This is a genomic window from Sphingomonas sp. Leaf30 (genome assembly GCF_001422525.1).
Classification (GTDB): domain Bacteria; phylum Pseudomonadota; class Alphaproteobacteria; order Sphingomonadales; family Sphingomonadaceae; genus Sphingomonas; species Sphingomonas aerolata.
In genome coordinates this window covers 66,209-123,879 of sequence record NZ_LMKZ01000002.1, presented here as the reverse complement: position 1 = coordinate 123,879, position 57,671 = coordinate 66,209, and the positions used below count along the sequence as shown (strand labels likewise).

At 63.3% G+C, this 57,671-nt stretch carries 47 protein-coding genes, 1 tRNA gene and 1 pseudogene (1 of these 49 cut by a window edge); 35 read left to right on the top strand and 14 right to left on the bottom strand.

Annotated elements, in window-relative coordinates; translation table 11 throughout:
• Positions 1-1,684 carry the 5' portion of a TonB-dependent receptor plug domain-containing protein gene (locus ASE89_RS07385; protein WP_056675644.1) on the bottom strand. The gene continues 1,346 nt to the left of window position 1, outside the view, so the window shows 1,684 of its 3,030 coding nt (coding positions 1-1,684); it begins with the start codon at positions 1,682-1,684; its stop codon lies beyond the left edge, outside the window.
• A 337-nt stretch (positions 1,685-2,021) separates the two neighbouring features.
• Between ASE89_RS07385 and ASE89_RS07380 the strand changes: the two genes are divergently transcribed.
• From ASE89_RS07380 to trxA, 7 genes are all read left to right on the top strand, one after another.
• Positions 2,022-4,382, top strand: coding sequence for a PAS domain-containing sensor histidine kinase (locus ASE89_RS07380; RefSeq protein WP_056675642.1), 2,361 nt, complete (start codon positions 2,022-2,024; stop codon positions 4,380-4,382).
• 43 nt (positions 4,383-4,425) lie between these two features.
• Positions 4,426-4,875 carry a tRNA (adenosine(37)-N6)-threonylcarbamoyltransferase complex ATPase subunit type 1 TsaE gene (tsaE, locus tag ASE89_RS07375; RefSeq protein WP_056675641.1) on the top strand — a complete coding sequence of 150 codons (450 nt, stop codon included), beginning with the start codon at positions 4,426-4,428 and terminating at the stop codon, positions 4,873-4,875.
• A complete protein-coding gene (locus ASE89_RS07370; protein ID WP_168427607.1) occupies positions 4,872-5,840 on the top strand; it encodes an aminoglycoside phosphotransferase family protein in 969 nt (322 codons plus the stop codon). The genes tsaE and ASE89_RS07370 overlap by 4 nt, the downstream gene beginning before the upstream one ends.
• Positions 5,837-6,592, top strand: a complete 756-nt coding sequence (locus ASE89_RS07365) for a nucleotidyltransferase family protein (protein WP_056675639.1) — start codon at positions 5,837-5,839, stop codon at positions 6,590-6,592. Before ASE89_RS07370 ends, ASE89_RS07365 begins: the two co-directional genes overlap by 4 nt.
• Positions 6,585-9,527 (top strand): double-strand break repair protein AddB, encoded by a 2,943-nt coding sequence (gene addB / locus ASE89_RS07360; RefSeq protein ID WP_056675636.1) that lies wholly within the window; start codon positions 6,585-6,587, stop codon positions 9,525-9,527. Before ASE89_RS07365 ends, addB begins: the two co-directional genes overlap by 8 nt.
• A complete protein-coding gene (addA, locus tag ASE89_RS07355; RefSeq protein WP_056675635.1) occupies positions 9,514-12,942 on the top strand; it encodes a double-strand break repair helicase AddA in 3,429 nt (1,142 codons plus the stop codon). Before addB ends, addA begins: the two co-directional genes overlap by 14 nt.
• Positions 12,943-13,007: 65 nt before the next feature.
• Positions 13,008-13,331 (top strand): thioredoxin TrxA, encoded by a 324-nt coding sequence (trxA, locus tag ASE89_RS07350; protein ID WP_031393340.1) that lies wholly within the window; start codon positions 13,008-13,010, stop codon positions 13,329-13,331.
• Between the two features lie 60 nt (positions 13,332-13,391).
• On the opposite strand, the gene argJ is transcribed toward trxA, so the two are convergent.
• Positions 13,392-14,612, bottom strand: a complete 1,221-nt coding sequence (gene argJ / locus ASE89_RS07345) for a bifunctional glutamate N-acetyltransferase/amino-acid acetyltransferase ArgJ (RefSeq protein ID WP_056675634.1) — start codon at positions 14,610-14,612, stop codon at positions 13,392-13,394.
• A gap of 257 nt (positions 14,613-14,869) precedes the next feature.
• On the opposite strand from argJ, the gene ASE89_RS07340 reads away from it, so the two are divergent.
• Together ASE89_RS07340 and secA are read left to right on the top strand one after the other, a co-directional pair.
• A complete protein-coding gene (locus tag ASE89_RS07340; protein ID WP_152555339.1) occupies positions 14,870-15,121 on the top strand; it encodes a hypothetical protein in 252 nt (83 codons plus the stop codon).
• Positions 15,122-15,216: 95 nt separating this feature from the next.
• Positions 15,217-17,955: a preprotein translocase subunit SecA gene (gene secA, locus ASE89_RS07335; protein WP_056675633.1), complete on the top strand. Its 2,739-nt coding sequence runs from the start codon at positions 15,217-15,219 to the stop codon at positions 17,953-17,955.
• 139 nt (positions 17,956-18,094) lie between these two features.
• Here secA and ASE89_RS07330 read toward each other — a convergent pair whose 3' ends face one another.
• From ASE89_RS07330 to ASE89_RS07320, 3 genes are all read right to left on the bottom strand, one after another.
• Positions 18,095-18,715, bottom strand: a complete 621-nt coding sequence (locus ASE89_RS07330) for a CC0125/CC1285 family lipoprotein (RefSeq protein ID WP_192003145.1) — start codon at positions 18,713-18,715, stop codon at positions 18,095-18,097.
• 154 nt (positions 18,716-18,869) lie between these two features.
• Positions 18,870-19,286 (bottom strand): secondary thiamine-phosphate synthase enzyme YjbQ, encoded by a 417-nt coding sequence (locus tag ASE89_RS07325; protein WP_031439041.1) that lies wholly within the window; start codon positions 19,284-19,286, stop codon positions 18,870-18,872.
• Between the two features lie 48 nt (positions 19,287-19,334).
• Entirely contained in the window at positions 19,335-19,628 is a 294-nt protein-coding gene (locus ASE89_RS07320; protein WP_056675632.1) for a hypothetical protein, read from the bottom strand.
• Between the two features lie 244 nt (positions 19,629-19,872).
• Between ASE89_RS07320 and ASE89_RS07315 the strand changes: the two genes are divergently transcribed.
• A complete protein-coding gene (locus ASE89_RS07315; RefSeq protein WP_031439040.1) occupies positions 19,873-20,076 on the top strand; it encodes a hypothetical protein in 204 nt (67 codons plus the stop codon).
• Between the two features lie 17 nt (positions 20,077-20,093).
• Here ASE89_RS07315 and ASE89_RS07310 read toward each other — a convergent pair whose 3' ends face one another.
• Complete coding sequence (locus ASE89_RS07310) at positions 20,094-20,420, bottom strand: hypothetical protein (RefSeq protein ID WP_056675631.1); 327 nt, start codon at positions 20,418-20,420, stop codon at positions 20,094-20,096.
• Positions 20,421-20,787: 367 nt separating this feature from the next.
• On the bottom strand, positions 20,788-21,603 hold the full coding sequence (locus ASE89_RS20255; RefSeq protein WP_156363348.1) for a hypothetical protein: 816 nt from the start codon (positions 21,601-21,603) through the stop codon (positions 20,788-20,790).
• 343 nt (positions 21,604-21,946) lie between these two features.
• Here ASE89_RS20255 and ASE89_RS07305 point away from each other — a divergent pair, with 343 nt between their 5' ends.
• The 4 genes from ASE89_RS07305 to ASE89_RS07290 all read left to right on the top strand — a co-directional run bounded on the left by ASE89_RS07305 (position 21,947) and on the right by ASE89_RS07290 (position 25,777).
• On the top strand, positions 21,947-22,522 hold the full coding sequence (locus tag ASE89_RS07305; RefSeq protein ID WP_056675630.1) for a recombinase family protein: 576 nt from the start codon (positions 21,947-21,949) through the stop codon (positions 22,520-22,522).
• A gap of 1,055 nt (positions 22,523-23,577) precedes the next feature.
• Positions 23,578-23,841 (top strand): hypothetical protein, encoded by a 264-nt coding sequence (locus ASE89_RS07300; protein WP_056675627.1) that lies wholly within the window; start codon positions 23,578-23,580, stop codon positions 23,839-23,841.
• 27 nt (positions 23,842-23,868) lie between these two features.
• The gene (locus ASE89_RS07295) at positions 23,869-24,381 is read left to right on the top strand and encodes a hypothetical protein (protein WP_056675626.1); all 513 of its coding nucleotides are present in this window, start codon (positions 23,869-23,871) and stop codon (positions 24,379-24,381) included.
• A gap of 559 nt (positions 24,382-24,940) precedes the next feature.
• Positions 24,941-25,777 (top strand): hypothetical protein, encoded by an 837-nt coding sequence (locus ASE89_RS07290; RefSeq protein WP_156363347.1) that lies wholly within the window; start codon positions 24,941-24,943, stop codon positions 25,775-25,777.
• 427 nt (positions 25,778-26,204) lie between these two features.
• On the opposite strand, the gene ASE89_RS07285 is transcribed toward ASE89_RS07290, so the two are convergent.
• The 3 genes and pseudogenes from ASE89_RS07285 to ASE89_RS07280 form a co-directional block, all read right to left on the bottom strand.
• The gene (locus ASE89_RS07285) at positions 26,205-27,389 is read right to left on the bottom strand and encodes a site-specific integrase (RefSeq protein ID WP_168427591.1); all 1,185 of its coding nucleotides are present in this window, start codon (positions 27,387-27,389) and stop codon (positions 26,205-26,207) included.
• A 180-nt stretch (positions 27,390-27,569) separates the two neighbouring features.
• A pseudogene (locus ASE89_RS21555) lies at positions 27,570-27,749 on the bottom strand (DUF6538 domain-containing protein); the annotation flags it as partial.
• Between the two features lie 90 nt (positions 27,750-27,839).
• Positions 27,840-27,915, bottom strand: a tRNA-Ala gene (locus tag ASE89_RS07280).
• A 282-nt stretch (positions 27,916-28,197) separates the two neighbouring features.
• Between ASE89_RS07280 and ASE89_RS07275 the strand changes: the two genes are divergently transcribed.
• A complete protein-coding gene (locus tag ASE89_RS07275; RefSeq protein WP_082451320.1) occupies positions 28,198-29,199 on the top strand; it encodes an NADP-dependent oxidoreductase in 1,002 nt (333 codons plus the stop codon).
• 41 nt (positions 29,200-29,240) lie between these two features.
• Here ASE89_RS07275 and ypfJ read toward each other — a convergent pair whose 3' ends face one another.
• The gene (gene ypfJ / locus ASE89_RS07270; protein ID WP_056675621.1) at positions 29,241-30,173 is read right to left on the bottom strand and encodes a KPN_02809 family neutral zinc metallopeptidase; all 933 of its coding nucleotides are present in this window, start codon (positions 30,171-30,173) and stop codon (positions 29,241-29,243) included.
• Between the two features lie 169 nt (positions 30,174-30,342).
• Here ypfJ and ASE89_RS07265 point away from each other — a divergent pair, with 169 nt between their 5' ends.
• The 8 genes from ASE89_RS07265 (at position 30,343) to ASE89_RS07235 (ending at position 36,221) form a co-directional block, all read left to right on the top strand.
• On the top strand, positions 30,343-31,128 hold the full coding sequence (locus ASE89_RS07265) for a 3-hydroxybutyrate dehydrogenase (RefSeq protein WP_056675619.1): 786 nt from the start codon (positions 30,343-30,345) through the stop codon (positions 31,126-31,128).
• A complete protein-coding gene (locus ASE89_RS07260; RefSeq protein WP_082451358.1) occupies positions 31,125-31,829 on the top strand; it encodes a DUF4893 domain-containing protein in 705 nt (234 codons plus the stop codon). The genes ASE89_RS07265 and ASE89_RS07260 overlap by 4 nt, the downstream gene beginning before the upstream one ends.
• 304 nt (positions 31,830-32,133) lie before the next feature.
• A complete protein-coding gene (locus ASE89_RS21135) occupies positions 32,134-32,508 on the top strand; it encodes an ATP-binding cassette domain-containing protein (protein WP_056675617.1) in 375 nt (124 codons plus the stop codon).
• A gap of 18 nt (positions 32,509-32,526) precedes the next feature.
• On the top strand, positions 32,527-32,778 hold the full coding sequence (locus ASE89_RS21130; protein ID WP_056675615.1) for a hypothetical protein: 252 nt from the start codon (positions 32,527-32,529) through the stop codon (positions 32,776-32,778).
• Between the two features lie 109 nt (positions 32,779-32,887).
• Positions 32,888-33,265, top strand: coding sequence for a hypothetical protein (locus ASE89_RS07245; protein ID WP_056675614.1), 378 nt, complete (start codon positions 32,888-32,890; stop codon positions 33,263-33,265).
• Positions 33,262-33,387 carry a hypothetical protein gene (locus tag ASE89_RS21445; protein ID WP_269082955.1) on the top strand — a complete coding sequence of 42 codons (126 nt, stop codon included), beginning with the start codon at positions 33,262-33,264 and terminating at the stop codon, positions 33,385-33,387. The genes ASE89_RS07245 and ASE89_RS21445 overlap by 4 nt, the downstream gene beginning before the upstream one ends.
• A gap of 12 nt (positions 33,388-33,399) precedes the next feature.
• A complete protein-coding gene (locus ASE89_RS07240; protein ID WP_056675613.1) occupies positions 33,400-35,481 on the top strand; it encodes a relaxase/mobilization nuclease domain-containing protein in 2,082 nt (693 codons plus the stop codon).
• Positions 35,482-35,516: 35 nt separating this feature from the next.
• The gene (locus ASE89_RS07235; RefSeq protein WP_056675612.1) at positions 35,517-36,221 is read left to right on the top strand and encodes a hypothetical protein; all 705 of its coding nucleotides are present in this window, start codon (positions 35,517-35,519) and stop codon (positions 36,219-36,221) included.
• A gap of 62 nt (positions 36,222-36,283) precedes the next feature.
• Here the strand turns inward: ASE89_RS07235 and ASE89_RS20250 are convergent, their stop codons facing one another.
• The gene (locus ASE89_RS20250) at positions 36,284-36,451 is read right to left on the bottom strand and encodes a hypothetical protein (protein ID WP_156363345.1); all 168 of its coding nucleotides are present in this window, start codon (positions 36,449-36,451) and stop codon (positions 36,284-36,286) included.
• Between the two features lie 405 nt (positions 36,452-36,856).
• Here ASE89_RS20250 and ASE89_RS07230 point away from each other — a divergent pair, with 405 nt between their 5' ends.
• The 3 genes from ASE89_RS07230 to ASE89_RS07220 all read left to right on the top strand — a co-directional run bounded on the left by ASE89_RS07230 (position 36,857) and on the right by ASE89_RS07220 (position 38,317).
• Positions 36,857-37,129 carry a hypothetical protein gene (locus tag ASE89_RS07230; RefSeq protein ID WP_056675611.1) on the top strand — a complete coding sequence of 91 codons (273 nt, stop codon included), beginning with the start codon at positions 36,857-36,859 and terminating at the stop codon, positions 37,127-37,129.
• Positions 37,130-37,239: 110 nt separating this feature from the next.
• Positions 37,240-37,761, top strand: coding sequence for a hypothetical protein (locus ASE89_RS07225; protein WP_056675604.1), 522 nt, complete (start codon positions 37,240-37,242; stop codon positions 37,759-37,761).
• Between the two features lie 52 nt (positions 37,762-37,813).
• On the top strand, positions 37,814-38,317 hold the full coding sequence (locus ASE89_RS07220) for a hypothetical protein (RefSeq protein ID WP_156363344.1): 504 nt from the start codon (positions 37,814-37,816) through the stop codon (positions 38,315-38,317).
• Positions 38,318-38,658: 341 nt separating this feature from the next.
• Here ASE89_RS07220 and ASE89_RS07210 read toward each other — a convergent pair whose 3' ends face one another.
• Positions 38,659-39,360, bottom strand: coding sequence for a DNA N-6-adenine-methyltransferase (locus ASE89_RS07210; protein ID WP_082451319.1), 702 nt, complete (start codon positions 39,358-39,360; stop codon positions 38,659-38,661).
• A 398-nt stretch (positions 39,361-39,758) separates the two neighbouring features.
• Positions 39,759-40,661, bottom strand: coding sequence for a LysR family transcriptional regulator (locus ASE89_RS07205; protein ID WP_082451318.1), 903 nt, complete (start codon positions 40,659-40,661; stop codon positions 39,759-39,761).
• A gap of 170 nt (positions 40,662-40,831) precedes the next feature.
• On the opposite strand from ASE89_RS07205, the gene ASE89_RS07200 reads away from it, so the two are divergent.
• The 9 genes from ASE89_RS07200 to bglX all read left to right on the top strand — a co-directional run bounded on the left by ASE89_RS07200 (position 40,832) and on the right by bglX (position 56,648).
• Positions 40,832-43,864: a TonB-dependent receptor plug domain-containing protein gene (locus ASE89_RS07200; protein ID WP_056675597.1), complete on the top strand. Its 3,033-nt coding sequence runs from the start codon at positions 40,832-40,834 to the stop codon at positions 43,862-43,864.
• Between the two features lie 73 nt (positions 43,865-43,937).
• Positions 43,938-45,227, top strand: a complete 1,290-nt coding sequence (locus ASE89_RS07195; protein ID WP_056676358.1) for a CitMHS family transporter — start codon at positions 43,938-43,940, stop codon at positions 45,225-45,227.
• Positions 45,224-46,597 (top strand): acyclic terpene utilization AtuA family protein, encoded by a 1,374-nt coding sequence (locus ASE89_RS07190; RefSeq protein ID WP_056675594.1) that lies wholly within the window; start codon positions 45,224-45,226, stop codon positions 46,595-46,597. The genes ASE89_RS07195 and ASE89_RS07190 overlap by 4 nt, the downstream gene beginning before the upstream one ends.
• Positions 46,584-46,892 (top strand): AtuA-related protein, encoded by a 309-nt coding sequence (locus ASE89_RS07185; RefSeq protein WP_056675591.1) that lies wholly within the window; start codon positions 46,584-46,586, stop codon positions 46,890-46,892. Before ASE89_RS07190 ends, ASE89_RS07185 begins: the two co-directional genes overlap by 14 nt.
• Positions 46,889-48,856 carry an alpha/beta hydrolase domain-containing protein gene (locus ASE89_RS07180; RefSeq protein WP_156363343.1) on the top strand — a complete coding sequence of 656 codons (1,968 nt, stop codon included), beginning with the start codon at positions 46,889-46,891 and terminating at the stop codon, positions 48,854-48,856. Before ASE89_RS07185 ends, ASE89_RS07180 begins: the two co-directional genes overlap by 4 nt.
• A complete protein-coding gene (locus ASE89_RS19675) occupies positions 48,807-50,342 on the top strand; it encodes a tannase/feruloyl esterase family alpha/beta hydrolase (RefSeq protein ID WP_082451317.1) in 1,536 nt (511 codons plus the stop codon). Before ASE89_RS07180 ends, ASE89_RS19675 begins: the two co-directional genes overlap by 50 nt.
• Positions 50,339-52,546, top strand: a complete 2,208-nt coding sequence (locus tag ASE89_RS07170) for a beta-glucosidase (RefSeq protein WP_056675583.1) — start codon at positions 50,339-50,341, stop codon at positions 52,544-52,546. Before ASE89_RS19675 ends, ASE89_RS07170 begins: the two co-directional genes overlap by 4 nt.
• Before the next feature lie 53 nt (positions 52,547-52,599).
• Complete coding sequence (locus ASE89_RS07165) at positions 52,600-54,264, top strand: carboxylesterase/lipase family protein (RefSeq protein WP_056675582.1); 1,665 nt, start codon at positions 52,600-52,602, stop codon at positions 54,262-54,264.
• 44 nt (positions 54,265-54,308) lie between these two features.
• Positions 54,309-56,648 carry a beta-glucosidase BglX gene (bglX, locus tag ASE89_RS07160; protein WP_236701659.1) on the top strand — a complete coding sequence of 780 codons (2,340 nt, stop codon included), beginning with the start codon at positions 54,309-54,311 and terminating at the stop codon, positions 56,646-56,648.
• Positions 56,649-57,671 lie beyond the last annotated feature (1,023 nt).

Genomic DNA, 57,671 nt, shown 5'->3' with positions numbered 1-57,671 from the left:
GCTTGCCCGAGACGTTCGCGCCGCCAACCGTCTGCGTGACCTTCGTCGACAACGTCGTCGGCACCGCGAGGTACGAGGCGGCTGGTGTGAGTGCGCCCGCACCGTAGATGTTCGCAGGAATGCAGCCGGCTGCGCGTGCGGCGGGATCGGCGCAGACGATCTGGCCACTCGTCGGATCGCGATACGCATTGAGCGCCTGGGTGAAGTTCAGGCTGTTATACTGGCCGTTGCCGGTCTGGTTCTCGACCGTCTGGCCGTAGATGCCATAAACCTCGTAGTTGAAGCGGTCCTCGAGGAACTTGCCGTTGGCGCCGCCCGCAAACCGGAACAGCTCTCGGCTCGACGAGCTCGTGCGCGGACCGAAGTCGTTGAGGCGACGATCGAAGCTGATGTCGCGAAGACCATCGCCATTCGTGTCGGTGGCAGCGTTGAAGATCGCATCCGGCACGAACGGATTGCGGTACTGAACACCACCAACGATGCTCTCGATCGCGATCTGGCCGTCATTGGGAATATCGACGAGGTCGGAGCTCAGCGGGAATGCCTCGATGACCGTCTTGACCTTCGTCTTGGCGTAGTTGCCCTCGACGAACAGGTTGAGCGCGGGCGAAACCTCGAAGTTCGCACGACCCGCAGCGGTGTAACGCTCAACCGGCACCGCAAGATAGCGGAAGTCCGAGCGATTAAACCCAGGCGCGTCGGGGCACGCGGCGCTTGAACATTCGAAGAGTGAACCATCGGGGTTGTAGCTGAAGCCGCGACGGTTGTCGCCGGTACCCGTGACATAGCGTCCCTGTGGCGCAAAGCCCGACAGCAGCGTGCTACGCGTAAACAGGTCGGCATCGTTGCCGGTGGTCAAGCCGAGGCTGCTCGAGTCCACCGCGCTCGAACCGGCCTCGGTCGAACGATCCTTCTTCAGGACGGTGCCCTGCTTAGAATAGCCGCCGAACAGCATAATGTTGCCGCGGCCGTCGGCAAAGTTTTTACCGACCAGCGCGTTGACCTGGCGATCGGCGCCATCGCCATATTGCGAAATGCCCATCTGGCCGTCGAGCTGGATGCCCTCGAACTTCGTCTTGTAGATCATGTTGACGACGCCCGCGACGGCGTCCGAGCCATAGACCGCGGACGCGCCGCCGGTCAGGACGTCGACGCGCTCGAGGAACTGCGTCGGAATCACGTTGAGATCGACCGCGCTGCTGCCCGGAAGGCCCGCGACGAAGCGGCGGCCGTTGACGAGGACCAGCGTGCGGTCGTCGCCGAGGTTGCGCAGATTGACCGTCGCTACGCCCGCGCCCTGCGTCGCGAAGCTCGAGTTGGTGCGGCTGACGCCCGGCGTGCCGAAGGCCGGATTCTGGAGCAGGACGTCCTGCACGTTGATCGCACCGGCCTGCTGGATCTGTTCGATGCCGACGCTCTGGAGCGGCGAGGCGGCGGTGGCCGACGGCGATGCGATGCGCGAGCCGGTCACGACGATCTCGCCTGCCGGCGCTTCTGCAGCACCCTGCGGGTTCTGGTCCGTCGCGGTCTGGGTCGGGGTTGCCGGCTCCAAAGCCTCTGCTTGAGCGGCTGCCTCGGGCGTGGCCGCAGGCGTCGCGGGCGCGGTTTGTGCGGCAGCGGGGAGCGTGGAAACCGCAACGAGGAGGCTCGTGGCGAGCAGGCTGCGACGATAGGCTGGGGTCATTTAATACTCTCGACTGAAACATTCCGACGAAGGGGCAAAGCCGCTGACCTTCGTCGATGCGCCGCCGTTAGGCCGCGCGGCGCGGCCCGATCCACCCGATTGAGACGAATCGGATCGTTTTTTTACAATGTGTTTCATCCTTGCAACAGTCTGGAGGGATTGGGTTTCCAGCGCCTCGGGCTGACGCGCCGGAGCCGCCAAGCGTGCAGGTGAGGCACCCGATCAGCCGCATGCGATTTCCCGATCGCCGTCTTCCCCCGAGGGGCGCTGTTGGCGTAGACGGAGCCATGGCGGTTACCGTGTTTCCCGATCCCGTTGCGAAGAGTGTCTCCGGGACATGACGGTCCCCGGAACATGGGCGACCGTTCTGGCCGGCGTTGCGACGCTGCTGCTGCTCGGGCTCGGCGGGCTGCTGCTGTTCCTGGGATTGCGCGCGCGCGCCGGTGTCGCGACGACCCTCGCCGAGAATGCGACGATGCGCGCGTTGCTCGATGGGTCGCCGGCCGTCGCGACGGTCGTCCGCTCGGATGGACGAGTGGAGATGCCGCAGCGCATGGCGGACTGGCTGGGTATTCCGGCGCCACGCTATCTGATGGATCTGGCGGGTGAAGAATCCGGGCTCTCACCCGAGGATGCTGCCGCGCTGACTGCCGATGTGACCGCTGCACAGCGTTCGGGCCGGCCCTTCGTCCGTGCCGTCCGCCCCGTCGGTTCGACGCGGGCCATCACGTTACGCGGCGCGCGCGCGCCCGGTGCGATGGGGGCAACTGGCAGCATCCTGATCTGGGCGTTCGATGCAACGGACAGCGAATCCGAGATCAAGCGCCTCGGCACCGAGACGGCGCGGCTTGGTGCCGCCTATGACGCGCTGACCGGGCTGATCGAAGCCGCGCCGCTGCCGATGTGGTACCGGGCGCGCGATCTCAGGCTGTCGATGGTCAATTCCGCCTATGTCGCGGCGGTCGAGGGCCAGGATGCGCAGGACGTGGTCGCGCGCGGCCTCGAACTCGTCGAGGGATCGGGGCGCGGCGGGCCGCTGGCGGGTGCCGCCGCTGCGCGCGAGCAGGGGCGGCCGCACCAGCAGGTCCTGCCCGCGACGATCGATGGTGCCCGCCGTTCGCTTCAGATCTACGACGTGCCGCTCCCGACCGGCGGGGTGGCGGGCTTTGCAATCGACATCGAGGATCTCGAGCAGGCGCGCTCGGGCGCCAAGCGTTTCGCCGAGGCGCAGCGGGCGATGCTCGACCGACTGTCGGCGGGGGTCGCGCAGTTCGGTGGCGACCGCGGCCTGGTCTTCTGCAACCAGCCGTTCCGGCGGATGTTCGCGATGCGGGCGGAGTGGCTCGCCGACCGTCCCGAATTCGACCGCGTGCTCGAACGGATGCGCGAAGCGGATCGGCTCCCCGAGGTCCGCGACTTTCCGGCATGGAAGGCCGAACGTCGCGCATGGTTCATGCAGACCGGGACCATGCCGAACGGCGGCGCGAGCGAGGAGATCTGGCACCTGCGCGGCGGTACGCATTTGCGCGTCGTCGCCCAGCCCTTACCCGATGGCGGGCTGTTACTGATCTTCGAGGATCGCACCGAGCATGTTCAGCTCGCCAGCGCGCGCGACACGCTGCTCCGCGTCCGTACCGCCACCTTCGACAATCTGTTCGAAGCGCTCGGCGTGTTCGCCGCCGACGGCCGGCTGCAATTGTGGAACAACCGGTTCAGGGTGCTGTGGGGCCTCGAGGAGGAATTCCTTGCCGGCCATCCGCGTGTCGACGTCTTTGCGGATGCGGCCGCGGGCAAGTTGATGACGCCCAACCGGTCGGCGCTGATCCCCGATCTGGTGCGATCGGCGACCGCCGGACGGCAGCAGCGCGGGGGCCGCGTCGCCTTTGCCGACGGCCGGCATTTTGAGTTTGCAGGTGTCCCGCTGCCCGACGGCAACGCGCTGTTCACGATGCTCGACATCACCGACAGCCGGCGTGCGGAGCAGGCCTTGCGCGAACGCGCGAACGCGCTCGAGGCGGCGGACAAGGTGAAGACGGCGTTCGTCGCGAACATGAGCTATGAGCTCAAGACGCCGCTGACGTCGATCAGTGGTTTCGCCGAGATGCTGCACGGTGGCTATGCCGGGCCGATGAGCGAACAGGCCGGGGGGTATCTCGAGGCCATTCTCGAATCGGTCGAGCGGCTCGGGCTGCTGGTCGACGACGTGCTCGACCTGACCCGGACCGAGAGCGAGAGCACCGAGATGGTACGCACCGATGTCGAGCTGGCGGTGGTCGCCCGAGCTGCGGCAGGCTCGATCCAGGCTACCGCGCGGCGCCGCAAGCTCGACTTCGCGATCGAGATCGGGCGCTCGACCGGGCGCATCTGCGGCGATCCCAAGCGACTGCGTGAGATCGTCGAGCATCTGCTGCGTCACGCGGTGGCCGGTACGCCCGAGGGGGGAAGGATCCTCCTGCACGCCGACGGCAACGCGACGCATGCGCGGATCGTCGTGTCGGATGACGGCGCGGGGATGAGCGCGGAAGGTGTCGCGCATGCGTTTGACCGGTTCGCCGAATCCAAGACGATCGGCGATCGTGCGCTCGGGCTCGGCCTGCCGCTCGCGAAGCAGTTCGTCGAGGCGCATAATGGCACGATCGATCTCGTATCCGAACCTGGAAACGGTACGCTGATCACGGTCGAACTGCCGCGGAGATGATCATCACCTTGAAGAGACACGCACGCTGCCCGGGTTCGGTCGCATGACCGTGCTGCGGTTAGAGGATCCCGCCGCGACCGAGGCGTTCGGCGCGAAACTGGCAGCGCACGTCAAGGCGGGTGACGTGATTGCGCTGACGGGGACGCTCGGCGCGGGGAAGACGAGCCTGGCGCGCGGGCTGCTGGCGGCGCTCGGTCTGGTCGGCGAAGCGCCATCGCCGAGTTTCGCGATCGTCCAGCCCTATACACCCCCCGAGGTGCGTCTGCCCGTGCTCCACATCGACCTGTACCGGATCGACGATCCGGACGAGATCGTCGAGCTTGCGCTTGACGACGCTCGCTATGATTCCGTTCTGATCGTCGAATGGCCAGAGCGTGCGGGGCCAGACTATTGGCCGGACGCGCTTCGGCTCGACCTCACGATCGAACCGGACGGCACGCGCGGCTTGACAGCCGGAGTGCCGGAGGGTTGGACGCGGCGATGGCCGATATGACACCGCCGGCGGGCGCCGCCGCATTTCTCGACGCGCAGGGCTGGGCGGGGGCGACGCTCCTGCCTGTAGCGGGCGACGCGTCGTTCCGTCGCTATTTCCGCGTCGTCGCCGGGACACGCCACGCGATCCTGATGGACGCGCCGCCGCCGCATGAAGACCCGCGCCCGTTCATCGCGGTCGCGCAGTGGCTGGTCGAACGGACGTTCCGCGCACCCGCGATCCTCGCGAGCGACCTGACGCAGGGGCTCGTGCTGATCGAGGATTTTGGCGATGATCGGTTGCGCGAGGCGATCGACGCATCGTCCGACGAGGGCATGGCGCTCTATGCGCCCGCGATCGACCTGCTCGGGCGTCTTCACGCGCACCCGGCCGGACCATTCGCAGCCTACGACCGTGCCGTGCTCGCGCGCGAGGCCGCGCTCTTCGTCGACTGGTATTGCCCGGCCATCGGGATCGTCCCGGACCGGGCGGGCTGGGATGCGGCATGGGACGCCGTGTTCGATCACGGGATCGCGACCGACCCCGTCACCGTCCTGCGCGATTATCATGCGGAGAACCTGATGCTGCTCGCGCCGGACGGAGCGCTCGGCCTGCTCGATTTCCAGGACGCGCTCGCCGGGCACCCGGCCTATGACCTCGTGTCGCTGTTGCAGGACGCCCGCCGCGACGTCGATCCTGTGGTCGAGGCAGCGATGCTCGCGCGCTACCGTAAAGCGACGGGCGTCGGTGACGATTTCCTCGACGCCTATCACGTGCTTGGCGCGCAGCGGAACGCCAAGATCCTCGGCATTTTCACGCGGCTGTGGAAGCGCGACGGCAAGCCGCGGTACCCGACCTTGTGTCCCCGGGTCTGGACGTATCTCGAGCGTGACCTGGCCCAGCCAGTGATGGCGCCGGTCGCGGCCTGGTTCGATGCCAATGTGCCGGCCGCTCGGCGCGGCGACCCGCTGGCGTTGGCGGCATGAGCGGCCAGCGCATGATCCGTCCGATCCCGCGCGGGACGGTGCCCGAGACGGCGATGGTGATGGCGGCCGGGCTCGGCAAGCGGATGCGCCCGTTGACCGCGACGCGCCCCAAGCCGCTGGTCGAAGTGGCCGGCAAGGCGCTGATCGACCATGTCTTCGATCGGCTGCAGCGTGCCGGGATCGCGCGCGCGGTGGTCAATGTTCACTATCTTGCCGATACGTTGCAGGCGCATGTCACCGATCGTTACCCCGATATCGAGGTCGTGATTTCGGACGAGCGTCGCCGGTTGATGGAGACGGGCGGCGGGCTGGTTCAGGCACGTACCCTGCTCGGCGATGCACCGGTTCTGGTGGTCAACAGCGACAATCTCTGGATCGACGGACCGGTCGACGCGATCCGGCTGCTCGCGTCGCGCTGGGACGATGCGACGATGGATGCGCTGCTGCTGATGGTGCCGCTCGCCCGCGCGCACAATCATGGCGGTCCGGGCGACTTCCATCTCGCAGCGGACGGGCGGATCACCGGACGACGCAAGCCGGGGCGGGTCGCACCCTTCGCCTTCACGGGCATTCAGATCCTCCACCCGCGCGTCATCGCGGATTGGCCCGAGGGACCGTTTTCGACGAACCTGTTCTGGGACCGTGCGATCGGTGCGGGCCGGGCATTTGGCCAGGTCCACCAGGGCCTGTGGTTCGACGTTGGCACGCCCGGCGCAATTCCGAAGACCGAGGCGATCCTGGCCGGTGGCTGAACGGACGGGGCCGACCCTCTACACCATCCCCGCCCATCGCGCCTTTGCCGATGCGCTGGTCGCGGGGTTGCTCCGGCGGGCAGGGCAGGATCCGCTGGCGCTCGCCCGCGCGCTGATCCTGTTGCCCAACAACCGCGCGATCCGGGCCGTGACCGATGCGTTCGTGCGGGCGAGCGGCGGGGGGCTGGTTCTGCCGCGGATGATCGCGCTGGGCGACACGGGGCTGGGCGAAGCGGTCGGCGCCGCGCTCGATCCGGCGGACGATGCCGATCCGCCGCTGCCAGCAGTGCCGCCCTATCAGCGGCGGATGATTCTTGCGCGGCTGGTGTCGGAAGAACGCCGGCGTGGGGGGCATCCAATCGATGCCGCCGAGGCGGTCCGACTTGCCGGCGAACTCGCCAAGACGCTCGACCAGCTGCTCGTCGAGGAGGTTGCGCCGACGCTCCTGCACGAGATCGAACTGAGTCCCGAACTGACAGAACACTGGCAGCGCGCATTGTCGACGTTCGACGTCGTGTTGCAGCGATGGCCGGGCGAACTGGCCCGCCTGGGGCGGATCGACGCGGCGACGCGGCGCGCCGCGCTGCTCGACAGATTGGTCACGCGATGGCGTGCGACGCCGCCGGCCGGGCTGGTCTGCGCCGCGGGCGTCACCGACTCCGCGCCGTCGGTCGCGCGCGCGCTGCGCTGCGTCGCGGACCTGCCCGGCGGAATGGTGGTATTCGCGGATCTCGATCTGCACCTGCCCGACGAGGAGTGGGATGCGCTGGGCCCCCACCCGCGAAACCCGGATACCGGGCTGACGCGGCGGTCGATCGAAACGCATCCGCAATTCCATCTGAAGCTCCTGCTCGAGCGCATGGGCGTCGGGCGCGCCGAGGTCGCGACCTGGCGCGAGGGCGGTGGCCATGACGCCGACACGACGCGAAGCCGCGCGATCGCCAATGCACTGGCCCCCGCCGACTTCACCGGAAAGTGGACTCGGCTGGGCGCGGAGGATCGCCGCCTGAAGGGGGTGACGGTCGCCGAACTGGCAACCCCCGCCGAGGAGGCGCAGGCGATCGCACTGGCCCTGCGCGGCGTATTGGAGGAGCCGGGACGGACAGCGGCGCTCGTCACGCCCGATCGCGCACTGGCGCGGCGTGTCGCGGCGCATCTCGGGCGCTGGCAGATCCTGATCGACGACAGCGCGGGCCGGCCCTTGTCGATCCTCCCGCCCGGGACCCTCATCCTCGCGCTGGTCGAGGCTGCGGCACAGCGTTTCGCACCGCTCGCCTTGCTGGCGTTGCTGAAGCATCCGCTGGTCCGCAGTGGCGATACCCGGCTGTCGTGGCTCGACGGCGTTCGCGCGCTCGATCGCGCGTTGCGTGGACCGCGGCCCGCCGCGGGGCTCGATGCTGTCGATGCGCATCTGCGCGCCGGAACGGCGAAGCGCTGGTGGCCGGAGGCGCAAGCGCTGCTCACGCCGATCGCCACGGTTTTCGAACGCGGCGCCCAGCCGCTCGGCCCGTTGCTGGCAATCGTTCGCGAGACGGCCGCGGCGCTGTGCGGCGATGAACTCTGGGCCGGCCCCGCCGGGCGTGCCGCGGCGCAATGCCTTGCCGATCTCGAAATCGAAGCCGATGCCGGCCCACCGCTTGTCGATCCGGGCGAACTTGCGCAGCTCTTGCGGACCTTGCTCGACGAGGTTGCGGTGCGGCCATTGCAGGGCGCGCATCCGCGTCTGGCGATCTACGGACTGCTCGAGGCGCGATTGCAGACCGCCGACCTGATGGTCCTGGGCGGACTGAACGAGGGGATGTGGCCGGGTCGTCCCGCGCCAGATCCGTGGCTCGCGCCGCGGATACGCGCCGAGCTAGGGCTGCCGGGCCTCGAGCGGCAGGTAGGGACGTCGGCGCATGATTTCGCTCAGGCGCTCGGCGCGCCGCGGGCGATCGTCACACGTGCGCGCCGCGACGCTAAGTCGCCGGCGTTGGCGTCGCGACTTTGGCTGCGGTTGCAGGCACTTGCGGGGGACAGGTTCGAGCGCGCCGAGGCGCTCGAGGCGTGGACACGCGATCTCGACGATCCGCGGGCGCACCGGCCCTCCGACCGTCCGGCACCGTCACCGATCGCCGCGCTGCGGCCAAGGCTGATTTCGGTGACCGAGGTCGACCGGTTGAAGGCCGACCCCTATGCCTTCTACGCGCGCAGGGTGCTCGGTCTGATGCCGCTCGACCCGGTCGATGCGGATCCCAGCGCGGCGTGGCGTGGCACCGCGGTCCACGACATTCTCGAGCATTGGTGGAAGCACGACGCCTGCGCGATCGATGCATTGCGGCCGCGGGCCGAGGCGATGCTGCGCGACGAGCGGACGCACCCGATGATGCGTGCGCTCTGGCAGCCGCGGCTGCTCGAGGCGATCGACTGGATCGCGGGCACGATCGCGGCGCAGGCCGTCGATGGCCGGGTCGTCGCCAGCGCTGAAGGCAAGGGCGAAATCGCGATTGCGGGGGTAACGCTGCGGGGACGGTACGACCGTGTCGACCGGCTGCCGGGCGGGGAACTGGCGATCATCGACTACAAGACCGGCAAGCCACCCTCGGCGACCGCGGTGCGCGCCGGCTATAGTCTTCAGCTGGGTCTGCTGGGCCTGATCGCGGAGCGCGGCGGCTTTGCCGATGTCGCGGGCAAGGCGGGTGCGTTCGAATATTGGTCGCTTGGCAAGAAGCGCGATGCGTTTGGCTATGTCGAGAGTCCGGTCGACCCCGAAGGCAAACGCGATAAGATCCCGACCGCGGATTTCACCGCGACGGCGGCACACAACTTCACCGAGGTCGCGGGCAACTGGCTCACCGGCAGCGCCGCCTTCACAGCCAAGCTCGTGCCGGAATACGCCCCCTATGCCGAGTATGACCAGCTGATGCGCCGCGACGAATGGTATGGCCGTGAATAGCGGCGAGCTCCGCACATTGCCCCGTCTCAAGGGCGCGCAGGCGGCGGCGAGTGACCCCCGCGCTCATGTCTGGCTGTCAGCATCGGCGGGAACCGGCAAGACCCAGGTTCTGGCGGCGCGCGTCTTCAGGCTGTTGCTCCGCGGTGTCGATCCGGGCGCGATCCTGTGCCTGACCTTCACCAAGGCGGGTGCCGCCGAAATGGCGCAGCGGATCAACGGGCGTCTTGCCGCATGGGTGCGGATGCCCGGTCCCGCGCTGGGTGCCGATCTGATCGCCCTGGGGGAGGTCCCGGACCAGGCGTTGCAGGATCGTGCGCGGACGCTGTTCGCCAAGGTGCTCGACGCCCCGGGGGGCGGGTTGCGGATCCAGACGATCCACGGCTTCTGCCAGGGCCTCCTGGCGGCGTTTCCGGTCGAAGCCGGGCTGACCCCGGGTTTTCGCCCTCTGGAGGCACGCGAGGAAGCCGGGCTTGCGCGCGAGGCGCTGGCGGGGATGCTTGCGGACGCCGAGCGTGAGGGGCGGGAGCGTCCCGTCGAGATCGTCGGCCGCTTGTCGCTGCGGATGGGGGAGGGCGGTGCGGAGGGGTTCCTCATGGCCTGCGCCCGCGCGCTGCCCGCGCTCGAGGCGTTGCCGTCGGGTATCCGGCCCTGGTTGCGCCGGACGCTCGAGCTGCCCGCCGGCGATATCGACGAGGCGGTCGCGGACTGGTGCGAAGCGCTGGATATCGATGCCATCACGCGGATCGGCGCGGCCAACCGGGCGTGGGGAACCGCGACCGGCCTGAAGCAGGCGGCCACGGTTGAGGCGTGGCTCGCGTCGCCGGACCGTGCGGCTATGCTTCCCGACCTCGCAGGCGTCGTGCTGACGGCCAAGGGGGAGCCGCGCAAGGCGCAGAAGAAGCTGATCGATCTCGAACCTGACTATGAGATCCTGGCACAGGATGTCGGCGCGGCCTGTGCGGATATCGCGTCGATGATCCAGCGCGTGGCCTATGCCGATCTTCTCGCCGATGGGCTGGAGGTCGGGCGCGACTATGCGCGTGCTTATGCACTCGCGAAACGGCGCGTCGGCGGGGTCGATTTCGACGATCTGATCGCGACCACCGTTGCCTTGCTCGACCAGCCCGGCATTGGCGAATGGGTCCGATACAAGCTCGATCAGGCGACCGAGCATGTCCTGATCGACGAGGCGCAGGACACCAATGCCGACCAGTGGCGGATCGTCCGCGCGCTCGCCGACGAATTCTTCGTCGGGCGCGGCATCTATGCGCCGTCGACGCGCACGCTGTTCACGGTCGGCGACTGGAAGCAGGCGATCTTCGGCTTCCAAGGAACCGACCCGTTCAACTTCGCCGCCGCAGAGCTGCATTTCGGGCGGCGTGCGCGCGAGGTTGCGGGCGACGACGAATGGCCGGAGGCGGAGCGGGGCCTGCCGCTTGAGCGGCTGTCGCTGACCCACTCCTTCCGATCGACCCGGCCGATCCTCACGTTCGTCGACGCCGCGGTAGCCGCGGCGGGCGAGCCCGGCCTTGGCGCGATCGGCGAGCTCGAGGTCCATGCGAGCGAGGTCAAGGGCCCGGGCAGCGTGACGCTATGGTCACCGGTCATCGCAGGGGGAAGCGAGGACGACGAGGAGGGCTGGGTCGACGATGCGGTCCGCAAGCTCGCGGGTGATATCGCCAAGGCGGTCCGGCGCTGGCTCGCCCCCGATGGGATGATGCTCGAGAGCAAGGGGCGACGGCTCCGCCCTGAGGATGTGATGATCCTCGTGAAGCGGCGCGGCGATCTCGCGTCGCTGATCGTCGCGCGGCTCTATGCCGAGGGCGTGCCCGTCGCGGGCGTCGATCGGCTGCGTCTGAACGCGCCGCTCGCCGTGCAGGACCTGCTCGCGACGATCCGCTTCGTGTTGCAGCCGGAAGACGATCTGAGCCTGGCATCGCTGCTCGTCTCGCCGCTGATCGGCTGGACGCAGGACGAACTGATGGCGGCGGCGCCGCGCGAGGCCGGGCCGTTGTGGCGGCATCTTCAGCGGACGCAGTCCGCCGAGCGCCTCGCGCCGCTGCTCGCGATGCTCGCACGTGCGGACATCGCAACGCCATATCAGTTTCTGGAGGAGCTCCTGTCCGGGCCACTCGACGGACGGCGCAAGCTGATCCTGCGGCTGGGGACCGAAGCGCGCGATCCGATCGAGGAACTGCTCAACGCAGCACTGACGTTCGAGAGCAATACGACACCGTCGCTGCAGCGCTTTCTCGACTGGTTCGATCGCGGCGATGTCGACATCGTCCGTGATCCGTCGGCGCCGCTTGATGCGGTGCGCGTGATGACCGCACACGGCGCCAAGGGCCTGCAGGCACCGCTGGTGATCCTTGCCGATGCGACCGCCGACCCCGCCGCCGCACCGCGATCGATCCTGAAATGGACTCCCGAGGATATGGTCGCCCCGTTGCCGGTGTTCCGCCCGCGCAGCAGCGAGCGGGGTGGCCCCCTTGATGCCGTGGTGACGGCAGCCGAGCGGCGCGAACTGGAGGAGCATTGGCGGCTCTTCTATGTCGCGGCGACCCGCGCCGAGGAACGTCTGGTCATCGCGGGTGCGCTCGGTACGCGGGCGCAGGGCGTTGCGCCGGTGACGAGCTGGTATGGCACCGCGGATCGTGCACTGACGGCGTTGGGCGTGGCGGATGCCGAGGGCGAGCGGGTCTTCGTCGGCGACGGGACGGAGCTTCCGGTACCGGTCAAGCCCGCGGCGAACGACGTTGTCGTGCCTTCCCGGACGCTACCCGACTGGGCCCGGCACGCGGCACCGAAGGAGTCACGACCGTCGCGCCCGCTGTCGCCGTCTGCGCTCGGCGAAGATGCGGTGTCCGACCCGCCGCCGACCCCGGAGATGCGGCTTGCGGCCGAACGCGGCGCGTTGATCCACAAGCTGCTCGAGCGCCTTCCCGCTGTCGACGGCGGTTCGCGGGCGGCGGCGGCGGATCGCTGGCTCGGCCAGGCCGGCGGTGTCCTCGATCCCGCCGCGCGTGCGGAAATCGCAGCGAGCGCGATCGGCGTGATCGAGGATCCGCGCTTCGCTGACCTGTTCGGTATCGACTCGCTTGCCGAAGCGCCGATCGCGGCGACGTTGGCGGACGGCATCGTGGTATCGGGAACGGTCGACCGGCTGCTGATCGGCGCGGAGACCATCCGGGTGATCGATTTCAAGACCGGGCGGCGTGCGCCGTGCGGACTCGACGAGGTGCCGGACTATCATCTCAAACAGATGGCGGCCTATGCGGCGGCGTTGCGGGTGATCTTTCCGGGGCGGACGATCGATGCGGCGTTGCTCTACACCGCGGCACCCCAATTGATCGGGATATCGGCCGATATGCTCGACAGGCACAAGCCGCGCTATGCGATGACGGAGCAAAGCTAGGCTGTCGACGGTTGAGACGCGTGCAGCCGGACCCTAGATTACGGTATAACGAAGGAGATATTTCAGTGGCGACCAAGCAGATCACCGATGCGAGCTTCAATGCCGACGTGCTGAACGCCGACGGCCCCGTGCTCGTCGATTTCTGGGCCGAATGGTGTGGGCCGTGCAAGATGATCGGGCCGAGCCTCGAGGAGCTGTCCGAGGAGCTGGGCGAGAAGGTGACGATCGCTAAGCTCAACATCGACGAGAACCCCGATGCGCCGGGCCAGTATGGCGTGCGCGGGATCCCGACGATGATCCTGTTCAAGGGCGGCGCCCCGGCAGCAACCAAGGTTGGTGCGGCACCCAAGGGTCAGCTCAAGGCGTGGCTCGAGGGCGAACTCGCCTAAGACGGTACGCGCCGCTACCGCCACCTCAGCCTTTTTTGGAGGTGGCGGCTAGAGGTGAGCTCAGCTTCGATAGTCGGCGTTGATCGAGATATAGCCGTGCGTCAGGTCGCAGGTCCACACCGTGGCCGCACCGTCGCCCAGCGCTAGATCAACGCCGATCTCGATGTCCCGCCCCTTGAGATGGTCCGCGACGGGCGCCTCGTCATAACCGCTGAGCGCGAGCCCCCCCTCAGCCACTTGCGTATTGCCGAACCGGATCGACAATGTGTCGCGGTTGGCGGGCTCTCCTGCCTTGCCGACGGCCATCACGACACGACCCCAATTGGCGTCCTCGCCGGCGACGGCCGTCTTGACCAGAGGCGAGTTGGCGATGCTCATCGCGATGCGGTGGGCGCTGCGGTCGCTGTCCGCGCCGGTTACTTGGATCTCAATCAGCTTCTGCGCGCCTTCGCCGTCGCGGACGACAAGCAGGGCAAGCTGATGGCATAGATCGACCAGTGCCGCGCGGAACGCGTCCGCGCCGATGCTGTCGTCGTCGCTGAGCGGGGCGTTGCCGGCCTTGCCCGTCGCGAATGCGAGCACCGTGTCGCTGGTCGAGGTGTCGCTGTCGACGGTGATGCACGAGAAGCTCGGCGCATTGGCCTTGGACAGTGCAGCCTGGAGAAACGCGGGCTCGACCGCGGCATCGGTAAAGATGAAGCCGAGCATCGTCGCCATGTCCGGCGCGATCATACCCGAGCCCTTGATGATGCCGACCAAAGTGACGGTCCGATCGCCGATCACCGCGGTCGTCACCGCGCCCTTGGTGAAGGTATCGGTGGTCATGATCGTCGCGGCGGCGTCCTCCCAGCCGCACGGTGCGGCCGCGAACGCAGCGTCGAGCCCGGCTTCGGCCTTGTCGATCGGCAACGGCACACCGATCACGCCGGTCGAGGCGACGAACACGTCCGAAGGCTGACAGCCGAGATGCGCTGCCGTGCGTGCGGCGATCGCCTCGACCGCTGCACGGCCACGCGCACCAGTAAAGGCGTTCGAATTGCCCGCGTTGACGACGAGCGCGCGCGCCTGGCCGAGCGTCAGTGCCGCACGGCACCACTCGACTTCGGGCGACGGACATTTGCTCTGCGTAAGGACGCCCGCAACGACCGTCCCCGGATCGAGCGTCACGAACGTCAGGTCGCATCGGTCCCAAGCCTTGTAGCCGGCACGCGCAACATGCGGCACGACCCCGTCAATCAAAGGGGCGGCGGGGAAGGGCAAGGCGAGCGGCGAGATCTGCATCCGGCCTTCATAGTCGCTGCGGTCCGGCCCGCAAGATCGCGGGTTGCGTCTGACAGCCGCCCGTCGACCGGTGTCCGGTGCGGTTGGGGGCTATAGAATGACATCGGCGTGCTTCGGTGGTCGGCGAGCTCCGTCAGGGTCGTCATTCATACGCACGACGCCGTCCCGTTACGGATCGAGCGTCCGCGCGTTCGCCGGATGCTTCCGTCCGACGAATGGTAGATTTTACACGCAAGCTCGCATACAGCCGGTCCCGCATGAACCTGCTGCTCCTCCTTTCTGCCCTCCTGTCCGCGCTGACCGGCGCGGTGCCGGGTGTGCGTGGGCAGTCCGCACAGGCAGTAGCGCAGGGTAGCGTTTGCGCGCAGACCGCCGCGGTGGCGGTGGCAAAGGTCGCGGTACGACCGGTCGCTGCGCTTCCCTCGCTCGACGACGTTGCCACCTCGGCGAGGCTTCCCGTCGTCGCGATCATCACGGCTCCTATCTGGATGGACCGTCGGCGCGAATAGCGTCGCGCGCCTGATCTCTCGGCCTGCGGGCCATTCCTCCTCTTTGCGCGCGCGCGCCCGCGTGCCGTCGCGCCCTATAATCAGGAAATCAGCCCATGTTCGGTGGCTTTGCCAAATCGCTGTTCGGATCGTCCAACGACCGTTACGTCAAATCGCTCAACCCGATCCTCGCGAAGATCGCATCGTTCGAGCCTTCGCTCGTCGCGATGTCGGACGAGGAATTGTCCGGGCAGACCACGAAGTTCCGTTCGCGACTCGCAAACGGCGAGAAGCTCGACGACTTGCTTCCAGAGGCATTTGCCACGGTGCGCGAGGCGGCCAAGCGCGTGCTTGGCCAGCGGCATTACGACGTGCAGATGGTGGGCGGCATCGTCCTTCACCGCGGCGAGATCGCCGAGATGCGTACCGGCGAGGGCAAGACGCTCGTCGCGACGCTCGCGACCTATCTGAACGCACTGCCGGGCGACGGCGTCCACGTCGTCACGGTCAACGACTATCTGGCGGCGCGCGACGCGGAGTGGATGGGGCAGGTCTATACCTTCCTTGGCATGACGATCGGCGTGATCGTGCCGAACCTGTCGGACGAGGAGCGTCGCGCCGCCTATGCCGCCGACATCACCTACGGCACGAACAACGAGTTCGGCTTCGACTATCTGCGCGACAACATGAAGTATGAGCGCAGTTCGATGGTGCAGCGCCGCTTCAACTTCGCGGTGGTCGACGAGGTCGATTCGGTCCTGATCGACGAAGCGCGTACGCCGCTGATCATCTCGGGGCCGACCGACGACAAGTCCGAGCTGTATATCCAGGTCGATGCGGTCGTGAAGCAGCTCGTCCCCGGAGACTATGACAAGGACGAGAAGCAGAAGACGATCATCCTCACCGAGGACGGCACCGAGAAGGTCGAGCGGATGCTCGAGGCCGCGGGGCTGCTCGAAGGCGCGAATCTGTATGATTTCGAGAACACGCAGGTCGTGCATCACCTCAACCAGGCGCTGCGCGCGATCGTGATGTTCAAGTCGGACATCGACTACATCGTCAAGGACGGCAAGGTCATCATCATCGATGAGTTCACCGGTCGCATGATGGACGGCCGGCGCTGGTCGGACGGCCTTCACCAGGCGGTCGAGGCCAAGGAAGGCGTCCAGATCGAGCCTGAGAACCAGACGATGGCCTCGATCACGTTCCAGAACTATTTCCGCATGTACCCCAAGATCGGCGGCATGACCGGTACGGCGGCGACCGAGGCGGCCGAGTTCTACGACATCTACAAGATCAACGTCGTCAGCATCCCGACCAACGTTACGGTCAAGCGCGTCGACGAGGAAGACGAGTTCTACAAGGACACCAAGGACAAGTTCGCGGCGATCGCCAAGAAGATCAAGCATCACGCCGACCTCGGTCAGCCGGTGCTCGTCGGCACGGTATCGATCGAGAAGTCCGAACTGCTCAGCGAGTTCCTCGTCGGCGAGGCGGTCGAGCACAAGGTGCTGAACGCGCGCTTCCACGAGATGGAGGCGCACATCGTCGCGCAGGCCGGGCGCAAGTCCGCGGTGACGATCGCGACCAACATGGCGGGCCGTGGCACCGACATCAAACTCGGGGGCAACCTCGAATTCCGCATGCTCGACGAACACCCCGACCTCGTCGAGGGCACGCCCGAATATGCCGCTGAGGCGGCGCGGATCGAGACCGAGATCGAGGCCGAGAAGCAGGCAGTGCTCGCCGCGGGTGGCCTGTTCGTGCTCGGTACCGAGCGCCACGAGAGCCGGCGCATCGACAACCAGCTGCGCGGGCGCTCGGGTCGTCAGGGTGATCCCGGCCTGTCGCGCTTCTATCTGAGCCTCGACGACGATCTGTTGCGCATCTTCGGGCCAGACACGCTGTTCGCCAAGATGATGCGCAACAATATCGAGGACGGCGAGGCGATCGGCAGCAAGTGGCTGTCGAAGGCGATCGAGACGGCGCAGAAGAAGGTCGAGGCGCGCAACTACGACATTCGCAAGCAGGTCGTCGAATATGACGACGTGATGAACGAGCAGCGCAAGGTCATCTACGAGCAGCGCGCGGACATCATGGATGCCGACACCGTCGGCGACGTGGTGACGGACATGCGTGCGGAGACGGTCAACGTCATCGTCGGTGAGGCATGCCCCCCCAATTCCTATCCGGAACAGTGGGACATTGCGGGGATGAAGACGCGGCTGACTGAGGTGCTCAACCTCGAGCCGCAGATCGAGGCGTGGCTGCTCGAAGAGGCGATCGATCCCGAGATCGTCGAGGAACGCATCCGCGCGATGGCGGACGAGGCGATCGCGACGAAATCCGCAGACCTCGACACCGAGACGTGGACGTCGGTCGAGAAGTCGATCCTGCTGCAGAATCTCGACCATCACTGGAAGGAGCATCTGGCGACGCTCGACGCCCTGCGCCAGGTCGTCCATCTGCGCGCCTATGCGCAGAAGACGCCGATCAACGAGTATAAGCAGGAGGCGTTCTCGCTATTCCAGCGGATGCTCGAGACGATCCGCGAGGACGTGACCAAGACGATCGCCCACGCGCAGTTCCAGATCCAGGCACCGGTCGGCCTGCCCGAGCTGCCCGATTTCATCACGACGCATTTCGACCCGTTCACCGGCGAGAATGACAGCCTCGACCAGGCACGCGGCATGTCGGGCCACATCACGTCGCAGCTTCCGCCGATGCAGATTCCGCAGCCCCAGGCCGCGGATATCGGCGAGGATCCGGCGAACTGGGAAGGCGTGGTCAGCCGCAACGCGCCATGCCCATGCGGGTCGGGGCGCAAATACAAGCAGTGCCACGGCGCGGTCTGAACGCTGCTTTGACGGGCCGGCCGTTTAGCGACCGCGCCCGGGTGGCGGCATAGCAGGCAATAAAAAGCCGGGCCGTCCCACATGGACGGTCCGGCTTTTGCGTGTAGGCTTGGTTGCGGCGGTGCGGCCGCGACGCTGCTTACTTTGGCAGGATGACGCTCGGCCCGATATTGTCGACGACCTGCTTGGCATTGAACGCACGAATGTTGTCGCGCGGGATCGGCCCCTTGCGCATCACGATCTCGGCGGTTGCTTCGTAGCGGTCGATCGTGCGGACGTCGAAGTCGTTGCCCCATGGGCCACCGAAACCGCCGCCGCCAAAGCCACCGAAGCCGCCACCGATATAGGGATCCCAGCTCCGCCAGCCGAAGCCGCGGCCGCGATAGCGCCACGACGGGCCCCAATAGCCACCAAAGCCGCCATAACCGAACCCGCCACCGATTCCCGGGGTAGAATAGGTGCGCGACTGAAGACTTGTATCGCGGTCCGCCATCAGGAAATAATCATATCCCTGCTGGAGCGTGAGTTCGGCCGCGCGGAAGAAGAGGTAGCGTTCGACGGTGTCGCGCGAGGTGACGCTGTTGCCCGCGAAGCTGACGAGGAAGCGGTTATCTTCGATCCGGCGATCGCTATAGCCGGTTCGGTTGAACCCCTGGCCAGTGGCCGGGCGGTAGGTGGTTTCGGTCGCACAACCCGCGACCAGCAACGTGCTCGTGGCGAGAGCTGCCAGCAGGACCTTGCGACCAGGCATGATGAACATGATTGTCGTCTCCGTTCGCGGCGAATGCGGCGAAACGCCTTACATTAGCCTTCAGTGGTGGAACGGTTGATGAACGGGATTGGTCCACGGGTCCATGACGGTGATTGAATAAACCACCTCGGCGCTGTCATAGGCCGTCGTCTGCGACGCAGGATCATTCCCCGATCAGATGAAGCGCCAGCGAGCGACCATGGGGACGACGGCGATGCTCGAACAAGTAGATTCCCTGCCACGTGCCGAGGGCGAGCGTGGCGTCGATCACTGGGATCGACAATTGTACCTGCGTGAGAGCGGCGCGCAGATGCGCCGGCATGTCGTCGGGCCCTTCGTCATCGTGCAGATACGAACTCGATTCCGGCGCTATGCGCTCGAAATAAGCCTCGATATCCGTTCGGACCTCGGGCGCGGCGTTTTCCTGGATGAGCAGCGATGCGGAGGTATGGCGACAAAACACCGTCAATAACCCGGACTGCATCGCCTGCGCATCGACCCAGCGCCGGATCGGGGCGGTAATGTCGACCAGCCCCTGCCGGCGGGTATCGATCGTGATCTGGGTCGTGGACTGCCGCATCGCTGCGCTCCTATGTGACTGCCTAGCCGGTCAGGTCCGTGACGATGCTCAACGCCTGTCGTCACGGCCTTGGTCGCCGTCGGCATCCGCCGGGACGTCGCGACCCAAATTGATCTCGTCATAGAGTTTGAGAAGATCGCTGACCTCCGCGATGACGGTTTCCTGCTCGGCGCGCCAGCGTGCCGTCGCGTCGTGCGTCGGCGTGCCGCACTTGCCATCGTGAAGCGTGAAACCTTGATCGATCAACCAGATGGTATCCGCCGCACGGGCCCGCTGCCGCCGCAGATGGAATACCCATTGTTCGATGACGCCGGAAGGAACGAGTCTGTCGATTTCACCCATGGTCGGCGCCTACCCGACCTGCGTCATGCTTGTACAGCAGACGTTGCCGGTGGTCCCGAATGCCGGAATCTCGACCCGGGAAACGGGTCTTGTGGAAGGCTGGAAAGTTCCGCCGGTTTTCGCCAAAACGCCTCGATTCAGCACGCTTTCGGGAACCGCTCACGACCAAGCGTGTTGAAAAGGTGGTAAAAAGCGTGTGTATTTCGACTGCCATCCTGTCACCGGAACCCGATCAATGCCTGTTATGTCCCACCGACCCGAGCGCGACCAGCCCTCGTTTCACCGCGTCGATCAGTCTCCGCCACGCCTGTCAGACCGCTATGGCGCAGACCGGCTTGACGCCCTTTACCGGCGTGCCGCGGCCGATCGTGACCGGTTTCGCCAGCAGCAGCTGATCGCGATGCAGCCAAGCCTGCTCGAACGACTGCTCGGCAAGTTTCGCCGCTAAAAGGGGTCGACTGATAGCTACGCGTCGACCGGGAAGGTCGTCGCATGGCGCAGTCCCTGAATTTCCGCCCAAGTGATGGGCCGGTCACGACCGACGCATTCGATGATCAATGAGTCGGCATCTTCGGCGGACAGTTCGTCCGCGGCTTTTATCATGTCTTCCAGCGAGCCCGTAGCGAGCTGCTCATCCGCGACCGGCACCGCGTCCTCGCCGTCGACAGGGCTTTCGGTAACCGCGCGTCGGAGCAGTTTTGCCGGCATTTTCCACATTGTCTTGAACACGTTTACGCTCCAGCCCCCTGGCACGACCGCGATGCCGCAGGTTGCGCCAGTGGTCCAGACCATCGCCGCATGCCTGCGCCGATCGCAGCATCCCACGCGACGAATCGCACGATCCGTCCGATACGGTTGATATTAGTGGTCGCGATGCGGTCTGTGTTTCGCGTCTCGATCGTTAGGATGGCAGCTGTCAGCCCGTCGGCACCATCGGACTGTACAGTGCTATCGGCAGCCCGCTACGTCAGCTCTTTTTCGTGATGCCGCGCACTATCGCACTTAAAGCTCTGGATCGGGTTTGTCCCGAAGAAGGCGCGCTGGTGGAGCCGAGGGGAATCGGTTAAAATCCCCGTAAGCGCTGAAAAGCAAAGGACTTTTATTTCGGCGTCGGGACCTTTGTGTTAGCCCTTTGTACTAGCTGAGGCAAGGGGTCGGCTCAGGTAGTCACGTTGACCGGAGCCACATACAGTCGCTGCTCGGTCGCAGGCCATCGAAGGTCGCCAGTATTGGGATTGATGTTGGGATCATCCCAGCAGTATGCCGTATGGTATGCGCGGCAGGTTCTCGCCCGAACTCCATTAGGCAACCGATAACCCATCTTGATGCCAATAGTGGGAATGCGCTTCGTATCATCGTTAGGGACGACCGACTCGACCTGAAACGTGTAGTTTTCGCCCGGCAGCAAGGAAACGGTGACTGAGCCTTGGCGGGTGAACACGTCACTGTTGAAGAACGGCAGAAAGTAGTCGTCTACCGCGCGATTATCGTACCTAAAGGTTTCTGCAATACAGCTTACGTCAATCGCCGGAGTCCTGCCAATATTGGTGGCTTTGACGACCGTTGCTGCCGTATACCCAGCTTCATAACCGCTTGCCCAACCCGGTTCGACAGAGAACTGCATCCAAGGCCGAAGGTCAACTTCTGCGGCCTGAAACGCTTTCTTGGCGTATCGAGCGGCAAGGAACGCCGCAACTGTCGTTAGAAGCCCTAACAAAGCTCCGATGATGCCGAGCCAGAAACTAGCCTCGGACCATTTTAGGGCAGCGGCGGAAACATCTACGGCTGACCACTGAGCGCATAGCTCAGATGATCGATCGGACGGCTTGCCTAAGCAGCCCCTATCAGGCTTAGTCTGCGGCAACGGAGCTACAGTGGCTTGAACCTTGGCAGGAGAATTCTGGATTGTCGGCGCTGGCGCATTGGCCACTCCGATCAGAAACGTTGTTGCTATTACTGCATGGCGCTTTGTCACAGCTATACCGTAGCCGCCTACGGCCTAAAATTGATAGAGATTTGCGAGAGGGCAATTCAGACAAGAGTGAGCGCGGTTCTCCCCGTATGCCCGGTCCAAGCCCTCACACGATTATGACACGCCTAGCGCGACCTGCATTATCGCGCGTGGTTCTCCATCCCTGCATGACGTGTCACAGTTGCCAAGCTCTAGCCCAGCGGATCGCTAGCCGTGCCGATGCCCTGCCTCTCATGTTGTAGCTTGTGAGTCATGCCTCAGCGGTATCCTCACTATGCCTCACAACATACTTGACAGAGTTGAGAGGATGCCTCAGATATCGGGCGTACCTTGTGAGGATGAAGCCATGAGCCGCGTTGCCTACTTCCGCGTATCGACCGAAGCCCAGAGCATTGAAGCCCAGCGCCAAGCGTTGGGTAGCAGCTTCGACCGTGAGTTTTCCGACGAAGGTGTAAGCGGGGCTATCCTCGCTGCTGACCGTCCCGGCTTTGCCAAGCTGCTAGAGTACATACGGGAGGGCGATACGCTCTACGTCTATGCCTTGGACCGGCTGGGCCGTGATGCCCTGGACGTACAGGCCACGGTACGGAAGCTGCTAGACCGTGGCGTTACCTTGGACGTGAAGGGCCTTGGACCTATTGGCCGTGGCGTTGGGGAATTGATCGTAGCTGTCCTAGCCCAGATGGCTGATATGGAACGGCATCGGATCAAGGAGCGGTGTGACAGTGGCCGGGTAGCTGCAAGGGCTTCGATAGAGGCAACGGGCCTTACGCATCGTGGCAAGGCTGGGCTGGGCCGTCCGTTCGCTGCTGATGCCAAGGCCGTAGCCGATTGGCGCAAGGCGAACGGGGCCACGATCAGTGAGACGATGGCGCATTTCGGTATCTCGAAGGCCACGGTATCCCGGTATTGCGCTGCATGATCCGGGTACTCCCCAAGCTGATACCGGGCAGGCGATGGGAAGGGCCGCGTATGCGCTGCCTCAGCCCCGTCAGACTCGATTAGGAAGGCTCCGGGTATTGCCTAGCCTGATTGCCGGAATGAGTCTGAGAGGGGCTTATTCGGGAGCGGCAAAGTTCCGGCTAACGCCTCCGGGCATTTCGGGACCGTAATCCAATAGGAAACTTTCCTGTATCTGTCGGTCCCGGTATCACTAAGGATCGCTGATACGATCATTAGATTGATCCCTGAGATTTATCAAAGTTTGAGCCTAAGCCCTTATAATCAATCGGCTTAAATCAGTACCGTCCATGAAGAGAAACCAGTCTGCCCCAAGCTATTTGCGGGTAGAGAACTATTGATATACCGCCATAGCCCGGAAGCCCGGGGAAGAATGACAGCCTTAAGCTGTATGATACCACAGCCCGCAAGGGTTAGCCGTAGGGCGACGAGGTGTGCCGCCTTAACGGGATTGGCTCACGGTATCGGGACACCGGCAATACAAGCGACGTATGATCTAACTCAAGATGATGCTGCTGTAGTTGCTCCCCTAAAGTGCCTCAATACGGATATCTATCTGTAGAAGGAAGGACGAAAGGACGACCGGATACAGCTCAGTATTCACTAATCTAAGATGATACCATAGTATTATCTATTAATACCCCCCGGATCAATCCTTGCTAATCTACGGCTTCGATCCGCAATCCTGATACGCATCCTTCAAGTTAGCTCAGTGATATCCCTGCTGAGTTAATCTGAGGAATGTAGAAGCGTTGAACCTTAACAGGTCCGCTGCATGGCTAGCAATATGTACGGCGCATAAGCTAGCCGCTCCTCTACCTACGCAATGCTCAATCACCGATATGCCCAACGGCCTTGAGCAATTGCCAGCCTGCTAACTGTAGCATTGCCCATCGTTGGCAGTTAGCAGGTGACCTATTCCATATCGTTAATACCTGGTTCCTTTTGCTTACGGGCAAGAGGGGCCTCTGTCTGTAATATTTGACTAAGTTACTCCTCTAATTTGAAGGACTATCCATGAACCCTACCCCTGTTGACCTTAGCCGCCTCAATGATCCCCGCGTAATTGACCACATCGAAAAGGTGGATAGCCGTATCCGTGGCGGGTTCCGCCTTTGCCTTGATGTTCTAGGCATCGAACTACCGGACTACGCTAAGTGCAAGCCCGCTGGTCGCCCCTCAATTGCGAAGCTGATGGCCGCTGCCGATGCAGATAGCGGCACCATCCATACCTACCGCGCCGAGAAGCTTCGGGTCGGCCCGTTCGCTCCCCGCCCGTAATCCCCCAAATAAGACACGGAAAACCCCATGACACAGAATACCACGCTTGCAGCTATCGCTAATGAGATTGAAACCTACAAAGCTCAGCTGCTCAAGATCAAAGACCTCGTCGAGCTAATCGGCAAGCCCGCAATCGTTAAGGCTGACGAAGTAGCTAAGGCTTTGGAAGACGCAAAGGAGCGGTTCGCTGAAGCCCTTGCTAATCAGGCGACGGTAGAGCGAGAGGAACGGCTTAAGCCCTTCACTGATATCCGCATTGTCGCTTCCCCCGGTCACAACCTGCTGAGTACATCCTATACGATCTATTACACGCGTAAGACTTGGGATAATGACGCCAAGGAGTCTCTGCCCAAGGTGCATGAGTGCAAGGGGTTTGCGGGCCTAGATGATGCTGCATACGAATATCTTCTAACGGTGAAGCCGCATCTGATCCCTGCCGAGATTATCGCGCTGGCACCGGGCAATCCGCAGGAGGCGTTCATGCTCTACTTTGTCGGTAGGCAGCGGGGCTATGTTAAGGGCGCGGCGGTCGCTGCGTAATGCCTAGCCTTGATGATCGGGGAACAGGGGATGCGCCAAGGCCATCCCGCCCTGATTATGTTCCCAAGGTCGCCCTAGTCCCGCAAACCCTAGACGATCTGATGCAGCGAGCAGGCCCCTACGCTGATGCCGTAAAGGTTCATCTGGAATGGGGCGCTGTCACCGTTTGGCTAATGAAGGCCGCTTACGGGGATCAACTCGAAGCCGCATCGTTGCCGGTCCGTGTCGCTAACCTCTCCGTCCTCCTGACAAGGGAGGCTGAGGAACATGCAGCAGGATGGCCCCGCCTATCAGGCCCCGCCGTAACTCCCGCAATCTACGGCTATTCCCCGGACAGCCAATGCGAAGCCCGATACTCCGCCGCTCAAGTCCGCTCGATCTGGGAAGCCAATGGCCGTCCGTATCTCAGGCCCAGCGATTGCAAGTTTGCCTTCCAGTACCTTGCCGCCTGCATCCGTAATGGGATCATCCCAGCCCTGCCAACAATGGGCGATGTTGAGCCTAGCTCGCCAGCCAAACCGGCACCGCCTCACATTCTAAATATGTTCAAGGAAAACCAATGACCGCACTAACTCCCCGTCAAACGATCAAGGTGAAAGCCGCGCTTTCCCTAATTGCAGTGCATGGGCATAATCCCCGTACCGTACAGCAACAGGCCAATGCTGAGTTGGCTAAAGGCTTGCCCGCCAATGTCGCTTACAAGAATGCTATTGATGCTTTCACGGCTCGCGTTCCTGCATTGAAGGATACGCTAGAGATTGCTGTCGATCTTATCCATAACAGCGATGATGCTACGGTATCATTGTATGACAAGGCCCTCACTGCATACAATAACAGCGGCGACGAAAGCCATCTTGATAACCTCGCACCTATGATCCTAGAGGATGCTAAGGCATTGACTATCAGCAAGGGCGAAGTTACCGAAGCCGATGCAGCTAATTGGACCGTTGACGATGCTCTAGGTAGCACTGTCGAAGCCTATGCCGAGACGCCTGATGTTCCCGAAGCATCCTCGATCCCGCCCGGTGAGACGGTCAATAGCTCGTTCGCTTTCAATGCCCCTCCCGGCGTTGCTCCAAAAGCTCCCGTAGCGCCTGCTCAAGCGCAACAGACTGGCCCGCAGTGGATCATGGGTCCGACCGGCTATACCCTCGTCAATCAGGCTCCCAGCGGCCCACAGACGGGGCAGAGCATGACGGGCTATGATCCCTTCAAGGGCGGACAGGACGTAACCGGCATCCGGGTAGCTCAGACCGGGGTGCGAGCCCGTCAGACCCACGGCACCCCGGTAGGCGATGTTGCTGGTTTCCAGACTGACACGGGATACCGCGTTACGCCGACCGGGGAAGCTGCCCGCCGAGAGGCTGGCGTCCCGCTTGGTCCCGACGCCTACTAAAACCGGCTAGGAGAGTCGCTGAGAGGCTTTCCCCAATCCCGTCCTACAGATACCCAACCTTATCCAATCGACTCCTGACGGGGGCTGAATGGGGCGGGATCGGGTATCTGTATGTTCGGAGATTTGGGATGAATGTTCGGCGGGGTTATCGGCGCTTTTCTATTGCCATAGTAGGTACATGGATAGTGACTTGGGCTTGCATCGGCGGCTTTGCAGCTTGGCAGCAAGGTATATGGTCAGAACTATTTATCGAATCAATGCGAAAAGGCCAGCAGGCATCTATTGAGTACACCCATGAATATACGACATGGTACGGAAAGCTCATCGCTTTATCACTAGCAGGTGGGGCTTTCACCGTACCTATCATAATATTGTTAGCTTTAGGCTGGTGGGTTTATCGTGGCTTCTCGACCGAGCATGATAAGCCCTAACCGATAATCAGCCCCGGCACCCGATACGTTGCCATTGCTTCGGCCAAGCTGTGTAAATCGTACCCGCTACCGTAATCGTCGGCTACGTCCTTGCCTGCATGGCCCATGATCTGCCGCTGTACTCCCTCAGGCATTCTAGCCCTACGTGTATAGTCCTTGAAGGTATGCCGGAAGGAATGATAAACCTTACGCTTGTCGGCAACTCCGCAGACCTTGCGAAGATAGGGGCCAAACCATTCGCCCCACTTTGCAGTAAGCCTGCCATAGATGTTGGGTTTTAATTCAGGGAATACCCGACCCGTTTGATCCTTTAGCTTTCTAACGTAGGCGATGAATCCAAGCCGCTCTATCTCAGGATGCAACGGGACAAGGCGCTCACTTGCCGCATTCTTAAGCCGGTTCTCTTGGCCTTTCTCGTCTATCGTCTCAGTGATATTCAGGAACCATCCTGATAGCATGTTGCCATCTTGATCGGGGTAGCTGTGGTGCTGCACGTCCGACACGCGAAGCTGGCCTATTTCCTCTAGTCGCGCTCCTGTGAATAGCCCCAGCAACGGTAGCCAGTATGCAGCTTCCGCACGGCCTTGAGCAGGACGCTCCCCATTCGCATAGACCGGGCTGGCAAAGATGGCCTGTAGCTCGGGCAGGGAGAACGGCAGGCGCTTGTTCTTGCCGCCGTCCGCTACCTTGACGCTAATCCGCTCGGCTACGTTCGATGCCGTTAGATCGTTCTGATAGGCCCAGCCTAGCAAGGTCCGCAGGCGAGACAGCTTCGTATTCGTATTGGAGACCGATTGGCCCTCTGCGAGCAGCTTGTCCTTGAAGGCTAGCACGTCCTGCCGGGTCACTTGCTCAACCGGCTTGCGCTCAGTGCGAGCATAAAACCATTCGGCTACGGCCCTATGAGTGTCCTTGCCTTTGGCTACTACGCCGCGCTCTGTTGCCCAGCGGTCTAAGATATCCTTGTCGAGATACAGACCGGACCCGGTAGCAGGCTCGCATTCAACGGCTTGATTTTGGCTTTCCGATGCGCGGGCATTTTGTCCGTTGCCATACCGGGCATGGAGAGCAGCGACCAAGCTATCGGCCTTCTCCCTTTCATGCAGCACAAGGAGGCGACCGGCCCTAGCTATGTCAGCCGGGGAACCCTCAGTCTCGATACCGTCAGCGAGGGCGTCCATGATTGGCTCTAGGTGCTCAACCTCCATATCAGCGGAAAAGCTGGCATCCGAAGCTAGGTCGATTTGCTCTTGCTCAGCTTCCCACCGTTGCCGGTCCCGTTCGATCTGGGCCGCAGGCTTCGGCTTAGCAGGGGAGGGGGCGGGCTTTCTCGCTGTATCCCTATCCCGCTTGGCTTGGTCGAGCAGGGCATGAGCAGCCTTCGTCAGGTCCGGTATGACGGTCTTAGCGGCTTCCCGGTCCTTAAGGCCTAAGGAATGCTTTATCTCTCGCTTCCCGGCCATGAAGGGGCGCAGGTCCGCAGGTATCCCCATTCGGAAGTAATACACCCCGTTGGGGGCTCGATGCAGGTAGGAACACATAGGCTTTCGTCCTCGCACGTTTGTACTAGACGCCTGTAAAAAGTCTTTGCTTTTCAATGGTTTGCTGTCTTTTCAACAGCTTAGTCCGCGTGGTGGAGCCGAGGGGAATCGAACCCCTGACCTCTGCAGTGCGATTGCAGCGCTCTCCCATCTGAGCTACGGCCCCGCGCGGTCCGGCGACGCCGGATCATGTAATCCTAGCGATGGCGCCACCGGCATGCAATCCACCGCCGCGCTCTGCTCGTCATGTTTTGGACACGGGACATTCGTCCCGAGCGCGGCTCGCACGGGCGCACCCGGCAACGGCCGGCGGAACTTCGATCAGGGCGCGGGCGATTGACGGGCAGGCTCGTTGCAGACGGGCACGTCATCTGTGCCTCTGCCGCTTGGCGCGGGATCCGTTCTGCGCCATACCCGAGTCATGAAACCTCAACGACAGGAGTGAAGAATGTCCCGTGCATGGAGCCTGAAGACGCGTCCGCAAGGCATGCCTAAGCATACCGACTTTGAGATCATCGACGTTGCACAGTCCGAACTGGCCGATGGCGAGGTGCGCATCGCCAACCGCTGGCTCTCGGTCGATCCCTATATGCGCGGTCGCATGAACGACGTGAAAAGTTACACCCCGCCGTTCGAGCTGGGCAAGCCGATGCAAGGTGGTGCGATCGGCGAAGTCGTCGAGAGTCGGGCCGAGGGTCTGAAGGCGGGTGATCTCGTCCAGCATATGGCGGGATGGCGCGACGAAGCGACGCTGCCCGCAAACCAGGTCCAGAAGCTGCCGGACCTGGCGGTCGATCCACAGGCGTTTCTGGGGCAGCTCGGCATGCCGGGCATGACCGCCTATTTCGGCCTGCTGGAAGTTGCCGCCGCCAAGTCCGGCGATACCGTCTTCGTTTCGGCCGCGGCGGGCGCCGTGGGCTCGACCGTCCTCCAGGTTGCCAAGGCCAAGGGCATGACGGTGATCGGCTCGGCAGGCGGCGCGGACAAATGCGCCTGGGTCAAGTCGCTCGGCGCTGATGCCGTAATCGACTACAAGTCCGGTACGCCGGTCGTGAAAGCTCTAGGTGAAGCCGTGGCCGCGGTCGGGTCGGGCGGCATTGACGTGTATTTCGATAATGTCGGTGGCGAACATCTGGATGCGGCCTTGGCGCACGCCAAGCTGCACGCCCGGTTCGCGATCTGCGGCATGATCGACGTCTACAACAGCGGCGCGGCAACCGAACTGCGCTATCTCGCAAGGCTGATCGGTAACCGTATCCAGATCCGCGGCTTCATCGTCAGTGATTTCATGGATCGGGCTGCGGAGTTCTATACGGACATGGGAGCCCTGCTGAAGGCGGGCACGTTGAAGCGGCAGGAAACCGTGCATGATGGCCTCGACGCAATGCCCGACGCGTTTCTCGGACTGTTTTCGGGTGGAAATACCGGCAAGATGCTCGTCAAGCTCTGAGCATTTAGCCCCCTCCCGGTAGTGCGGGAGGGGGCATTCATTCAGATCGCGCCCGAGAAGGTGTCGCACACCTTCGGATCACCGCTGTCGAGACCACGACGAAGCCAAGTCTGACGCTGCGCCGAGGTGCCGTGCGTGAAGCTGTCCGGTACGACCCGGCCCTGCGCCTGCTTCTGAAGCGTGTCGTCGCCGATCGCCTGCGCAGCGGTCATGCCCTCCTCGATGTCACCGGGCTCGAGACGGTCGCGATTGGCGGCCGCCCAGACACCGGCGAAACAATCAGCCTGCAACTCCAGGCGAACGGACAGCGCATTGCCCTCACTCGAACCAGCGCGCTGCTGCGCGCGTGAAACCTGGCTCGACGTGCCGACGAGGTTCTGGATGTGGTGACCGAATTCATGCGCAATGACATAGTCCTGCGCAAAGTCGCCGCGTGCGCCGAACCGGTTGGCCAACTCGTCGAAGAAGCTGGTGTCGAGGAAGATTCCATTGTCGGTCGGGCAGTAGAAGGGCCCCATTGCCGCCTGTGCCGCGCCGCAGCCCGAACGGCCATTGTCGTCGAAGAAGCTGAGCTTGGGCGCCTGGAACTGTTCGCCGTTCTTTGCAAAGATTGCGGCCCAGGTCTTCTGCGCCGAGCTGAACGCGTTGCACGCGGCGCGTCGTTCGGGGTTCAGCGTGCAGATCGACTGCGCGTCGGTGCCGGAACCCTGTTCGCCGCCGCGGCCGGGCCCACCTTGCGTTATCTGCCCGGAGGGTGCGCTGGGCGACGAGCCGCCACCCAGCATGCCACCAATATTGCCGAGGCCGCCGAACAGCGCCATCACGATCAACACGACGACGATGCCGCCGCACCCGAAACGGCTGCCGATCAGCGGCAGCAGGCCGAACAGTAGGCCGCCGCCACCGCCGCCCGAACCGCCGCCGCGGCCCTGATCCTCGACATTGATGTTGGGGTCGAAATCGTCGAGCCGCATGGTCTTAGGACTTTCATTCTGGAGTGGTAACGAAATGCATGGGACGATGCGGAGTTGCATCCGATTGGCTTGCCGGGTCTAATCGCATTCTGCCGACCTTTGGAAGGCATGACAAAGCGTTGTACGGCAGGCGGGGCGTTCTGGCCGCGTCAAGATGGGGGACGAGACAATGTTTCTGGCGGGCAGGACGGCGGTCATCACCGGATCCACATCGGGGATCGGTCTTGCCTATGCGCGGGCCTTTGCGGGGGAGGGGGCCTGTGTCGTTCTCAACGGCTTTGGCGACGCCGCGACGATCGAGGCGGAGCGTGCGGCGCTGAGCACGATCAGCGGTGCGACTGCGCTTTACGATGCCGCCGACATGACCCGCCCCGACGAGATCGCCGCACTGGTCGAGCGCGCGGTCGCGGAAACGGGGAATTGCGATATCGTCGTCAACAATGCGGGCATCCAGCATGTTGCGGGAATTGCGGATTTTCCCGTCGCGACCTTCGATAGGATCATCGCGATCAACATGGCGTCGGCCTGGCACATGATGCGGGCGGCGATTCCGCATATGCGGCGCCGGGGCTGGGGGCGGATCATCTCGACGGCTTCGGCGCATTCGCTGGTCGCTAGCCCGAACAAGTCGGCCTATGTCATGGCCAAGCATGCCATCGCCGGACTGACCAAGACGATCGCACTCGAAACCGCGACCGACAGCATCACGGTCAACTGCATCTCGCCTGGCTATGTCTGGACGCCGCTCGTCGAGGATCAAATCCCGGATACGATGGCGGCGCGCGCGATGACTCGCGAGCAGGTCGTGAACGACATTCTGCTGGCCGCGCAGCCGACCAAGGCCTTCGTCACGCCGGAGCAGGTCGCAGCGCTCGCACTCTTCCTGTGCCGCGACGAGGCTAGCGCGATGACCGGCGCAAATCTGTCGATGGACGGCGGTTGGACGGCAGCATGACAGGTGTCGGCGGTGCCCGTGTCGACGCGCGACGCGCGATCGGGGCGTTGGCGACATGCGTCCTGCTCGTCGCCTGCGGGGGCGGAAAACGGATCGCCAGCGCGCCGCCCCCCGAAGTCGAGCGAACCGATCCCACCGGACGAGGGGCAGGATGGCGCACGGCAGCGACGGTTGCCGACCGCGCAAGGCTCCGCGACTGGCGCGATGCGTGGATGGATGCGCTTGCGCAGATCCCGCAGCGTGAGATTGCCGCGGATCCTCAATTGTTCGATCCGGACCGGGCACTCCCCGATCCGTTGCCACCGATCGGCACCTATCGGTGTCGCACGATCAAGCTCGGGGCGCCTGGAGCGGGCGCGTCACGCTTCATTGCCTATGGCTGGTTCTCGTGCCGCATCGAACAGCCTGCACGCACGGGGGGAGACGGGGACCTGACGTTCACGCGGCTGGGGGGATCGCAACGTCCGTCCGGGACGCTGTACCGCGAATCCCGGGCAGATGCGGCTCCGCGACCGCGTGCGATCTTCCTCGGCAGCATGGCGTTGGGCGACGAACAGCGCCCGATGCGCTACGGCACGGACGCAAATCGTGACCTGGCGGGTGTGATGGAGCGCATCGGTGACCGGCGCTGGCGACTGATACTGCCGCATCCACGCTTCGAATCTCTGCTCGACATCGTAGAGATCGTACCGATGGAATAGACCCGGCATCTCCGGATCGCTGCGACACTGTGCGACATGGTCGGGGAGACAGGATTCCCGACGTACTTTCATCACGCGCTAAGTGTTTGATTTCTCGTCATCGCACGACCCGTCTGTCGGCGGGTTTCACAGCGATGGGTACAACGATGGGGACAAAACGGCAAGTCGGTTCCGGTCGTCCGGCATCGATCGCCCTTTGCGGCCGATGTCCAAACCGTCCAGGGAGGCTGGCGATTTCACGACGATTGGCGGAAACAGTTCGGCACCCCATCAATATCCGTCCGGGGTCGGGATGCCCCAGCGATTGAGCCTGACCGCGCGGCTGGTCGATGACTATGACGACGCCATCGCTTTCTATGTCGGGGCGCGTCGGCAGGTCGCAATCGGGCCGCAGGAGCCGGTGCTGTTCCATCGCGCGCTGGCCGAAAAAATCAGGTATGGGCACCCGGGCGCGAGCCTCGCAGAGAACGAGCGGGCGGCCCGGCTTGCCAGCGCTCATAATTGTGTTGTGGCGCTGCCGAAGGGCCATCGCACGCTGGTCGGCGAGCGGGGTGTGAAGCTGTCGGTCGGCGAACGCCAGCGGGTAGCGATCGCTCGTGGTTTCCTGGTCGATGCCCCGGTCCTGATACTGGATGAGGCGACTTCCAGCCTTGTCTCGGGATCCAAGGCCGCGATCTAGTAGGCGACTGAGCGGCTGATGGTCGGCCGCAACGCGATTGTTATCGCGCACCGGCTCTCCACCGCTCGCGCGCTCGACCGGGTCCTAGTATTCGGAGTGGGGCGGATCGTGGAGGACGGCCTGTATGATGGCCTGCTGGCGGTCGATGACGGCCACTATCGTTCTCTGTTCGAGCGACAGACAGGGGCATCGACGCCGGAAGTCGCCTTACCCACACCTGACCGACGGCAGTCACATGCTAGCAGCAAGAATGAAGCAGCTCCGGCCTGAGCCTATGCTGTCGAAGGAGGAAGGAAGGTAGCAGGATGGGTGGTGTATGACACCACGATCTGCTATCGCAGACCTGCTCCGCGCCGGGGCTTGTCGCAGGGGAAGGGCAGTGAGCCAGGACGAGGGTGGCCGACCGCGTCGTCAGGAACGTGGCAAGCGCGCCCCAAGGGTCGATACAGGTGATCGCATCGTCTTCCGGGTCAATGCCGAGGAGCGGCAGCGTCTGGTCAGCGAGGCGGGCGAACTAGGCATCTCCGCCTATGTTCGCGCGCGGCTGTTCGGCGGGGGCGTGCGCAATCGCGATGCGTTGCGCAAGATCGCCGCGTTGCACGTGGCGGGTCGTCGCATCCAGCAGCTTGCCGAAAAGCCGGGTGTCGACGAGTTCGTGATCGCCGATACGCTCGGTGACGTTTGCGCCGCGATCCGCGGCCTGGTCGACGAACTGGACGACGTGGTGGGCGAGGACGAGAAGGCGCCCGCCCCGTGATCGTGAAGCACATCCCCGCACGGCCTGCCGGACGCAACGCGACGGTCGAGCGGGCGAGGCATGCGCGCAACCTCGTCGACTATCTCCGGCAGCCCGAGAAGCAGAGCGCGGAGAAGGATTAACAGGTCGCCTACATGCTGGCCGAGAAGCTCGGCGACACGAAAGGCGAGCGCCTCTTCCATGTCGGTGCGCGCAACTTCGTCAGCACCGATATCGACGGGCAGCGCGCCGAGATGATCGCCATTGCCCAAGCGGCTAGTCGCAGCCCCAATCCGATCGATCACTGGCTACTCAGCTGGCGCGAAGGCGAGTTGCCGACGCCGGCGGAGATCGACGAGACAGTCACCATGTTCGTCGAGCATCTCGGCGTCGGTGGCCAGCCGTGCATCTATGCCTGCCGCGGCGATACCGACAATCGTCACGTTCATCTTGCACTTAACCGCTATGACCCACTTTCGCGGCAGATGATCGAGATCAACGACGGCTTCACCCGCGAAGCCGCGCATCAGGCGGTCGCCCTCATCGTCGATCGGTTCGGCTGGCAGGCGGAAGCCGACGCCCGCTATGCGGTCCTCGACGGTAGGCCGGTCATGGCCGCGGGTGCCGCGGCACGGCAGGAGGAAGGGCGCAAGCCGATCGGGGCAAAGGCGGCGGCGTTCGAGAACCGGACAGGCTATCGCTCGGCGCAACGGATCGTGCAGGAGGATGCGGTGCCGCGCATCAAGGCCGCGCGGTCATGGCGCGACCTGCATGCTGCACTGGCGGAGATCGGGATACGCTACGACCTCGTCGGCACCAATGGCGTGACGCTGACGGTCGGCGACGAGCGGGTGAAGGCGTCAAGCATCGATCGGGCGATCACCCGGACGCAGGTCGAGAAACGGTTCGGTGCTTTCGAGCCGCGCGCGGCGGCGATCAACGACGTGCCTCGTGACCCGAACGGTGATCGGCTGGCAGAAGCGTTCCGTGCCGACGAATATCGAGCCGACTGCGAACGCTGGCGCCGGCACCAGCAGGCCCGTCGCGAGCAGCGCGAAGCTTTGGTCGGTAAAAGTCAGGATGAGACGGAACAGTCGCGTCCTGCGGTGCGGGAGCGTCGGGCGAAGCTGATGCCACCGCCGCCCGATCTGGAGAGCTGGTATTATACTCGCCGCGAAGTCACCTTCGTTTCGCGCTGGCGAAATCGCCTGCGGGTAACGGAACTGCCGCACTTCAGTGGCGCCGCCAGCCGCACGACACATCTGCCCGGCGAGATCGACGGCTATCACGGCTATCCGTGTTCGGACGGCGTGCGCTACGCGCGGGGCCCGGAAGAGCCGACGGCATTCCTCGATCGCGGCACGAAGATCGGCGTCGTCATCCAAGATGACCAGGCGATGCTGGCTGCCCTGCGGTTGGCGGCGCTGAAGTTCGACGGCAAGTTGTCCGTCACTGGCGACAAGCAATTCCATGAGCGCACGTTTCAGCTCGCACAGCGGAACGGGCTGGGTCATGTGTTGACGGACAGTGATCTCGCCGCCCGGTGGCAGGCCATGCAACCCAAGCCACCGTCTCAGGTTCTCCCGACATCGCTGGTCATCACCGAGCCGGATGCACGAACGAGCGAGAGGGAACCGGCGAAAGGCAAGACGGCCGACAAGCCCATCGTTGCAACGAAAAGCCAGACGAAGCGGGTCGTCACCGCGCCGCCTGCGGATTTGGCGCACCGGTCAGCGGCGGCGAATGGATCGGTTCGCGCTATCGATGCGGAACCCGTGCCACCGCCCAAATCTGTCGACGACCCGCCCGATGTCCGGGCGGCTGTCCGCGCTCGTGAGGCTGAAGTCCTCCAACGGCTATGGGTCCAGGCGTTCTCGAAGCTGGAGGACATGGAACGCTTGCCGGTGCTTGATGACGCTGGGCAATGGACAATCGACACCGCGGGTTTGTCGCAGCCTGAACAGCGCGCGCTGGCCGACCCAGACCGTGAGGCAGAGACGCAGAAACGGCTCGCCGACATGGACGCAGCTCGGGCTGACCGCGAGCGTAAGGCGGCGCAGCACGGTGAAGCCACTGGGGTGGTAGCGCAGAAACCGCCGCGCATTGCATCGTCGAACGAGGTTGCCGGCCCGCAGACCGGCCGCACACAAGGGCGCATCCCGCCGATACGAAGTAAGGGACCGGATGATGTGACCGCCCCCCCGCCCGGCGGCGGGAGAGCCGGGCCCGGACGTTGAATGAAGGAGGGAGGCCTGTCGGCTGTACCATATCGGTGAAAAATGACCTGGCGACGCGTGAGCAGCCCCGCGCCGCCTCGAAGACGGAATATACCTTCATGAAGACCAAGAAGACGGCTGTGACGACGACGTGGCAGAGCCCGGCGCAAGTGATGGACACGCTGTTCGATGTCCGCGAACCCGGTTGCGATGGTATCGGCTTCGCGCTGCTGCGTCCCCGCGCGAAGCAGAAGGTGAACAGCGTCGCGGCGCTGATCGGTGCGAAGCTTTCGCCGCTCAAACCGGCGGGCAGCACGCCGACGACGACATGCGGCATGCCGGTGACCGCACGCGATCACCGCGTCGTGCTGGCGCGCGGCGTCGCCGATATCTCGCTCGCCCGGCTGCTCGACGATTACGACGCGGTGGTGCGCCCGCACCAGCGGCTGCTGGCGGCGGTCATCACTGTGCGCGGTGACGAGGACATGCCCGCGCATGATTTGCTGGACATGGCCGCGACCTACGCCACGATCCATCTGGCACGAGGTCGTCGGCTGACTAGCGTGGTCGCGTTGCATACGCCGGGCGACGAGTTGAGCAGAGCCTTGCCCCACGCACATATCTGCATTCTCGCCCGCCAGCATGCCCCGAGCGGCTGGCTCGCCGAACATGAGGATCTGACCGAGACCGAGCACGGTCTGTGGGCGGAGGAATGGGCAGCATTCCGCGCGGGCTCGGAGCGGCTCGCCGTTGCGGCTTAAGGTAAGTGGCAGACGGTGCGGCCAGCGCCGCCCCGTCTGCCATTCCTATGTGGAGGATGGTATCAGAACAACGACTTGGCCGGTGCCCCGCCTCCTGCTGCGCGTTGCAACTGCGCCTGCCACAGGCGCTCCGCGTCGCCGCCTTCTGAGGTAGCGAGCAACAATTTTCCCGATAAGACCAGTCCTGAGCGATGCGCCGAGCGCCAGCGCTGACGATAATCTTCAATCATGCGCACCACCCGTGTTCGGCGATGCACAGGCTCGTCCAGCCGGCGGCACCGCCCCATGGAACGAGGCGGTGCCGGCCCGTGAGCCAAAAGTTGGAAACTCGCTATTAGACGAGCGCGGACACCTTTAGGCCCGAAGGCCTTGGACATACGCGTCCGCCTCCCGGCCGAAACTCGTTCGGGCCGGGCGTTCGGCTACCAATAGCGAGGTTTCCACGCCTCGGTCCGCCTGCTGGCGAACGCGCTCTCCAAATGCCGGTCCGGTTAACGAACTACGTGCTGTTGTGCAGATGACGCGGTGCGTGTGCCATAATGCGCGCCAGACGTGCGCAGGGCGCTTCTGGTAATAGCCAGCTATGTTGAACGCTTAGCCGCCAGCGTGAATGATCCGCTGGAGGAAAGAAGTTGATGCGACACCGGTTTCCCTGGGTGTTCCGCTTGGCCGCAGCAGTGCTGCTATTGAGCGCAGTCGCCGGACAATGGCGGCAACGCCAGCCGGCCGGCGAGGTCGGCGTAGCCGTTCTGACGATCATCGCCTCGCACTGCCCCGCCGCTGTTGAGCGGCAATCCCGCACAATCAGGGTCGCCGACAGCGCCCGCGCACTCGACCGCTGGGGCTATGCACGGCTGACCGAACTGGTCCGCCGCGATGGTCGCGATCGGTGCCGGCGGCAGCACTGAGGGAAAAAACGGTCGGGGCGAAGCGAAGCCCCTGACGAGAAATGAAATTTGAAGGGGGCCTGATCCGGACCGTGCCGGTCCGGGGATCACGCCAGTCCACGAAGGCCCCCATGTCCAACATGATCCACGAAACTCTGCCGACCGCGTCGGTTGCGCTCCTGAACTATGTCCTCGCCGAGCTCGGACCCGACCAGCCCGAACCGCTGGGCGGCAACACGGGCCTGCCTGCCGCCGTCGAATGTCTGAAGCATAACCTCATTGTCGCTGTCACGCCGATCACGGCCGCCGGCCTGTTCGACCCGGCATTGCGGCGCTGCGCCGCCACGCGCTCGTGTGATGTCGTGCTGGTGCGCCATGGCTTTCACCCTGAGAGCATCGACCCGGTCCGCGTCGATATCGCGCTCCACTCGCTCAGCGGTCCGTTTCTCCTCAGCGCCCTCAGCTTCTTCCGCCACCGCGACCGCAGCCTGCATCTCGTCCCCGACGGCTCCGGCCTGGGCGTGAAGATCGGCCCCGATGGTGCCGAGATCGCCACCGGGTCACCGTGGGACAGCGCGTGGGATCGCGCCGCCGGACTGGAAAGCGCCGCTGCACAGATCGTGCTCGCCTGCCGCAGCAAAAACCAGGGTTGAGATGAGGACAAGGGGAAGCGGCCCCGATGCGGGGATGAAACAAGGAAGCAAGATGATGACCATGACTTACGACGCGTTCGAAACAGCCTGCACCAAAGCCGTCGCCCGGTTGCTGCTCGGCAACCGCCAGCTGAAGGCTGGCGTCGTGCTCACCGGCGGTGGGCGGCTCGACCTGGAAGGCAAGATCAGGCTCGGCCAGAAGGCACGATCAAGGGAAACAGATGTGCTCCACCTTGAATACGGCTCCGGCGAGGATGGTAGGCACGCGCTCACTGGCATGATCGTCTTTCTGGTGCGCGAAGACATCTGCCACATCCAGAGCGATTGCCGGCTGTTCCTGTCGAAGGCAGCGACCCGCGGCCTCGTCCTGCCGCAATCCGGCGCCCGTGGCCACTTCCGTCTGGCCCCCGGCGAGATCCTCCACATCGATGGTAAGCCCGCTGGCAGCGTCACCGATGGCGTTGCGCGCGCCGATGCTTGGCTCGCACACCAATTGACGCTCGAGAGCGACGCCGTCGATGACGGTCGATACCAGGTCTGGTCGCAGGCGGCGTGACGGTGACTGCAACACCGACGATGGAACTGCGAAGGTCGACAAGGATCACTTGGCGGGCGTCAGCCACCTATGGCCTTGATCCCAGATACCGCCCTGACGCTGCGAGCCAGCCAAAGACCCGGGACCAGTTCTGCGTAACGGTCCTTCTGCTGGCGCGTAGCGCCCAGTGTCAGGATCATTAGCGAGAACGGGGTATGCTGGCCCCTGCCTCGTGTATCGAGAAAGCGGACACGCCCCCGCAGCAGATAGATGTCAGCATCCGCGCTCAGCGTCTCGTGAAACAAGGCAGAGTCGGTCCGGACCGGCACTAGGCAGACAACCGTCTCGACCTTGCCGGCACACTACTGATTATGGGCGCGTCGCAGCCACCGAAGGAGTTGCGAATATGGCGGATTAACGAAAGCGACGTTGCCCGACCATTCATCGACCAGCCCGTCGCCGCCTTCGCTCAACAGAATCCGGCGATGCGCGATGACCGGGCTGAGCAGATGGCCACACGGATCAAGATCGATCTCGCCGAACGCCGCGTAGATGCTCGTCATGAAGTCGGGCGGCGTAAAGCGGCGATCGCGATCCTCCTTGTCGCCTTGTCCCCAATAGGATCGTTCGGGTGCACGGCGGCGGGCAGTGGGTGCGATTTCGGCGAGCAGACGCAGCAGGCTCGCCACCGATCCGCCGCCCCGTTCCAGCGCGGCGATGGTCGTCGGTGACAGACCTGTCTTGTCCGCTGCCCCTCTCAACGAAATCGATCGCTTTCGCCGTTGCGCGCACAACTGCTCGGGCAGCGACTTGCCGGCCGCGAGACCGGTCAGGCGAAAGTCGAGCGCCGCCATGGCAGCGATCAGTGTCGGGACCGATCCGATGCCTTTCTCCAGCCGCTTGATAGTTTGGGCCTCGACGCCAATCCGGTCCGCGAGGGTTCGCTGTGACCAGCCGGAAGTCCGTCGCGCATCACGTAGTTCGTGTATCAGAGTCTGATCCCGTTTGGGTTCATATACGAGTGGGTTATCCGCGTGAAGACTCGTTGGCAAGGCCGTTGCCATTTATCGTGTCTGCACAGTCACTGTTCACCCGGATATCGGGTACAGGCAGTCTACAGTTCGCGAAGTGGCAAAAGTTTTCGACCTATGTGGAGGCAAATTTGGTGGATAGCGGCCCGTCAGTTATCGGGCGGCGATAGCCGGTAAACAGCCGTTCGTTAATTCGATGGGGCAGGGGGGGGGCTGATTCGTCGTTTTCCGGTAGAAAGAGGGCGGTCCACTTTCGGATGACAAACATTATACGTGGACGTTCGTTCAAGTTTTGAGGCAAGACGGTAATCAGCCGCTTTCTTGTGCCTCCGGCCAAACGCTATGCGGTTGGCCAAGGAAGAACCAACCTTGATCTAATAATTGATCGTACATGATTTGGAAAATTAAGCGGCAATACTTTTTGGTCGAAATCACTCCTTCATATCGTGCCAAAGGCGTAGGCTGAAAGAGCGAAACGCAGTAGCGGCCGGCGAGAGGGAACGACCCACAACCTGAGCCAACCCGATCCTGCGTTCCACTACAGGGTCTTCGAGTGTCCGCCAGGCGACTGAACGATCGGCCAGCATCTTTATCGTCGATTGTGGGAGAACAGTGAGTCCAAGACCAGCGGCGATCAAGCCGCCCATGGTTACCAGCTGAGATACTTCGTACAGCGGTTTAACAACAATTCCTGCCTGCGCTAGTGCGGCGTCAGATAGCGCTCGCACGCTGCTATGCGCTGCCATTGCGAGAAATGGCGTACCTGCGACAGTTGACCAGGGTGCGGGGCCGGGAACGTCCAGCGCCGATCCGGCTTGGAAGACCAGCACGCAACGATCAGACAACAAAGGTTCGAATGTGAAGTCTCGATCTTCCGGTTCTGTCACGAAAGCTAGATCGGTCTGTCCGTCACGAAGCTGACGGTAAAGCGTCCCGGCAATCTCATCGCGGACCACAATTTCAACTGCCGGACTGACGGCGATGAACCCTTTGATGAATTGCGGGAGTGTGGTGGCGGCGAATGATGGCAGCGCGCCGATGACAATTCGCCCCCGCATGCCGGTGAGGTCTTTCGACAGTGCCGCAAAGGCGTGATCGAAGTCCGCAATCAGTCGCTCAACGGTCGGTAGCAGCATGCCGCCCGCGCCAGTAAGCTCCACCTTGCGGGAACTACGGTCGAACAGCCGTACCCCAAGGTCTTCCTCCATCAGTCGGATAGTACGGCTGAGCGCCGGCTGCGATAGGTTCGCCAGCCGTGCTGCTTCACTGAAGTTCTGCGTGTGTGCGACCTTCAAAAATAGCCTTAGGCTCGATAGGCTCGGCGTATGCGGCATCTACCCTCCAGTCGGGTGATCTGTATTGATCAGTTAAGCTGATCGATCAATCCAGACTTTGTATTTCTGTGATCGTCCGCGTTCGCCGATACACGTTCGGCGAGCGACGGCCCCGAGCCGATCGCATCAGCTAGAGTCGGTAGAGAGCCGGCCGATCAGAGGGGGGGAACATGAAGGTCCATCAAATTCGTTTTGCGTACGAAAGCCTTGGCGCGCTCGCGGTCGCATTGGCAATGCCGGGAATGGCGGTCGCGCAGGCAGGCGCCTCGACCAGCCAGGCTGGAACGCTGCCAACCCCGAAGGTCGATCCGACGCAGACAGATAGCGCGCGGGCTCCAGGCGCGGGCGCAAGCGCCGCGGGTACGCCGAACGCACCGACGGCCATCGCCGGTGACGCCGGCGACAACTTGGATCAGCAGGGTAGCCTATCCAACGACGCCCGCACTGGTGATCCGGCCGACATCGTCGTAACGGGCACTAACATCTCAGGCGTTAAGGCCGTCGGGAGCGAGGCGGTAACGCTGAGCCGCGAGACGATCATTGCCAGCGGTGTTGCCAGTGTAGCGGATGCCGTTAACACCCTCCCACAGGTCAGGAACCTGGGTGATTTCCGTGAAGGCGGAACACAAGGATCTTACAACTCGCAGCAGGGCTCCGCGATCAATCTCCGCGGATTGGGCGCACAAGCAACGCTGACCCTAGTGGACGGTCACCGTGTCGTCGGAACGGGGGCAGCCTCCAACTTTACCGAAGCGAACCAGGTGCCGATCGCCGCCATTGCCCGCATCGAGGTAATTGCGGACGGCGCATCGGCTATCTACGGTTCTGATGCGGTCGCGGGCGTCGTCAATTTTGTGCTTCGAAAGGACTTCGACGGCGTCGAAGCGTCGACGCGCGTTACTAATCAATCGGGCGGTTTTCAGATTCAGCCGTCGATCACAATCGGCAAGAAATGGGGCGACGTAGGCGGCTTGGGAGGGGGCAACTTCCTTGTCAGCTATGAATACAGCCACCGCGACCCCTTCCTGCGCGCAAAGAACCGTTTCCTACTGAACGATTTGCGCCCGTTCGGAGGGCCCGACAACCGTCTGAACGGTACCACGGCGACGCTAGCCGGTCCGGCCAACATCTACGTACAAAATGCGGACGGATCGCAGAACCCGGTGCTCCCGCGCGCCGGCTTCTTTACATATTACGGGCTGCCAGCGGGCGCCAATGTTGGCCTTACTCCGGCAAACCTGCTTCGCAATCAGCCTAATCTAGCAGATAACGCTTTTTTCAACGACTATACCGGTCGGCTCGATCGTCATCAGGTCTCTCTGTTCGCGAACCAGGAGTTCGGCCCTTCGGTCGAGGCGTTCCTGCAAGGAACGTACTCAAACCGGCACACCTTTTCGCGCTCACCGGCATCCACCGTCCAGAACGTGACACTGTCGCCGTTCCTGCTCAATCAGGCGGGAGCGGTGACTGCCACTCGCAATCCCTATTATATCGCAGGCATTCCTGGCGTCGCCGCAGGAGCGCCGCTGAACGTGCAGTACAGCGCCCTCAAGGACATCCCATCGAGCAACTTCGACAACAGATCCGAGACCTACTCGGTTACCGGTGGCGCGCGGATCAGGCTACCGTGGAGCTGGCGGGCCGAGGGTTACTACACCTATGGTCGTGACAAAGCCTGCAACTACTGCCAAGTCGGAAGCAATATAAATCCTAACGCGCTGCAGTATCAGATCAACTTAGGCAATATCAATCCGCTGAGTTCGATTGCTCTGACCTCCACGCAGCTTGGCACAATTATCGGCGACAATCTCCAGCGCAGCGGCAACGGACTAGATGATGCGGTAGTCAAGTTCGACGGCCCATTGTTCTCTTTGCCTGCCGGCAGCGTCCGGGCGGCGTTCGGGGGCGAACGGAACAAGCAGTATAACTACAACATCAACGGCGCAAACCGCAACGCACTTAACGATTTCATTTTCGATACAACGGCGGAAAACAGTCAATTGTCTCGGACGATCTGGTCAGGGTTTGGGGAAATCTACCTTCCGATCATAGGGGAGGATATGAATATCCCATTGATCAAGAGCTTAACCTGGGACGCAGCTGCGCGCTATGATCACTATTCAGACGTCGGCTCCACGACGAACCCGAAGATTGGGGGTACCTGGGTAGTCAACGACATCTTAAGCTTGCGAGGGTCATGGGGCACGTCGTTCCGGGCCCCGTCACTACCCGACGTCAACCTGTTCTCTTATTCCGCGGTCGGAGGGTTTGCCAACTCAAACAACGATCCGCGTATCGTCAACGGTGCCGGGCCTGGGTTTACAAATGTCGGGGTCGTGGTCGGGTCAAACCCGCAGCTTCAGCCGGAGAAGGCAACCAACTGGTCGGTCGGTGGGAACCTCAATCTGGGCGACTTCAAGGCCGAGGCAACCTATTACAACATTCGCTATACGGATCGCATACAACAACCAAATTCCATCGCCGCGTTCCAGGCTGGCGGCTACCCAGGGTACAACGGGTACAGTCAGTTCATCATCCCGGTCAGGAATCCTGCGGGCTGCGTCAATACCGACCTGTCGACTCTCGATCCGGTGCTGCGGAGTTATCTCAGCCGAACCTTGCTGTATGGCACGCTACCAAATCCGTGCGCCGTCAACGTGCTGATCGACGGTCGCAATGCGAACCTCGCCGCGACCAAGCAGGACGGGCTGGACGCCTCGCTCAGCTACCTGCACAAGTTCGGGGATATCACCGTCAACGCCTCTACGGCGGTAAGCTGGACGATCAGTAACAAGGAACAGGTCGTCGCCAATTCGCCGTTTGTTGATCGGCTCGGCTTCTATAATTCGCCAACCGAGTGGCGTGGACGCGGCAGCCTGGGGCTGCTCTACCGGGGCGTCAGTGCGAATGCGTTCGTCAACTATATCGGGTCCTACCTCAACGACTTGGCGCTCGGCCCAATTGGCCAGTCGTTGACCCCGCAGAAGGTGGATGCGTGGACCACGGTCGATATGACGCTGGGCTATGCCATCAATTTGGATGACTCGCCCACACCGTTTAAGGGGTTGAGGGGGTCCGTGACGATCCAGAACCTGTTTGACCGCGATCCGCCGCTAGCGATCTCGTCGAATGGCGCGTTCAACGGGGCTTATTCGAACCCGTTCGGTAGGACCGCCACGGTCCAGCTCACGGTCAACTTCTGATCGCTGCTTGCCACATTGCCAATAGATCATCGGTATAATGGTGAATTTACCGGAAGGTACGGCGGAGGACGCAATGCTGGCTTTAACAGGGTTTGGGGTGATTGCGGCATTGCTCGCGGCTATCCTGTCGAACCGGGTGTCACCGTTGGTGGCGCTCATCCTAATCCCGGTGATTGCGGCTGCGCTGGTGGGCGTGGGCGGCCAGGTGCCGGCCTACGTCGTGTCCGGACTTGTCCGGATCGCACCGGTTGCCGGCATGTTTATCTTTGCCATCCTGTTCTTCGGCGTAATGACCGACGCTGGGCTACTGGCGCCGCTGGTTGCTTTGGTCGTGCGGCTGGTCGGAGATAGCCCAGAGCGGATCACGCTCGGGACCGCGCTGTTGGCTCTTGTCATCCATCTCGACGGCTCGGGGGCGGTGTGCTTCCTAGTGACGATTCCGGCGTTGAGGCCCGTATACGACCGTATTGGAATGGACCGAAGGGTGCTCGCATGTACCGCTTCAATGGCGGCGGGCGTGAACTTTTTGCCTTGGACCGGGCCGACGCTTCGAGCGTCCGCCTCGCTCCGCGTCTCGACTGCGGCGCTGTTTACCCCAATGGTTGGTGCACAGTTGGCGGGCTTGGCGTTCGTCGGCGCGGCCTCTTGGTGGTTGGGCCGGCGCGAGCGCCTGCGCTTGGCCGGGTTGCCACCACGAGCCGCCGAAACTGTCACCCGTGAAGTTATCCAATCGCCCGCCGGCTCTCAATGGCGGTTCTCGGTTAACGTCGTGCTAACCTTGATTGTCGTAGCGACTATGGTGTCGGGAATGGTCGAGCCCGTAGTTGTTTTTATGATCGGCACCGCGCTTGCGCTGCTCATCAACTTTCCCGGCGCCAAAGCGCAGCGCGAGCGGATCGACGCGCATGCTCACGCAGCCCTGCTTATGGCGAGCATATTGTTGGCGGCGGGCGTATTTACCGGCGTGATGACCGGCTCGGGCATGATCGCCGCAATGGCGGCGGGTGGGGCTGCTCACCTGCCGACGGCGGTTGGCGCACACATGGCTTCGCTGCTTGCGGTCGTATCGATGCCGCTTAGCCTCCTATTCGATCCTGACTCCTTCTACTTCGGCGTGCTGCCCGTGATAGCCGAGATGGCCGGGCGCTTCGACATCGCACCTGTCGAAATCGGGCGGGCCGCGCTCCTTGGCCAGATGACCACGGGCTTCCCGATTAGTCCCCTGACGCCGGCGACGTTCCTGGTTGCAGGTCTGAGCGGGATTGAGCTGGGCGCACACCAGCGCTTCTCAATCCCGTGGCTGTTTGGCGCGACGTTAGTGATGACGCTAGCAGCCCTGCTGACCGGGGCCATCCCGCTGTGAGCGCGCGGGGCGGAGAGCGCGATACTGTCCGTATCGGCGCGGGATCGGGCTTCGCAGGCGACAGGATCGAGCCCGCTATCGAGCTGGTCGAGCGCGGCGATCTCGATTTTCTGGTCTTCGAATGTCTTGCGGAGCGCACCATCGCCCTAGCGCAGGCGCGGCGTCAGGCCGATCCCGACGACGGGTTTGATCCCTTGCTTATCGAGCGCATGCGGCGAGTACTGCCGGCGGCGCACGCTAGAGGTGTACGCATCGTTACGAACGCCGGCGCCGCCAATCCAATTGCGGCGGCTCATGCCGTCGCCAAGGTTGCGCGTGACCTTGGGCTTGAGGGGCTGCGGGTCGCCGCGGTCACCGGTGACGATGTGCTGGCGTACGTCAGCGGCATCGACGTGCCCTTGATCGATGGCGTGGGCACAACCGCGACGCTGCGGGGGCGGATGATTTCGGCCAACGCCTATCTCGGCGCGGATGGGATCGTCGCAGCGCTAGATGCGGGCGCGGACGTGGTGGTTACTGGGCGGGTGGGAGATCCGTCGCTGTTTCTAGCTCCCCTGATCCATCATTTTGAATGGTCGAATGAGGACTGGACGCGGATCGGGCGGGGTACTCTGATCGGTCACTTACTTGAATGCGCTGGCCAGCTGACCGGTGGCTACTTCGCCGATCCCGGACGCAAGGACGTGGCAGGGCTCGCCCGGCTCGGCTTTCCGTTCGCGGACGTTGATGCCGAAGGGAATGCCGTCGTCGGCAAGGTTTCGCAGTCGGGTGGGGCACTGACCGTGGCGACTTGTACCGAGCAATTGCTCTACGAGATACTTGATCCTGGCGCCTACTTTCAGGCCGATGTAGTCGCGGATTTCACCCGCGTCGAATTCGAGCAGATTGCCCGGAATTGCGTTGCGGTCAGCGGCGGCTTGGGTCGCGAACGACCCAGCTCGCTCAAGGTGTCGATTGGCTACGACGACGGCTTTATCGGCGAGGGCCAAATTTCCTATGCCGGCCCAGGCGCGGTTGAGCGCGCGCGGCTGGCTATCGCGATCGTCGAGGAACGGCTTGCGCTGACGGGCGCCGCGCTAGACGAGCTTGAGTGCAGAATCATCGGGCTGGACGCGGTCAGCCGTCTGCCCGCCCTGGTCGAAGGGCAGGTTGGTGAAGTGCGCGCGCGCATCGTTGGCCGCAGCGGGACCGCAGCGGGCGCACAGGCCGTCGGCGCAGAAGTTGAGGCTCTTTATACCAACGGACCATTCGGTGGTGGTGGTGTTAGCCGCAGCGTCCGTCGCGTAGTTGCGATCGCCTCCTGCCTCGTCCCGCGCGAAGTGGCCATCCCCAGCTTTTACCTGGTCGAGGCTATCCATGCGCCTGCATGACCTTGCCCACGTTCGCACCGGCGATAAGGGGGATACGTCACAGATTTCGGTTATCGCCTATCGCGCGGATGATTACCCCCGGCTGGCTGCGGGGCTCACTCCCGACCGAGTCGGCGCCGCACTGAACGTGGCCCCGGCCTCGGTTCGCCGATATGAACTGCCACATCTTGGCGCGCTCAACTTCGTTCTCGAAGGGGCGCTGCGCGGCGGAGTGACGCGGTCACTGGCGCTTGACCCGCATGGCAAGACGCTTGGCGCACAATTGCTCACCCTCGAAATCGGAGAGGTGCCGTGACGGCAGCACGTTGGATTGCCTTGGGGCTTCTCGCTGCGCCCGGCCCTGCAGCGGCGCGGCTGACGCGGATCGTCATAGAGAGTCGGGAAGCGGCTGGCGCGGGCACGGAGATCCTGCGCGGGCATTATGAGGGTGAATTAAGTCCGGGTGACCCGCGTAACGCGATCATTACCGATCTGGCCGCTGCGCCACGCACGAAGAAGGGTTCCGTCGCCTACCGTGCGACCTTTGCCATTGCCCGCCCAGGCGAGACCACGCGGGCTAGCGGCGTGCTCATCTACGACGTTCCGAACCGTGGCAATGCGCGCGTTGAGGCCGATCCGCATGGACACATCCGCGTGGTCAGCGGCTGGCAGGGTGACATTCCGTCGCAGCCGGGCCTCCAGACCGCAACCGTGCCGGTGGCGAAGGGGCTAACTGGTCCAGTGCTGCAACGCTTCGTCAGCGTAGACCCAAGCGATGCGAGCGCGCCCATTGTAGGGGGCATCGGCCGGCCGGTCGCTAGACCGCTACCGGTCTCGCTCGATCCCCGAGCGGCGCGATTGTGGGTGCAGACCTCGGATACGGCCCCGCTACAGCCGGTTGCGGCAGCCGCTTGGGCCTTCGCAGATTGTAAAAAGCGGGCCTTTCCGGGCACGCCCGATCCACGACGATTGTGTCTCCGCTACGGCTTTGCGCGCGACCGTGCCTACACGCTTGTCTACCAGGGGCGTGATCCGCTGGTGCTGGGCGTCGGCTTTGCCGCCGTCCGCGATCTTGTCGCCTTCCTCCATCATGGCGCGCGTGACGACGCGGGCACGCCCAATCCGGTCGCGGGGATGGTACGCTGGCCAATTATCACCGGCACCTCGCAATCTGGTAATTTCGTTAAGAGCTTCATCAACCTGGGGTTCAACGCCGACGAGGCCGGTCGACGTGTCTTCGATGGCGCTAATCCGGACATTGCCGCCCGCCAGGTACCGCTCAACATACGTTTCGCGGTACCGGGTGGCGCTGCGGACCTGTTCGATCTCGGCAGTGAGGGAACGCTGTGGTGGGCGCGTTACAACGACCGGGTACGCGGTCGTGGGGTATCCAGCTTGCTCGATCGATGCCACTCAGATGGGACCTGTCCCAAGATTATGGAGACGATCGGCTCTGCCGAGCTGTGGGGGCTGCGACTGTCACCTGGGCTGGTCGGCACAGATGCGAAGACAGATCTGCCGCTGCCCGCGAACGTCCGGCGCTACTATTTTCCGTCGGTCACCCACGGCGGGTCGATTGCAGGCGGTTTCCCGCTTGCGGGCGAGAGGGCCGGCCCCGGCTATCCGCCCTGTGCACTAGCGCTGAATCCAATTCGCACCTCGGACCTTCGTCGAGCCCTAGTGGCGCGGCTGGTCGCCTGGGTAAGGGACGGAACGCCGCCCCCGCCCAGCCGCTATCCGACGATCACCGCGGGGGAGCTGGTGGTGCCAACGGGCGTATCGATGGGATGGCCGGCAATTCCGGAAGTGCCCAGGCCTGATGCGGCGATCAACCTGATGTCGGATTACGACCTCGGACCGGAGTTTCGGTACCGTGATGAGACCGGCGTAGTGACCATGCAGCGGCCACGCATTCGACGCGTCTTACCGGCGCGGGTGCCGCGCGTCGATAGCGATGGCAACGAGATTGGCGGCGTACCGTCTGTCCAGCTGCTAGTCCCGATCGGCACCTATACCGGCTGGAACATCCGCACATCAGGCTATGGCGCCGGTAGGTCATGCGGGTTCATAGGCGGATTCATTCCCTTCGCCCGCACCGAGGTCGAACGTCAACAGCGAGGTGACCCCCGGCCATCGCTGCAATTGCGCTACGGCGACCATGCCGGATTTGTTAGACGCGTGCGTGCTGCTGCTAATGCGCAGGTAGGCGACGGCTGGCTGCTTGCCGACGATGCCGCCAGCCTCGTCGCGGAGGCGGAGGCGAGCGATGTTCTCCGCTAGACGGCTCATCGCCTCAACGGTCGCACTCGGCCTCGCCGGCAGCGCTCCGGCAAACGCCGGTAGCGTCGATGCAGTCTGTGCCTCGCTGGCCGGGCCAGGGGTGAAGGCAATGGCCCAAAAAGGCTCATGCCGGGTGACCGGCGAACTTCGACCAGTACCAGGATCTCAGATCGGATTCGCACTGTGGCTGCCGCCCGAAGCGGCCTGGACTGGACGCATGGTGATGCTGGGCAACGGCGGCTATTCCTCACGACTACCGGAGGCTGCAATGGGTGCGGAACTGGCACGCGGTTCTGCGGTGGTGGCGACTGATACGGGGCATCAAGGTGATGGCCCCGAGTTCGCACGAGGTAGGCCTCAGACGATCGTCGACTGGGGCTGGCGCGCGGTACACCTGACCGCAATTACCGCGCGCACAATTATAAGCCGCTTCTATGGGCGGGGGCCGCGATATCGCTATTTCAACGGCTGCTCGACCGGCGGGCATCAAGCGATGACCGAAGCACAGCGCTTCCCACTAGACTTCGACGGCATCGTCGCCGGTGCACCGGGCGCCGCCCGCGTCCGGCTTAACGCGGGCTTCCTTTGGCAGTATCTGTCCAACCATCCGCGCGGCGATGACTTGCACGCGATACTAGACAGGTCTGACCTAGCGCTGCTCCAGGAAACCTCCATCGGAGCCTGCCGTGCCGCCAATGGCGGACCGGCCGGAGGCCTCGCTGGGGATGCCTGGCTTAATAATCCAATGTTGTGCCGGTTCGACCCAAGCGTGCTCGGCTGCCCGGCCGGTGTGGTGGCCGGAAAGTGCCTCTCGTCCGGCAAGATCGCGGCTGCACGGGCGATGTATGCAGGAGCGACTGATCCACGCACGGGTGTGCGGGTCACGACACCTTGGTTGCCAGGAAGCGAGGCCGGCTGGGCAGCCTATCTGGCCGAACCCGGCCAGCCGAACCAGCCCGCTCGTACCGACTTCTGGCGGATATGGGCATTCAGTGATGCCACTTGGTCGCCGTGGCGTTTCGATTTCGGTCGCGACTTGGCGACCGCGTACCGTAGGCTGAGCCCGACGATCGATGCGACGAGCCCCGCCCTTTCGCGCTTCCACGCTGCCGGCGGTAAGCTGCTCCAGTATCATGGGCTCGCTGACCCAGTCGTGTCGCCGTTAGACTCGACCGGCTACTACGCTACGGTTGCTGCGCGTGGTCCGACCCGCGACTGGTACCGCCTCTTCCTTGCCCCTGGTATGGCTCATTGTGGCGGGGGCCCCGGATTCTCGCGATTTAATACGCAGGTCGCGATCGAACGCTGGGTCGAGACGGGCAGCGCGCCCGATCGGATGATCGCTCGGCAAACTGATCTAAATCAGACCGCTGAACGGCCGCTATGCCCGTACCCAGCGCGCGCCGTCTTTGTCGGTGCCAACCCGACTAACGCGAGCAGCTTCGCCTGCCGTCCTTCTGGCCGTATTTCGGAGACGATCAAATGAGATCCCTTACCCTATCCGCGACCACGCTGGCGATCGCCGCCGTTGCGCTCCCCATCACCGCACAGCCCGTCGCGGCGCCGCTTGCAGACGTAGCGCGCACGACCGAGGAGCGGGTCGCCGCGCTGGTCAAGAAGATGACGACCGAAGAGAAGTTGACCCTGATCTTTGGACAGTTCGCGACCGATTTTCCGCCAAAGAAGTTCACCGCCCCAGTCGGCGCACGCGAGGGATCGGCAGGCTATGTCCCCGGTATTCCTAGGCTGGGCATCCCTGGGCAGTGGCAGGCGGACGCGGGCATCGGCGTAGCTAGCCAAGGCGGCGCCAAGCGTAAGCGAGAGCGTACCGCATTGCCGTCGAACCTCGCGACGGCCGCAACCTGGAATCAGGAGCTGGCGCAACGTGGCGGTGCGATGATCGGGGCGGAGGCGCACGCCTCCGGCTTTAACGTACTACTGGCCGGTGGAGTCAATCTAACGCGCGAACCACGTAACGGCCGCAACTTTGAGTATGGTGGCGAGGATCCACTGCTTGCAGGTACTATGGTGGGCGCGCAGATCGCGGGCGTACAGTCGCAGCACGTCATCTCAACCGTCAAGCACTTCGCGATGAACGACCAGGAAACCGATCGCAACGCCGGCAACGCCGTGATTGACGAAAAAGCGGCCTATTTGTCAGATCTCCTGGCCTTCGAGATTGCGCTGGAGAAAGGTGATCCGGGCTCGGTGATGTGCGCCTACAACCGTGTCAACGGTCCGCTCTCTTGCGAGAGCCCGTGGCTGCTCACCGAGGTGCTGCGCAAGGCCTGGGGATTTAAGGGCTACGTCATGTCCGATTGGGGCGCGACGCACTCGACGGAGGCTGCGTCCGCAGCGGGACTTGATCAGCAGTCGGGCTATCCGTTCGACAAAGAGCCGTTCTACGGCGAAGGTATGCGAAAGGCGATCGCCGAGCGGCGCATCCCCATCGCGCGGCTCGACGAGATGGTGTCGCGCATCCTCTACGCCATGGTACGCCACGGCTTGCTCGACCATCCGGTGACGACCGCGCCCTACGACTTGCCAGCCGCGATGGTGGCGCACGACGCAGCCATTAGCCGCGCCGATGCGGTCGAAGGAATAGTACTGCTGAAGAACGATCGCAGCCTGCTGCCCGTTGCCGCGGCGGCTAAGCGAATTGTCGTGATTGGCGGCCATGCCGACAAGGGAGTGCTTGCAGGTGGCGGCTCTTCCCTCGTCTACCCGCGTGGCGGCAATGCGGTGCCCGGCGTCCAGCCCGCCTACTGGCCCGGTCCAGTCATGTATTATCCCTCGTCGCCACTCGAGGCGCTCAGGCGCCGTTTGCCGGGCGCGACGATCAGCTACGTCGATGCCGGTGATCCCGCGGCGGCTGCGGCGGCGGCGCGGTCTGCAGACTTCGCAATTGTATTCGCAACGCAGTGGGCAGGCGAGGCGTTTGACGTCTCGCTTAACCTCCCTGACAACCAAGACGCACTGATTGAGGCGGTCGCCGCGGCGAACCCACGAACGGCGGTGGTACTGGAAACCGGTGGCGCGGTGCTAACACCGTGGGCGCCACGTGTTGGGGCGATCCTCGCTGCCTGGTATCCCGGCACCGAGGGTGGCGAAGCGATCGCAGACGTACTGACCGGCAGAATCAACCCGTCAGGCCATTTGCCTGTCACTTTCCCCACGAGCGTTGAGCAGCTCCCGCATCGCGAGATGCCCGGGAAGGGCGAGTTTCGCTATACCGAGGGAGCGGCCGTCGGTTACAAATGGTTCGAGTTAAAACGACTTTCGCCCGCCTTCGCCTTCGGCCACGGATTGTCGTACACCAACTTCCGCTACACCGGCCTAAGCGCAAGTGTGAAGGATGGCGTCGTCATCGCGCGCTTCAACGTCAGCAATACCGGTCGTCGCGCAGGCCAGGCAGTGGCTCAGGTTTACGCTGGAACGAACGGTTGGGAGGCGCCGCGCCGGCTTGCGGGCTTCGGCAAGGTTCCGCTCGCGCCAAGCCAGACGCGGACGCTCACTATTGCACTTGATGCCCGTACGTTGTCCGACTTCAACCTTGCCGGTTCTTGCTGGCGCCCAAGCTCCAAGCCGATCCGCCTGACAATCGGGGGCTCCTCGTCTGACCGCGCTGCTGAGACGACGTTGACCATCCCTGCTGGTGCTTTGAAGGGTACGCGGCTGTGCAGGTCTTGATACCCTTTTTTCCAAACCCCGCGGTATTGACCGCCATCAAGGAACCAACCGCCATGAACATTCGCCCCACCGCCATCATTGCCTCTGCACTTGCTTCCGCTTTCCCCGCCGTTGCTCAGGAGGCTGGTCCGACAGTAAAGATCGATACCGGCGTACTGCGCGGCCAAAGCGCTGATCAGGTCGAGAGCTGGAAGGGAATTCCCTTCGCCGCCGCGCCAATCGGTCCACTACGCTGGCGCGCGCCGCAGCCTGCCACCAAGTGGACAGGTGTGCGCGATGCCTCGCAGTACAGTTCGGACTGCATGCAGAAGCCGTTCCCCAGCGACGCTGCGCCGCTCGGCACCACGCCCGCCGAGGACTGCCTCTACGCCAACGTCTGGAAGCCGGCAGGCGCCAAGGGCAAACTGCCGGTGCTGGTGTGGATCTACGGTGGAGGCTTCGTCAATGGCGGCGCGTCCCCGCCGACCTATGCGGGCGCGAACATGGCCAAGAAGGGCATCATGTTCGTTAGCTTCAATTACCGCGTCGGTCGCTTCGGCACCTTCGCGTTGCCGCAGCTGACCGCGGTGAACGCCGATGGTGGGCGGCTGGGCAATTATGGGATCATGGACCAGGTCGCCGCTCTTCAATGGGTAAAGCGTAACATTGCGGCGTTCGGTGGTGATCCAGCAAATGTCACCGTCGCGGGTGAAAGTGCGGGCGGCATCTCGGTGCATGCCCTTGTCACCTCACCTGAGGCGAAGGACCTATTTAACCGTGGAGTGGTGATGTCGGGAGGCGATGCGCGCGCTTTCACGGGCAATACGCTTCAGGACGTCGAGAAGATCGGCGGGAATTTTGCGCGTTCCAAGGGCATCGATCCGGCCGCGCCCGACGCACTAAAGCGGTTGCGCGCGCTCTCGGCGGAGGAAGTGACCGACGGGCTCAGCATGGCTGGGATGGGGGGGCGCGCGGGTGCGCCGCCGACCAATTCCGGCCCGTTCGTCGACGGTAAGGTCGTGGTCGACGTCCGCAAGGCGTACGACGAGAACCGTTTTGCTCGAATGCCAATGATGATCGGCGCGACTAGCGCCGACATAGGCGGCAAGAGCGGCTTCATGATCGCCGGCGGGCGCGAAGCCTCGGCGTTGCTCGCCGACAAGGGCGTACCGGTGTGGGGCTATCGCTTCTCCTATGTCGCGGAATCAGTGAAGCAGCCGGGCGCGCAGCACGCGACCGATATTCCCTACTTCTTCGATAATACCCGCATCAAGTACGGGGCGGAGACTACAGCACGCGATGAGGCGACCGGCGAGGCGATGAGCACCTACCTTGCAACTTTCGTAAAGGCTGGTGATCCGAACGGCGGCGGGCAGCCACAATGGCCACGCTATACTCGCGCCAACGATACGATCGCCGACTTTGCTGCGAACGGCAAGACGGTGGTTGCTCGTGATCCGTGGGGTAAGGAGATAGAGCAGGCGAGCCAAAAGATGGCAGCTGCCAAAGCCTCCGGGCACTACACCACGCTGACCACGCCGGTCGGACAGCTGCTCGATAACACACAGGCGCGCGCCGTGCTCGAGAAGCATGTGCCCACGTTTCTGAAAAGTCCGCAGATCGATATGGCGCGAGGCGTGACGCTTTATGCGCTGCAATCATACCTACCCGATCAGTTCACCGACGTGGCGCTGGCAGCGATCGACCGCGATCTCGCTACAGTCCCGGTCTCCAAGTGAAGGGCAAGGCGGGGGCGAAAAGGATGACCAACAGGAGCAACGGCATGCGCAGGTTCGGCTTGTTTGCAGGCGCTCTCGCCGCAGCGGCGGTGGGGACCGTGATGACAACAACGGTGTCGGCGCAGCAGCAGCGGCCATCCGGTCAGCCTTGGTTGAACGCGAATCTGAGTGCCGATCAGCGCGCCGAGGCATTGCTAAAGGCGATGACGCTGGAGGAGAAGGCCGGGCAGGTATCGCAGCAGTTCATGTTCGGCGAGCCCGTGCAGTTCGAGCCAGCCGTGCGTGACAGCAAGGTCGGCTCGCTGCTGTTCGTGACCGATCCGGCGGTGATCAATCGGATGCAGAAGATCGCGGTCGAGCAGAGCCGGCTCAAGGTGCCTTTGATCTTCGGTTATGACGTGATTCACGGTTTCCGTACGATCTTTCCTGTACCGATAGCCAATGCGGCGTCGTGGGACCCGGCGGGCGTCGAACGAGCGCAGGGAGTGGCGGCGGCAGAGGCGCGGTCGGTTGGCATTCACTGGGCGTTTGCGCCGATGGTCGATATCGCCCGCGATCCACGCTGGGGCCGGATTGTAGAGGGCGCGGGCGAGGACCCGTTCCTCAGCGCCGCGATGGCGCGCGCTCAAGTGAAGGGCTTTCAGGGGCCAGCGATTGGCGCGCCGGGGCACCTAATCTCAGGCCCGAAGCATTTTGCCGGATATGCCGCGGCCGAAGGCGGTCGTGATTACGATAGCGTCTATATCTCTGAATCGCAGCTCTACAATGTCATCTTGCCGCCGTTTGCGGCGGCCGTACAGGCGGGCGCCGGAAACGTCATGAGCGCCTACATGGACCTGAACGACGTTCCCGCCGTCGGCAACCACTGGCTGCTGACCGATGTGCTGCGCGGTGAGATGGGGTTCAAGGGCTGGGTCGTGTCGGACGCCAACGGCACCAAAAATCAGGTTATCCAGAATTTTGCGACGAACGAGGCGGATGCGGCAGTGCGCAGCATTGCCGCGGGCAACGACATGGAGATGTCCTTCGGACCGGCGGCCTCGGCGACCACTCTCGCGGCATCGGTCCGCGCCGGCAAGCTTCCTGTGGCAACGCTCGATCAGGCGGTGCGCCGTATCCTGGTCGCCAAGTTTCGGATGGGTCTTTTCGAGAATCCGTACGTCGACGAGGCCGCGTCAAAGGCCACGCTTACGGATCCGGCGCATCGCAAGGCCGCCGAGCTAGCGGCAGAGCGCTCGTTCGTGCTTTTGAAGAACAATGGCGCGCTGCCCCTTGCGCCCGGCGCGGCCAAGCGAGTGGCGGTGATCGGTGCGTCCGCCAATTCGAAGCGCGACATGCTGGGGCCGTGGGCTTTTCAGTATGACCTGCCGGAGACAGTAACTGTGTTCGAAGGCATCCGCGATCGTCTAGGCTCTGCGGCGACTGTCGACACCGCGCCGGGCGTGCAACTCAAGCGCACGGTGCCCTCGATGTTTGAGAGCATTACTATTCCAGGCGTGGCCAAGCCGGAGCCGCGCTGGGACAAAGCGCGCACGATCAGTGAGTTCGATCGCGCTGTGGCGCTGGCGAAAAAGTCCGACGTAATTGTGCTGACGCTCGGTGAAGCGGAGGACATGAGTGGCGAAGGCGCGTCGCGCGCCGAGCTTAAATTGCCAGGCGATCAGCTGAGGCTGTTTGACGCAGTGATGGCGACGGGCAAGCCGGTAGTGGTCGTGACAATGAGCGGACGTCCGCTCGAACTCGGCCCTGTGCTCGAGCGCGCGCCGGCTATCCTCCACGCTTGGTACGCCGGCACGCGGGGCGGATCCGCGATTGCACGCACGCTGTTCGGTGACGTCAATCCTGGCGGGAAGCTACCGGTGACTTGGCCGCGTAGCGTGGGCCAAGTGCCGATCTACTATGCACACAACACGACCCACGCGCCCAAGGATCAGGGTAAGCGATACTGGGATACCCCTTCGACACCGCAATTCGAGTTCGGATACGGGCTGAGCTATTCGAGCTTTGTCATCGGCGCGCCGACGCTTAGCACAGCTACCCTCGCGTCCGGCGGGAAAGTCACCGTGTCCGCCACGGTGACCAACACCGGACGCCGAGCTGGCGACGAAGTGGTACAGCTTTACATTCATCAGCAAGCCGGCCGCGCATCGCGTCCGGTGCGCGAGCTAAAGGGCTTCCAACGGGTGACGCTCCAACCTGGCGAACGCCGCGTGCTCAGCTTCGATCTTGACGAAATCTCTTTGCAGTACTGGAGCGCCGCTAACAAGGGTTGGGTTATTGATCCGGGAACGTTCGACGTTTGGGTTGGCTCAAGTTCCAACGCCCCTAGTCACACAACCTTCGCTGTTATCGGGGAGCCACGTAAGGGGCGAGGGTGGAAGTAGCGGAGTGCGGTAGAACGTGCTGTCAGATCAAACGTGGCGGCCGGAGATGAAGCGGTAGGGGCTCGAATAGCCGCGTAGACTAAATTTTCGTTCCGCTAAGTCATTCGCCACTGGGGCATGGGATTAGTTGTTCTGAAGGAAGCCCGCCGATAATTTAGCTCAGGGCATTGGCGGGGAATGTCGTTCGGGCAATGTCGAAAATTGTCAAGAAACTGTGCGGATGTGTTTGTAGAATATTGCTACCGATGTTTGCTGGCGAGGCGTCTCATAAGCGAGTAAGGCGTTAAGAGTCGTACGGCGGAGATTGCAACCCCATCGGTAACTTTCCCGAAATTTGGTGAATGCGGACCATCCGCATTTTGGTGATAACTGGTGGAAACCGGACCGGCCGCTTTTGGGCAACGATTGCGAGAAGCAGCCGTCCGTTCAGACGATGAGGCAGGGGCTGAACCCCCGGTTACAGACTTTCCTCGGACTTCGCCCTTACGGGCAGGCAAACGACAAGATTGACGTCGGATAAAGGAATGCGGCGCTAGTCTAACCAGAAATTGCCGCGCTTGACGGAATGCGACATGCGACGCCCCATTTGTAGCACCGAGCGCCTCACGAAGCATTGATTTACTGCTTGCCCGCCGATCTCCGCTGCTTAGCGATGAGATGGTGACCCCTACGGGAGGGGAGCCTACTTGATCGAAGTAACGAATTAACGTCGTTCTCGACCCGCCGGTTTAGCCACGCTGTACCAGTCTGCTGTACCAGCGGTTGATGATTTACGTCATGTAGGGCTCGTCAGCCGCATGGGGAAGGGCGAAGCCACTCGGCGATTTTCTAAAGTTTTCGAGGTTGCATCGTCATCTACGTCCAAGTTTCCGCTGTGGTCTCACACGCGGAGCGCACTTACCATAATCGGATATTATGGTAACTTCAGCTATGTGCTACAAAGGCGAAACGCAGGATAAATTGGAGCAGCCGACAGGCGGCGCATGAGTGAGATTGTCGTCCACCGTACAGACGGGGAGGCGT

What these genes read in the sequence shown, in the direction of transcription:
- ASE89_RS07380 (WP_056675642.1), top strand. Translation starts at nt 2,022, where the DNA reads ATGACGGTCCCCGGAACATGGGCGACCGTTCTGGCCGGCGTTGCGACG.
- tsaE (WP_056675641.1), top strand. Translation starts at nt 4,426, where the DNA reads ATGACCGTGCTGCGGTTAGAGGATCCCGCCGCGACCGAGGCGTTCGGC.
- ASE89_RS07370 (WP_168427607.1), top strand. Translation starts at nt 4,872, where the DNA reads ATGACACCGCCGGCGGGCGCCGCCGCATTTCTCGACGCGCAGGGCTGG.
- ASE89_RS07365 (WP_056675639.1), top strand. Translation starts at nt 5,837, where the DNA reads ATGAGCGGCCAGCGCATGATCCGTCCGATCCCGCGCGGGACGGTGCCC.
- addA (WP_056675635.1), top strand. Translation starts at nt 9,514, where the DNA reads ATGGCCGTGAATAGCGGCGAGCTCCGCACATTGCCCCGTCTCAAGGGC.
- argJ (WP_056675634.1), bottom strand. Translation starts at nt 14,612, where the DNA reads ATGCAGATCTCGCCGCTCGCCTTGCCCTTCCCCGCCGCCCCTTTGATT.
- ASE89_RS07340 (WP_152555339.1), top strand. Translation starts at nt 14,870, where the DNA reads ATGAACCTGCTGCTCCTCCTTTCTGCCCTCCTGTCCGCGCTGACCGGC.
- secA (WP_056675633.1), top strand. Translation starts at nt 15,217, where the DNA reads ATGTTCGGTGGCTTTGCCAAATCGCTGTTCGGATCGTCCAACGACCGT.
- ASE89_RS07330 (WP_192003145.1), bottom strand. Translation starts at nt 18,715, where the DNA reads ATGTTCATCATGCCTGGTCGCAAGGTCCTGCTGGCAGCTCTCGCCACG.
- ASE89_RS07325 (WP_031439041.1), bottom strand. Translation starts at nt 19,286, where the DNA reads ATGCGGCAGTCCACGACCCAGATCACGATCGATACCCGCCGGCAGGGG.
- ASE89_RS07320 (WP_056675632.1), bottom strand. Translation starts at nt 19,628, where the DNA reads ATGGGTGAAATCGACAGACTCGTTCCTTCCGGCGTCATCGAACAATGG.
- ASE89_RS07315 (WP_031439040.1), top strand. Translation starts at nt 19,873, where the DNA reads ATGTCCCACCGACCCGAGCGCGACCAGCCCTCGTTTCACCGCGTCGAT.
- ASE89_RS07310 (WP_056675631.1), bottom strand. Translation starts at nt 20,420, where the DNA reads ATGGTCTGGACCACTGGCGCAACCTGCGGCATCGCGGTCGTGCCAGGG.
- ASE89_RS07305 (WP_056675630.1), top strand. Translation starts at nt 21,947, where the DNA reads ATGAGCCGCGTTGCCTACTTCCGCGTATCGACCGAAGCCCAGAGCATT.
- ASE89_RS07300 (WP_056675627.1), top strand. Translation starts at nt 23,578, where the DNA reads ATGAACCCTACCCCTGTTGACCTTAGCCGCCTCAATGATCCCCGCGTA.
- ASE89_RS07295 (WP_056675626.1), top strand. Translation starts at nt 23,869, where the DNA reads ATGACACAGAATACCACGCTTGCAGCTATCGCTAATGAGATTGAAACC.
- ASE89_RS07290 (WP_156363347.1), top strand. Translation starts at nt 24,941, where the DNA reads ATGACCGCACTAACTCCCCGTCAAACGATCAAGGTGAAAGCCGCGCTT.
- ASE89_RS07285 (WP_168427591.1), bottom strand. Translation starts at nt 27,389, where the DNA reads ATGGACGCCCTCGCTGACGGTATCGAGACTGAGGGTTCCCCGGCTGAC.
- ASE89_RS07275 (WP_082451320.1), top strand. Translation starts at nt 28,198, where the DNA reads ATGTCCCGTGCATGGAGCCTGAAGACGCGTCCGCAAGGCATGCCTAAG.
- ypfJ (WP_056675621.1), bottom strand. Translation starts at nt 30,173, where the DNA reads ATGCGGCTCGACGATTTCGACCCCAACATCAATGTCGAGGATCAGGGC.
- ASE89_RS07265 (WP_056675619.1), top strand. Translation starts at nt 30,343, where the DNA reads ATGTTTCTGGCGGGCAGGACGGCGGTCATCACCGGATCCACATCGGGG.
- ASE89_RS07260 (WP_082451358.1), top strand. Translation starts at nt 31,125, where the DNA reads ATGACAGGTGTCGGCGGTGCCCGTGTCGACGCGCGACGCGCGATCGGG.
- ASE89_RS21130 (WP_056675615.1), top strand. Translation starts at nt 32,527, where the DNA reads ATGGTCGGCCGCAACGCGATTGTTATCGCGCACCGGCTCTCCACCGCT.
- ASE89_RS07240 (WP_056675613.1), top strand. Translation starts at nt 33,400, where the DNA reads ATGCTGGCCGAGAAGCTCGGCGACACGAAAGGCGAGCGCCTCTTCCAT.
- ASE89_RS20250 (WP_156363345.1), bottom strand. Translation starts at nt 36,451, where the DNA reads ATGATTGAAGATTATCGTCAGCGCTGGCGCTCGGCGCATCGCTCAGGA.
- ASE89_RS07230 (WP_056675611.1), top strand. Translation starts at nt 36,857, where the DNA reads ATGCGACACCGGTTTCCCTGGGTGTTCCGCTTGGCCGCAGCAGTGCTG.
- ASE89_RS07225 (WP_056675604.1), top strand. Translation starts at nt 37,240, where the DNA reads ATGTCCAACATGATCCACGAAACTCTGCCGACCGCGTCGGTTGCGCTC.
- ASE89_RS07220 (WP_156363344.1), top strand. Translation starts at nt 37,814, where the DNA reads ATGATGACCATGACTTACGACGCGTTCGAAACAGCCTGCACCAAAGCC.
- ASE89_RS07210 (WP_082451319.1), bottom strand. Translation starts at nt 39,360, where the DNA reads ATGGCAACGGCCTTGCCAACGAGTCTTCACGCGGATAACCCACTCGTA.
- ASE89_RS07205 (WP_082451318.1), bottom strand. Translation starts at nt 40,661, where the DNA reads ATGCCGCATACGCCGAGCCTATCGAGCCTAAGGCTATTTTTGAAGGTC.
- ASE89_RS07200 (WP_056675597.1), top strand. Translation starts at nt 40,832, where the DNA reads ATGAAGGTCCATCAAATTCGTTTTGCGTACGAAAGCCTTGGCGCGCTC.
- ASE89_RS07195 (WP_056676358.1), top strand. Translation starts at nt 43,938, where the DNA reads ATGCTGGCTTTAACAGGGTTTGGGGTGATTGCGGCATTGCTCGCGGCT.
- ASE89_RS07185 (WP_056675591.1), top strand. Translation starts at nt 46,584, where the DNA reads ATGCGCCTGCATGACCTTGCCCACGTTCGCACCGGCGATAAGGGGGAT.
- ASE89_RS19675 (WP_082451317.1), top strand. Translation starts at nt 48,807, where the DNA reads ATGCCGCCAGCCTCGTCGCGGAGGCGGAGGCGAGCGATGTTCTCCGCT.
- ASE89_RS07170 (WP_056675583.1), top strand. Translation starts at nt 50,339, where the DNA reads ATGAGATCCCTTACCCTATCCGCGACCACGCTGGCGATCGCCGCCGTT.
- ASE89_RS07165 (WP_056675582.1), top strand. Translation starts at nt 52,600, where the DNA reads ATGAACATTCGCCCCACCGCCATCATTGCCTCTGCACTTGCTTCCGCT.
- bglX (WP_236701659.1), top strand. Translation starts at nt 54,309, where the DNA reads ATGCGCAGGTTCGGCTTGTTTGCAGGCGCTCTCGCCGCAGCGGCGGTG.